Here is a 56,137-nt window from a genome sequence, read left to right as displayed (position 1 = left end):
GGTCGGCGCCACGAAAGCACCTTTGGCGAATGCGCCGTCGGTCAAACGTTCGCCGCCGCACAGCAGGCGAGCGCCTTCTTCCTTACCTTTGGCGATGTAGCCCAGCACGCTTTCCATGTGGGCGAAGCTGACCAGCGGGCCGAAGTTGGTGTTTTCGTCTTCCGGGTTGCCAACGCGAATGCGCGCGACGCGTTCGACGATCTTGGCTTCGAAAGCGGCTTTCAGGTGGCTCGGTACGAAGACGCGGGTACCGTTGGTGCAGACCTGACCGGAGCTGTAGAAGTTGGCCATCATCGCGGTGTCGGCGGCGCGATCCAGGTCGGCGTCGTCGAAGATGATCAGTGGCGACTTGCCGCCCAGTTCCATGGTCACGTCTTTCAGCGAGGAGCTGGAAGCGCTGGCCATGACCTTCTTGCCGGTATCGGTGCCGCCGGTGAAGGAGACTTTCTCGATGCGCGGGTGTTCGGTCAGCCAGGTGCCGACTTCACGGCCGCTACCGGTCAGGACGTTGAACACGCCAGCCGGAACGCCGGCTTCGGTGTAGATCTCGGCCAGTTTCAGGGTGGTCAGCGAGGTGACTTCGCTTGGCTTGAAGATCATCGCGTTACCGGCCGCCAGGGCTGGTGCGGATTTCCACAGGGCGATCTGGATCGGGTAGTTCCACGCGCCGATACCGGCCACGACGCCCAGCGGCTCGCGACGGGTGTAGACGAACGAAGTGGTGCGCAGCGGGATCTGCTCGCCTTCGATGGCCGGTACCAGGCCTGCGTAGTATTCCAGCACGTCGGCGCCGGTGACGATGTCGACATACTTGGTTTCGGAGTAGGCCTTGCCGGTGTCCAGGGTTTCCAGGGCAGCCAGTTCGTCGTTGCGCTCGCGCAGGATGTCCACGGCGCGACGCAGGATGCGCGAACGCTCCATGGCGGTCATGGCGGCCCAGATCTTCTGGCCTTTTTCGGCGCTGACGACAGCGCGCTCGACGTCTTCTTTAGTCGCACGTTGCACTTGAGCGAGGACTTCACCGTTGGCCGGGTTGATGGCGTCGAAGGTGGCGTCGCTGCCGGCGTCGGTGTAGCCGCCGTCAATGTAGAGTTTTTGCAGTTCGTAACGGGCCATGATAGTCCTCGCAAGTGCATAAGTGGTTGGCGTTCACCACTGGGCGCGCCATGTAGCCTGGGCGCGCTGGTCAGTGGCAGTTCAGGGGGCCGAGCGTCTTGTAATGTGCTCTAGCGCTCCTGCTTAGCCAGTTGGAAATCCATGTATTCGTAAGCGATCCGGTGCGCCTGCTCGGTGTCGAAAGCATCTCCCGACAGCGCGCCGCGCAACCACAAACCGTCGATCAGGGCTGCCAGGCCTCGCGCTGCGCTGCGTGCATCATCCAGCGGCAGGACGCGGCGGAACTGGCAGCACAGGTTGGAATACAGGCGGTGATCGTTGATCCGCTGCAACCTGTGCAAAGACGGGTGGTGCATGCTGGTGGCCCAGAAGGCCAGCCAGGTTTTCATTGCCGGGCCATTGACCTGGCTGGCGTCGAAGTTGCCTTCGATGATCACCTGGAGGTGCGCCCGCGGGCTGCTGTCCTCCAGCGCCTGACGGCGCGCGGTGACGTTCTCGCTGAGGACACTCATCAGATACTGCGCCGTGGCGGCGATCAGGCCGTTCTTGTCCTGAAAGTAGTGACTGATGATGCCGTTCGAGACACCGGCCAAACGGGCGATCAGCGCAATGCTGGCGTCCCCCATCCCGACCTGATCGACCGCCAGCAACGTGGCTTCGATCAACTGCTGGCGGCGGATGGGTTGCATACCGACCTTGGGCATCTTGCACATCTCCTTAGGCCTGCTGGCAGTCGTGAAACGGCTACCGGCGTGAGGGCCAGTCTATTTTGTTTTGATTGAACGTTCAATCAACAAAGAATAAGATCTGCGACAAATCGTCGCTGCCTCCAGGTCCTTCCTGCGTGTAGATGGCGGAAAAGCGACCTCCGAAAAAGTCTGAAACCCAAGCAGGGCATAGCGTGAGCCAGCGAGGACGGATGTGTTGAATGGGCAAGACGCTTAAGGCCAGGTGACGAACTGCACGTTTGCACTCGGCCTTCGACGTTGGTTCTCAACGCAACCCCTGCGGGTTCGGGCTTTTTCGGGGTGTCTTTATATCACCCGTCGGTCGGCTGCCAACTAACCGATTGGTCGGGTGCCGTGTTGCCTTGTGTTCTTCTCTCGCACTGCCTGGAGCATCTGTGCCATGAGTTCTGCCTCTCTTATAAAGACCCCACCGGAAAAGGTGCGGGTCAACGGTTGGGTGTTCTACACCTCTACCGCGCTGATCCTGTTGCTGACCGCCATTCTGATCATCGCCCCGCAAGAGGCCGGCAGATTGCTCGGCATTGCCCAGGCCTGGTTGTCCCGCAGCTTCGGCTGGTACTACATGGTGGTGATCGCCGCCTACCTGGTATTCGTCGTCGGCCTGGCGTTTTCCTCCTACGGCAAGCTCAAGCTGGGGACCAAGCAAGACACCCCGGATTTCAGCTACGGCGCCTGGGCCGGCATGCTGTTCTCGTCCGGTATCGGTATCTCGCTGCTGTACTTCGGCGCTTCCGAACCGCTGGACCACTACTTCAACCCGCCTGAAGGCGTGCCGGGCAGCAACCTGGCCGCGCGCCAGGCGCTGCAGCTGACGTTCCTGCACTGGGGCCTGCACGGCTGGGCGATCTACGCCCTGGTCGGCCTGGCCGTGGCCTACTTTGCCTATCGTCATAACCAGCCGCTGGCGCTGCGTTCGGCGTTGTACCCGCTGGTGGGCGAGCGCTGGGTCAAGGGGGCGGCCGGCCACGCGGTGGATGGTTTCGGCATGTTCGTGACCCTGCTGGGCCTGGTGACCAACCTGGGCATCGGCTCGATGCAGGTGTCTTCCGGCCTGGAAAACCTGTTCGGCATGGAACACAGCAATACCAACCTGCTGATCGTGATCATCGTCATGAGCACCGTGGCCACCATCGCCGCGGTATCGGGTGTGGAAAACGGCATTCGCCGCCTGTCCAACCTGAACATCGTGCTGTTCAGCGGCCTGCTGATCTTCGTGCTGCTGTTTGGTCCGACCCTGCACCTGCTCAACGGTTTCGTGCAAAACGTCGGCGATTACCTCAACGGTGTGGTGCTCAAGACCTTCGACCTCTATGTATACGAAGGCGACAACGCCAAGTCCGACCGCTGGCTGGGCCTGTGGACCCTGTTCTACTGGGCCTGGTGGATTTCCTGGGCGCCATTCGTCGGCATGTTCATCGCGCGTATTTCCCGTGGCCGTACCGTGCGCGAGCTGGTGGCGGGCGTGCTGCTGATCCCGCTGGGCTTCACCCTGGCCTGGCTGTCGGTGTTCGGTAACTCGGCCCTGGACCTGGTGATGAACCATGGTGCGGTGGAGCTGGGCAAGACGGCGCTGGAACAGCCGTCCATGGCGATCTACCAGCTGCTGGATCATTACCCGGCGTCGAAGATTGTCATCGGTGTGTCGATTTTCGTCGGTTTCGTGCTGTTCCTGACCCCGGCCGACTCCGGCGCGGTGATGATGGCCAACCTGTCCTGCAAGGGCGGCAACGTCGACGAAGACGCCCCGCACTGGCTGCGGATCTTCTGGTCGGTGGTGATCACCCTGGTGACCGTCGGCCTGCTGTTCGCCGGTAACTTCGAAGCCATGCAGACCATGGTGGTGCTGGCCGGCCTGCCGTTCTCGGTGGTGCTGGTGTGCTTCATGTTCGGCCTGCACAAGGCCATGCGCCAGGACACGCAGATCGAACAGGAGCAGGCGGAACTGGCGGCCCGTGGTCGTCGTGGTTTCAGCGAGCGCCTGACCCAGCTGGACCTGCAGCCGACCCAGGCGGTGGTTCAGCGTTTCATGGACAAGCACGTGACACCGGCACTGGAAGAAGCCGCTACCCAGCTGCGCAACCAGGGCCTGGATGTGCAAACCCTGCTGGGCAAGTCCAAGCGTTGCATGGGCGTGCGGATCGAGATGGAAGAGGGCAACCCTTTTGTCTATGAAGTGAGCCTGGACGGCTATCTGGCGGCGCCGAGCGAATCGGCCGATGTGTCCGAGGAGCGTGCGCGCTACTACCGCGCCGAGGTCTACCTGCACAACGGCAGTCAGGAATACGACTTGATGGGCTTCACTCAGGAGCAGATCACCCGTGATGTGCTCGATCAGTTCGAAAGCCATCGGCAGCTCCTTGGCCGGGTTTACAGCTAAGTCCTGAAGAAGACGCGGGCCTGGGTTCACTGGGTGCCGCGTCGCATTCATTGCGGGCAAGTCGGATCGCCGCCCGCTCGCTCCTACGGACAATGCCATCTGTAGGAGCGAGGCTTGCCCGCGAAACGTTCTATCTGGATCACCGCAACATCCGCAACATCCGCTCCCGCAACAGAGAGCAATCCGCACCATCTATATCCCGATAAAACAAAAACGCCGCGATCGATGTCGCGGCGTTTTTGTTTGCGTGTCGCTGTTACCCCAGGTTCTTGCCGAGCAGCGCGTGGTAGAGCTCGCTGTCGCCAAGGATCCCCACCACCTTGTTGTTGTCATGCAGCACCAGCTTGTTGCCGGTCTGGTAGCGGATTTGCAGCGCGTCGCGCATGCCGATGCTGGAGTCCACCAGGGTCGGCTTGCGGCCCAGGCCTTCCACCGCCTGGCCCGGGATCCAGTTCTGCAGGTCGAGGCTGGCGCCGTTCTGGCGTGCGCCCTTGATGGTGTTGCCCTCGGCCAGGTCGAGCCAGGAGTCGCCGCCCGGGTCCAGGCACACGGAGCCGTTGATGCGCTTGCAGTTGTCCAGGGTGCGCATCAGGCTGCGACCGCAGAGCACATTGAGCGGGTTGGTATGGGCGACGAAGGTGCGCACATAGTCGTCCGCCGGGTTCAGCACGATCTCTTCCGGCTTGCTGTACTGGATGATCCGGCCGTCTTTCATGATGGCGATGCGGCTGCCCAGTTTCAGGGCTTCGTCCAGGTCATGGCTGACGAACACGATGGTCTTGCTCAGCTTGCGTTGCAGTTCCAGCAGTTCGTCCTGCAGGCCCTGGCGGATCAGCGGGTCGAGGGCGGAGAAGGGTTCGTCCATCAGCAGGATGTCGGCGTCCATCGCCAGGGCGCGGGCCAGGCCGACACGTTGCTGCATGCCGCCAGACAGTTCGTCGGGCTTCTTGTTGCGCCACTGGGTCAGGCCCACCAACTCGAGTTTCTCGTCCACCAGCTTGCGCCGTTCCTTTTCCGGCCGGCCCTGCATCTCCAGGCCGAAGCTGATGTTCTCGCGAACGGTCAGCCAGGGCATCAGGGCGAACTTCTGGAACACCATGGCGATGCGCTTGGTGCGCATCATTTTCAGTTCCGCCGGGGTGCAGGAGGCGATGTCGATCTGCCGGCCTTCATGCTCGACGAACAACTTGCCGCGGCTGACGGTGTTGAGGCCGTTGATGCAGCGCAGCAGGCTGGACTTGCCGGAGCCGGAGAGGCCCATCAGCACGCAGATTTCGCCTTTCTCGATGTCCAGGCTGGCCTTTTCCACACCGACGATCTGGCCGGTCTTTTTCAGGATCTCGTTGCGGCTCATGCCCTGATCCAGCAGCTTGAGCGCCTCGCGTGGATCCTTGGAGAAGATAACGTCGACGTTATCGAAGCGGATTATGCTCATGCGTCACCCCCTACTTTGGCTTCGGGTTGTTTGCAGATACGGTCGAGCATGATCGCCAGCAGTACGATTGCCAGGCCTGCTTCGAAGCCCAGGGCGATATCGGCGGTGTTCAGTGCGTTGACCACGGGTTTGCCCAGGCCATCGGCGCCCACCAGGGCCGCGATCACCACCATCGACAACGACAGCATGATGCACTGGGTGATGCCGGCCGCGATGCTCGGCATGGCGTGGGGCAGCTCGATACGCGACAACAGTTGACGGCGGGAGCAGCCAAAGGCCTTGCCGGCGTCCATCAACTCTTGTGGTACATCGCGGATGCCCAGGTAGGTCAGGCGGATCGGCGCGGCAATGGCGAACACCACCGTGGAGATCAGGCCTGGCACCACACCCAGACCGAACAGGGTCAGGGTAGGAATGAGGTAAACGAAGGTCGGTACGGTCTGCATCAGATCGAGCACCGGACGCATCATGGTGTAGAACATCGGCTTGTGCGCGGCGACGATGCCCAACGGCACGCCAATCAGCACGCAGACCAGGGTGGCGAACAGCACCTGGGCCAGGGTTTCCATGGTTTCCTGCCAGTAACCCAGGTTGAGAATCAGCAGAAAGGACGCCACGACGAAGGCGGTCAGGCCCCATTTGCGTTGAATCACGTGCGCCAGCAAGGCAATCAGGCCGATCAAGGCCAGCGGGTTGAACCAGGTCAGCGCAAACGTCACGCCGTGGATCATCGTTTCCAGGGTCGATGCGATCGCATCAAATGTGCTGGCGCCGTGTTGCGTCAACCATTCAACGAAGGCAGCGATGTACTGGCCTAAAGGGATTTTCTGATCAATGAGCATGGTATTGAACGTCCGCATGCAAGGAATAAACAGCCCGGGCGGGCGAACCCGCCCGGCATAAGCGACTTACTGCGCAAGCTTGGCTTTCACGGCCTCCAGGCCTGGTTTTCCGTCAATGGTGGTCACGCCAGCGAGCCAGGTATCGAGTACCTCGGGGTTTTTCTTCAGCCAGGCCTTGGCGGCCGCGTCGGGCTTCATCTTGTCGTCCAGGACGTTACCCATCAGGGTGCTTTCCATATTCAGGGTGAACGACAGATTCTTCAGCAACTGACCGACGTTGCTGCATTCCTCGGCGTAGCCCTTGCGGGTGTTGGTGTAGATGGTCGCCTGGCCGTAGTTGGGGCCGAAGAACTCGTCGCCGCCGGTCAGGTACTTCATTTTGAAGCGGGTGTTCATCGGGTGCGGCTCCCAGCCCAGGAACACCACCGCGGTGCTGCGCCGTTGCGCGCGCTCGACCTGGGACAGCATGCCCGCCTCGCTGGACTCGACCACCTTGAAGCCGGCGTCCTTGAGGCCGAAGGCGTTCTTGTCGATCATGCTCTGGATCATGCGGTTGCCGTCGTTACCCGGCTCGATGCCGTAGATCTTGCCGTCCAGTTCTTTCTTGAACTTGGCGATGTCGGCGAAATCCTTCAGGCCCTTGTTGTACAGCTCTTCCGGGACCGCCAGGGTGTACTTGGCGTTCTCCAGGTTGGCGCGGATGGTTTCCACGGTGCCGGCATCGCGGTAGGGCTTGATGTCGTTTTCCATAGTCGGCATCCAGTTGCCGAGGAACACGTCCATGTTCTTGCCGTCGGCCAGGGACTTGTAAGTCACCGGCACGGAAATCATCGTGGTCTTGGTCTTGTAGCCAAGTGCATCGAGAACGACGCTGGTGGTCGCGGTGGTGACGGTGATGTCGGTCCAGCCGACATCGGAGAAGTTTACGGTGCTGCATTGCGCCGGTTCTGCGGCGTGCGCCACAAGCGGCAGACTCAGCATGGCGGCCAACAACAACGACGGGGAACCTTTCATGGGGTGGACTCCTGGGTGTTTTCTGGCGGTGTCTGACCGCACTTATAAGTGTTGCGGTTGGGGCGAGTGGGACAGCTCTACCACAGTGCCTTGCAATCGAGTCGAGACTGATCATGTACCAGTGAAAATCTGACGCCTACAGGGTGCGTCGTATCCAGTACAGGGAGGGTCGCATCCAGTGTCGGTGAGGTCGCTTACAGCTTTTTTCAGCACTTTTTGCCCATCTGAACCGCAAAAAAACGGCCGAAACCGGAGGTCGGCGGGCCACGGCGTTGGTGGGCATGAGTGAGTCGGTGTGAGACGTCGAACGACACTGCAAAAGCCTGATGATGCGCGTATCTCGGCGGATTACTGCTTGAGCGTAGCAGCTTCGCCACCGGGCGTTTGGGCGCCCGGCGTGTGCTCATCGAGGAGTTTCGCAGTAATGGCTATCAGTGTTTTCGACCTGTTCAAAATCGGCATCGGCCCCTCCAGTTCCCACACCGTCGGGCCCATGCGCGCCGCGGCGCTGTTCGTCCAGGCGCTGCGGGAAAAAGACCTGCTGGAGCAGGCGCGCCGCATCGAGGTCAGGCTCTACGGTTCGCTGTCGGCCACCGGCATCGGGCACGGCAGCGACAACGCGGTGATCATGGGGCTGATGGGCGAATGGCCGGATGCGATCGATCCGTCGCAGATCGGCTGTCGCATCGAGACCTTGTGCGAAACCAATACCCTGCTGCTCGACAACCGCCTGCCGATTCCCTTCGTCTGGGCGCGCGACATGCTGCTGATTGACGAGAACCTACCGTTCCACCCCAACGCCATGACCCTGGTGGCCGAAGGCGAGTCCGGGGAACTGCACCGCGATACCTATTATTCCGTGGGCGGCGGTTTTGTCGTCGACGAGGCCCAGGCCAGCAGCGGCGTGGTGGACCAGGATCGCACCGAATTGCCTTATGACTTCTCCAGCGCCGTGGAGCTGCTGAGCTTGTGCCAGAAGCACAACCTGCGGGTGGCCGAGCTGATGATGGCCAACGAGAAGGTCTGGCGTTCGGAGGAGGAGATCCGCGCGGGCCTGATGAAGCTCTGGCAGGCCATGCAGGATTGCGTCGAGCAGGGCCTGAAGCACGAAGGCATCCTGCCCGGCGGGCTCAATGTGCGGCGCCGCGCGGCCAAGCTGCACCGCAGCCTGCAGGAATTGAACAAACCCAATGTGATCGGCTCGACCCTGAGCGCCATGGAGTGGGTCAACCTGTTCGCCCTGGCGGTCAACGAAGAGAACGCCGCCGGCGGGCGCATGGTGACGGCGCCGACCAACGGCGCGGCAGGGATCATCCCGGCGGTGCTGCATTACTTCATGCGCTTCAGCGAGGATGTCACCGACGCCAATGTGGTGGACTTTTTCCTCGGCGCGGCGGCGGTGGGCATCCTCTGCAAGAAGAACGCCTCGATCTCCGGGGCCGAGGTCGGCTGCCAGGGCGAGGTGGGTTCCGCCTGCGCGATGGCGGCTGCCGGCCTGGCGGAGATTCTCGGGGCGTCGCCGGAGCAGCTGTGCAACGCCGCGGAGATCGGCCTGGAGCATAACCTCGGCCTGACCTGCGACCCGGTCGGCGGTCTGGTGCAGGTGCCGTGCATCGAGCGCAACGCGATTGCCGCGGTGAAGGCCATCAACGCCGCGCAAATGGCCCTGCGCGGCGACGGCCAGCACTTCATTTCCCTGGACCGGGTGATCCGCACCATGCGCGATACCGGCGCCGATATGCATGACAAATATAAGGAGACATCGCGCGGCGGTTTGGCGGTCAGCGCCGTGGAATGCTGAGGTCTTAAACACGGGACCGCTACGCAGTCCATCGCGGGCAAGCCTCGCTCCTACAGACGCATGCATGCTTCTTCTGTAGGAGCGAGGCTTGCCCGCGATAGCGCCAGATGGTTCACCATCCATTTCCAATCCACTGCGCATAAATTGAACACCCAGCGTCGCCCCCGCCACCTTTTGGAGCGTCGCAAACAGGTAAGTCCAAGGGCTCATCGGTCAGGTTTTGCATTTACCTCGGCTGAGCGCCCACCTGTGCTTGCGGTGACACTCTTTTCCCGGGACGTTTCTCGCCGTTCCCACAAGTGCTACCGATTTGCTCACAGCCACCGGGCCAGGGCTCCCCACGACCGATTCGGCACTTATAACCCGCACATTGCGCGCGGCTTATATAGACGCATCGCGACGTCGTTTTCAGGAGTTATTGAATGGCCATTCAACTTTAGGCATGGCAATTGCTCTGTCATTACAAAGCCCGTCTCCCGCGTGAGAATGATGGCAATAACAAGAGCCTCCGCCTGAGGCCATCACCTGCTTTGTGTGAGGAGATACCGCGATGACGTCGTTCAACTCCGGGGCTCAACCCCAGAACCGTGCGCCTCAATCCATCGGCTTTTTGCTGCTGGACAATTTCACGCTGATTTCCCTGGCTTCCGCGGTCGAACCACTGCGCATGGCCAACCAGTTGTCCGGTCGCGAGCTGTATCGCTGGACCACCCTCAGCGTCGACGGCGGCCAGGTCTGGGCCAGTGATGGCCTGCAGATCACCCCCGACGCCTCCATGCACAAAGCACCCGCTCTGGACACCGTGATCGTCTGCGGCGGTATCGGCATCCAGCGCACCGTGACCCGCGAACATGTGTCCTGGCTGCAAAGCCAGGCACGCCAGTCCCGTCGTCTCGGCGCGGTCTGCACCGGCAGCTGGGCCCTGGCCTGCGCCGGTCTGCTCGACGGCTTCGATTGCAGCGTGCACTGGGAATGCCTGGCCTCGATGCAGGAAGCCTTCCCGCGGGTGGCCATGAGCACCCGCTTGTTCACCCTCGACCGCAACCGGTTCACCAGCTCCGGCGGCACCGCGCCGCTGGACATGATGCTGCACCTGATCAGCCGCGATCACGGCCGCGAGCTGTCGGCGGCGATCTCGGAAATGTTCGTCTACGAACGTATCCGCAACGAGCAGGATCACCAGCGGGTGCCGCTCAAGCACATGCTCGGCACCAACCAGCCGAAGCTGCAGGAAATCGTCGCGCTGATGGAAGCCAACCTGGAAGAGCCGATCGACCTCGACGAACTGGCGGTCTACGTCTCGGTGTCGCGGCGCCAGCTGGAGCGGCTGTTCCAGAAATACCTGCACTGCTCGCCATCGCGCTACTACCTGAAGCTGCGGCTGATCCGCGCCCGCCAACTGCTCAAGCAGACGCCGATGTCGATCATCGAAGTGGCCTCGGTCTGTGGTTTCGTCTCTACGCCGCACTTCTCCAAGTGCTACCGCGAGTACTTCGGCATTCCACCGCGTGACGAGCGCGTGGGTTCCAACACCGCCCAACAGGTGGCGATGATGCCGATTCCGCAGGCGCTGGTGCTGGCCGGGCCAATGTCCTCGCTGAGCCAGGCGCGCAACGAATCGACCTTCGCCAGCGTCAGGCTGTAATCACAGGCTTTTCCTGAAGTACACGACGCGCTCGGTTTCCTCGAAACCGAGCGCCTTGTGCACGGTCTGGCTCAATAGGTTTTCCAGGCCGGTATCCGAAGCCATTTCCACACAACCCTGATCCCGTCCCCATTGGGCGACGGCGTCTATCAGTTGTTCGGCAATGCCCTGGCGCCGCTGTTCGGCGCTGACGTACAACCCCTCCAGAAACACTACTGGCGAATGCTCGGTGCCGTTCACGTAGTCGCGGCGCAACGAGGCTTCGGCCAACCCTACTGGCTGGCCGTCGGCGGTATAAGCGAGCAGGTTGATATAACGCTGCGGCTCGTCCAGCAAGCTGGCGATTTCGTCCAGGTGTTCCTCGGCCGGGCAGTCGGGCCATAGCGCCTGGCGCAATGACAGCCAGCCCGCTTGATGGGCTGACCGGCAGGGTTCGATTCGAATCATGGGGCGGTTCCTTGGCTTGCAAGCACCGCACTCTACTCCGGGATCCGCTCCCGGCGAAGGCTCAGGCGCGGCTGTTCTGGAACTGGGCCAGGGCCGGCAGCAGCTGTTTGTCGATGGCCTGGCGCACGGCCGGCAGGATGGTCGCATTGCCGGTGAGCATCTGCTCGACCATGCCCTTGAGGGCCTTGGCCCGGGCATCGCTCAAGCCGCGCACCGCACACTCGCAGGCCTGGTCGGCGGTGGCGCCGGCCGGCATTTCAAAACCCAGGGCCCTCAGTTGGCCGAGCAGGTCGTCCTGGTCAATCAGATCCGCGTGCATCATGACTCTTATCCTTGTTCAGGGAGCGTGGTCGTGAGTCGATTCTGGTAGCCGCCCGGACAGTCGGCAAGGGTGAATTGTCGCAATGGCCGGGATGCCTATGAACAGGTCGTTTTCGGCTAACTTGGCTTGAGGGCGACTGGGCACACTGGATTCCAGCTCGGTCATCGAAGGTTTGGTCACCCTCGTGTCGGCTCCTCAGAAAACCTCCTCTGCCCCGATCTTGTCACGGCTTGATCGGGGTCTTTTTTTGTCTGGGAAAAATGCGCTGTTTGGGAGATTTTTTCGCGGGCAAGCCTCGCTCCTACAGGAAACTGCGCGTATCTGTAGGAGCGAGGCTTGCCCGCGATTGAGGGCGGCGCGGTCTAGCGTTGCAATACCAGGATCCGCGACAGCAGCTCGTCACGATCGATGTAGCACCCCTGGAAATGCCGCGCGCCGCTGGCGGGGTCGAAGGCGTTGCGCGCATGCAGGGTGCGGCGGTTGTCGAAGCACCACAGTTCGCCGGGGTTGAGGCGCCGGGTCAGGCGAAAGCGCAGCTCGCGGGTCATGGCGATAAAGCGTCGATAGGCGCGGTACAGCCGTGGCATGTCGTCCATCGAGGCCTCGAACGGCCCGCGCAGGAAGTTGGCCACGCGGATCTCCGCGACCTCGCCCAGCGCATTCAGGGCGATCACCGGCGCCAGGCAGCGGTAGTCGCTGTGGCGGTCCTTGTTGCGGAACTCCACGGGGATCTCGCACAGCGCGCGAAACGCCTCGGGGTCTTCGCGGCGTAAGGCGTCGGCGATGGCAAAGCCGTCGACAAAAATGCTCTCGCCGCCTTCGGCGTCGTTCACCAGGCAATGCAGGAACTGCAGACCCGGTTGCAACTCACGGGTCGGCAGGTCGGTGTGCAGCGGCAGGTTGAAGGCGGTGTAGGCGTTGCTGTCGGCGTCGGCCTTGGATTGCACGTTGAACAGCACGCCGAAATTGCTCTCGCGGATAAAGGAAATGCGCTTGGCGACCTGGGCCAGCGACCCCGGTTCGGTGGGCACGCCGCGGACCTGCGTCAGGCCGATATCGCGCACCGCCAGCAGCCATTGCAACAGCGCCTGCGGGTCCTCCATCAGCGCCTGGTACTCGAACACCGGCAGTTGCAGCCGGCTGTCCCACAGCTGGCTTTGTGGTCGACGGGCGCGGCGCTCGGCGCGGCTTTCATCGTCGTAGGCGTGGGCCCGCAGCCAGCCCGGATCGAAGCGGCTGAGGTGGCCGTCCTGCCAATCGATGCTCAGGCAGCCCTGGGCGTCGATCCGGCTGGACGCCGGGGCCAGGTCTTCGGCGACGTCGACTATCTCCAGCACCTGCTCGCGGGTCACGCTGTAGACGCAGTGCGGGCAGGGGCAGTTGTCGCGCAGCCACTGATGATGAAAGGGGCTCGAGCGACCGTCGGCCCACTGCACCTGAACACGGTCCGCCAGGGCTTGTACGGCGGTCAACGCGCTGATCAACGGGTAACTGCGGAAGTCGGCAAAAGCGGTGGCGGTATTCACGGTGCAGTCCTTTTTTATGAGGTGGTTATTTTTCCGGCGGCAAGGCAATCACCCGGCCGATCCAGGCGGGGGCGGGGAGGTCGGCCTGCTCGGCGGCTATGGCTCGCAGCCTGTTCAGCACCGGTTCGCTGAACGGCGCCGAACGCGGGCCGGCGAGGTCGACGTGGAGCAGCATCTGCTCGTTGCCGGCCAGTTCCAGGCCGTCACCGACCTTGTGCAGGCTGTGGTACAGGTGCAGGCGCTTGCGGTCGTGGCCGATGATCCGGGTGCGCACTTCGACCTCGGTCTCGAGCTTCACTTCATGCAGGTAATTGAGGTGCAGCTCCAGGGTGAACAGCGAGTTGCCGCTGGCTTCGCGGTGGTTGCTGTCCATGCCCAGCTGGTCCATCAGGGCGTCGGTGGCGTAGCTGAAAATCAGCAGGTAGAAGGCGTCCCGCAGGTGGCCGTTGTAATCGACCCAGTCGGGGATGATGCGGGTGGTGTAGGTGGTGAGTGCGGGCATGTCATGGGCTCACGAAAATGGCGGGCTGAACCTGTAGCCGCTGCCGAAGGCTGCGATCGGCTCCGAAGGAGACGCGCTCTTGCGGCCCTCGAAGGCTCTTCGAGCCTTATCGCAGCCTGCGGCAGCGGCTACAGGGGTGGGCATCAGGGAGTTACTCGCTGAAGCTCATGCCGTGCTTGGCCTTGGTGGTTTTCACCGCTTCGAGCACGGCAAGCAGGCAGTCATCACGATAGCGCTCCAGCGCCGAAATGCTGTGTGTGCCGAGCTGCTCGGCGGTGCCCTCGACCACGTCGTCGATCAGCTTGTCGGTCAGTTCCGGGGCCGGCAGGTAGGTCCATGGCAGCTGCAGGGCCGGGCCGAACTGGGCCATGAAGTGACGCATGCCGGCATCGCCACCGGCCAGGGTGTAGGTCAGGAAGGTGCCCATGAACGACCAGCGCAGGCCGGCGCCGAAGCGGATCGCGTCGTCGATTTCGCCGGTGGTGGCCACGCCATCGTTGACCAGGTGCAGGGCCTCGCGCCATAGGGCTTCCAGCAGGCGGTCGGCGATAAAGCCCGGGACTTCCTTGCGCACATGCAGCGGGCGCATGCCGAGGGATTCATAGACCTTGATCGCGGCCTGCACGGCTTCTGGCGCGGTGTTCTTGCCGCCAACCACTTCCACCAGCGGCAGCAGGTACACCGGGTTGAACGGGTGGCCGACCACGCAGCGTTCCGGGTGGGTGGAACTCTCGTAGAACTCGCTCGGCAGCAGGCCAGAGGTGCTGGAGCCGATCAGCGCATTGGGCTTGGCCGCGGCGCTGATCTTGGCGTGCAGCTCGAGCTTCAGTTCCAGGCGTTCCGGGGCGCTTTCCTGGATGAAGTCGGCGTCTTTCACGCACTCCTCGATGGTCGCGACAAAGCGCAGGCGATCCTGGGAAGCGCCCGGTGCCAGGCCCTGTTTCTCCAGGGCGCCCCAGGCATTGGCCACACGCTTGCACAGGGCCGCCTCGGCGCCGGGCGCCGGGTCCCAGGCCACCACGTCCAGGCCGTGGGCGAGGGCGCGCGCTACCCAGCCGCTGCCGATGACACCGCTGCCCAGGGCAGCGAAGGTTTTGATCTCGGTGATAAAGCTCATGACAGGTTTCCTGAAAGTCAAAAGTGAACATATCTGTAGCCGCTGCCGAGCAACGCGAGGCTGCGTGCGGCTGCGCAGCAGTCGTAAGGCCGGTCGGCGCGGTGGATCAGGTAACTCGTGGTCGCCCTTGTGGCGGCTGCGTTGCAGCCGTACGCAGCCTCGCGGGCTCGGCAGCGGCTACAGGCAATCGCCTTAGGGGTCAGCCGCGCTTGCTCAGGCCCATCTTGGCCCGGCCCTCGGCCGGGGTCAGGACGCGGGCGCCGAGGCGGCTGAGGATCTCGCTGGCGCGTTCCACCAGTTGGCCGTTGGTCGCCAGCACGCCCTTGTCCAGCCACAGGTTGTCCTCCAGGCCGACTCGCACGTTGCCGCCCAGCAGCACCGCCTGCGCAGCCATCGGCATCTGCATGCGGCCGATACCGAAGCCGGCCCAGACCGCGCCCGCCGGCAGGTTGTCGACCATGGCCTTCATGGTGGTGGTGTCGGCCGGCGCACCCCAGGGAATGCCCAGGCACAGCTGGAACAGCGGGTCGTCCAGCAGGCCTTCCTTGATCATCTGCTTGGCGAACCACAGGTGGCCGGTGTCGAAGATTTCCAGCTCGGCCTTCACCCCCAGTTCCTGGATGCGCTTGGCGCCGGCGCGCAGTTGCGCCGGGGTGGACACGTAAATAGTGTCGCCGTCGCCGAAGTTCAGGGTGCCGCAGTCCAGGGTGCAGATTTCCGGCAGCAGTTCCTCGACATGGGCCAGGCGGGTCAGCGGACCGACCAGGTCGGTATTGGGGCCGAACTCCATCGGGTTTTCGCCGGCGCCGATCTCCAGGTCGCCGCCCATGCCGGCGGTGAGGTTGACGATGATGTCGACGTCCGCCTCGCGGATACGCTCCATCACTTCCCGGTACAGCGCGACATCGCGGCTGAACTTGCCGGTTTGCGGGTTGCGCACGTGGCAGTGGACCACGGTGGCGCCGGCCTTGGCCGCTTCCACCGCGGCGGCGGCAATCTGTTTCGGGGTGACCGGCACGTGGGGGCTCTTGGCGGTCGTGTCGCCAGCACCGGTGAGTGCGCAGGTGATGATGACGTCGTGGTTCATGGTGCGGTTCCTTACAGGCGTGGTGAGTCACTGCGCAGCCGTTTGGCGCTGCGCAGGGGGAGTTCGGGGTGGTTATTTGCTAGTCAGTTTCAGGTTGTCGGCGGCCGGCTTGCCGTCGAAGGTGGTGACCCCTTCGAGCCAGCGCTGCTTGTCCTGAGGATGGTCGGCCAGCCATTGCTTGGCCGACTCCAGGGCGTCCTTGTGGTCGAGCAGCGGCTGCATCATGCGGCTCTCGTCCTCGGCGCTGAAGGTCAGGTTGCTCAGCAGCCGGCTGACGTTCGGGCACTGTTCGGCATAGGTCGGCGCGGTAACGGTCCACACCGTGGCCATGCCTTCGTTCGGGCCCAGGGCGTCGTCGCTGCCGGTGAGGTAGGTCATCTGCACGTTGACGTTCATCGGGTGCGGCGCCCAGCCGAAGAACACCACGGCTTCCTTGCGTCGTACCGCGCGATCCACCGCCGCGAGCATGCCGGCCTCGCTGGATTCGACCAGCTGGAACTTGCCCAGGCCGAACTGGTTCTTGGTGATCATCGCCTTGATCTGGGTATTGGCGCCCGAGCCGGGCTCGATGCCGTAGATCTTGCCGCCCAGTTCCTTCTCGAACTTGGCGATGTCGGCGAAGGTCTTCAGGCCCTTGTCCGCCAGGTAGGTGGGCACGGCGAGGGTGGCGCGGGCGTCCTTGAGGCTGGGCTCGGCCAGCACCTTGACCTGCTTGGCGTCGACGAAGGGGGTGATGGTCTGGGTCATCAGCGGGTTCCAGTAGCCGAGGAACAGGTCCAGGCGCTGGTCGCGGATGCCGGCGAAGATGATCTGCTGCGAGGCGCTGGTCTGTTTGGTCTTGTAGCCGAGGCCGTCGAGCAGCACCTGGGCCATGGCGCTGGTGGCGATCACGTCGGTCCAGTTGACCACGCCGAGGCGCACGTTCTGGCAGCTGGCGGCGTCGGCGGCCATGGCGCCGGAGCTGAGAAAGACGGTACCGCTGAGTGCAAGGACGCAGCTGCTGATCAGTCGTTTCATTAAGGTTTCCTCGGCAGGTCGTTATTGTCGGTTCCGGCGTCTATGTGCGCCGGTGATGCCACGTTACGCAGCCGGCGAGCGCTGAAAACGCACAGCGGCGACCGGCTCTTGCACTGCAGCGACCTTCGTCTTGAACCTGGCGTGGAAACGGCGTATCACAGTGGCCACGCTGCCCGTCATCCGAGTGCGTTCCATGTCCCAGGATTTCTATTTCTTGCTGATGCCGGGCTTCTCGGCCATCGGGTTCATCTCGGCCATCGAGCCGCTGCGTGTGGCCAATCGCTTTCGCGGCGAGCTGTATCGCTGGCATGTGCTGAGCGCCGATGGCGGCGCGGTATTGGCGAGCAACGGCATGTCGGTCAACGCCGATGCGGCGCTGGAGCCGTTGAAGAAAGGCGCGACCCTGCTGGTGGTGGCCGGCTTCGAGCCGCTGAAGTTCCTCACCCCGGCGTTGGTGCACTGGTTGCGCCGCCTGGATGTGGAGGGCGTGACCCTGGGCGGCATCGACACCGGCAGCGTGGTCCTGGCCGAAGCCGGGCTGCTCGAAGGCCACCGCGTGACCCTGCACTGGGAAGCGATCGAGGCGTTCAAGGAATCCTATCCCCAGCTCAGCGTGACCCAGGAGCTGTTCGAGATCGACCGGCGGCGCATCACCTCGGCCGGCGGCACCGCGTCCATCGACATGATGCTCGACCTGATCGGCCAGGCCCACGGCCCGGAGCTGGCGATCCAGGTCAGCGAACAGTTCGTGCTGGGGCGCATCCGTCCGCGCAAGGACCACCAGCGCATGGAGGTCGCCACTCGCTACGGCATCCGCAACAAGAAGCTGGTGCAGGTGATCGGCGAGATGGAGCAGCACAGCGAGCCGCCCCTGAGTACCCTGCAACTGGCCGAATCGATCAAGGTCACCCGGCGCCAGCTTGAGCGCCTGTTTCGCCTGCACCTGAACGACACCCCGAGCAACTTCTACCTGGGGCTGCGCCTGGAAAAGGCCCGGCAACTGCTGCGCCAGACCGACATGAGCGTGCTGGAAGTCAGCATCGCCTGCGGCTTCGAATCACCTTCGTATTTCACCCGCAGCTATCGCGCGCGTTTTGCCCAGTGCCCGCGGGAAGACCGGCGCCAAAGCCTGAAGGCCTGAGCCGCCTGATCCTGTAGGAGCGAGGCTTGCCCGCGATGGCGGTCTGTCTGACACAGCGCGTTGCCTGTATCGCGAGCAAGTTTCGCTCCTACAAGAAGCCGGGTTATTTTTTCAGCAGCGCCGCACAGGCGGTCTTGTACGCCTCATGCTGATACTTGTTCAGCGTCGCCGGCAGGTCGAAGTTGTGCTTTTTGTTCTGCGCGTTGATGGTCTGCGGCGACAGCAGGGTCACCTCGCAGTTGTCCAGCAGCTGGAACACGCCTTCGATCTTGAAGGTGGTCGGGCCGCCGGCGAATTCGCCTTTTTTGCTGCGTTTCTTGATGGCGATGCGGCTGATGCCGTTGTCGCGGACAAAGGCTGCGACCTGGGTGGCGAAGGCTTTGACGTTGGCGGCTTCGTCATCGTCGTCCAGGGCGATTTTCTTGCAGGCGTTGGCCAGGTGTTGCGCCGTGCCGTCTTGCAGGGTGGCCATGGCGAAGATGGCTTCGCTGCCTTTGATTTCGATGCCGCAGATGCTCATGGAAAGACCTTTTTCTCGGTGAATGGCGTGCAGCTTACAGTTCCAGCTGGTCGGCGCGAATGCCGAAGGCCGCGGCGATCTTCTCGCGGGTGGCGCGACGGGGCTTGGCGACGCTTTCCTGCTGGGCGAAGGCCGGCTGGGAAATGCCCAGGCGCCTGGCGACTTCGTCCTGGGTCAGGTGCAGGTGTTCGCGCCAGGCGCGGATTGGCGTGGCGCCGTCGACCATGCGGCTGACCACATCATGGGGGATCAGGTCCGGCTCCTGCTGTTGCGCCACATAGTGCGCATAAGGGATCACCACGAACGCCGGCTTGCCGTCCGTGCCATTGATGATCTGGATGTCAGTAGGTGCGTTCGTCACGTTTCTTGACCTCTTGGATACTGACCACTCTGATAGCGCCATCCCAGTCGAACAGGATTCGATAGTTACCCACTCGCAGGCGATAGGCATAGGTATGGCCGCTGAGCGCCTTGACGTTGCCGGTATCGGGCATGTCGCCGAGCAAGGTCACCGCATCGCGGATCTGTACCTGGTGGGCGCTGTGCAATCGCAGCAGTTGTTTGACGGCCTTACGGGTCCACAGGATGCTGTTCATGAACGAATATAAGCCTTTTATAAGATTAATCAATCTTTGCTTATGTTCGCCCGCGGGCCAAGGCAGGAACCTTGTCCAGGTATTGCTCATGGCTTGTTACAGCGGGGGGAGGGGCAGGTTTTTCGCGAGCAACCAATTGTCGACCGACCGCTCCTGCAGGTTTTGCATCTGTAGGAGCGAGGCTTGCCCGCGATAGCGGTATTCCTGTCATCGGAAATCTTGCGACCGGTCCGTTATTCCTGCCCGATCGACTCAAGAAACTCCGACCGTTCATCGCTCATGCGCGCCAGGCAATCGGCCTGGGCAATGGCATAGGCCTTGCTGCCGGGTTTGGCGGGGAAAGTGTCGATGGCGCAGTCGGCGTCGCGCTGTTTCTGCCACAGCTGCTGGGCGTTCTTGACCTTGGCGGTGATGTCGGCCAGCTGCGCCTTGTCGCTGCCATATTGCGTCCCCAGGCGTTCGAGCAGGCCCTGCAGGTTGTCGCTCAGCAGTTGCTCGGCGGTGGTTTTGTTGAAGGTGGCGCATTCCAGAGTCTGTTGGTCCTGTTCGACGCTGTCGCACGGAGAGTTGTCGGCCTCTTCAGCCGCCTGTGCGCCAGTCGCCAGCAGTGCCAAAGCCAGGAAGATCGATTTCATTGCGTCGCAGCCCCCTCTAATCCAGTGATGCGGCGGATTCTGGCCCATGCGCATGACAAAGAACAGATGGGGCAAGGGACGCCCGGCAGACCCTTTGTCGCGGATTGACGCTTTCGGCAATTCCCCTGTCGTTTTTGCACCCGGCTGCCCGGGCACCGAGGCATATGCTGACCCCAAAGCGCCGGCAGACGATTCGGCGCATGAATTGCCAATAAGGGGACTGCCTGATGAGCCCAGCCGAATTGCACGCCGACAGCATCGTTATCGACGGGCTGATCATTGCCAAGTGGAACCGTGAGCTGTTCGAAGACATGCGTAAAGGCGGCCTGACCGCGGCCAACTGCACCGTGTCGGTGTGGGAGGGCTTCCAGGCCACGGTCAACAACATCGCCTCCAGCCAGAAGCTGATCCGCGAGAACAGCGACCTGGTGATGCCGGTGCGTACTACCGCCGACATCCGCAAGGCCAAGGAACTGGGCAAGACCGGCATCCTTTTCGGCTTCCAGAATGCCCACGCCTACGAGGACCAGATCGGCTACGTCGAGGTGTTCAAGCAGCTGGGCGTGGGTATCGTGCAGATGTGCTACAACACCCAGAACCTGGTGGGTACCGGCTGCTACGAGCGCGACGGCGGCCTGTCGGGCTTCGGTCGCGAGATCGTCGCCGAGATGAACCGCGTCGGCGTCATGTGCGACCTGTCCCACGTCGGCTCCAAGACCTCCGAGGAAGTCATCCTCGAATCGAAGAAACCGGTCTGCTACTCCCACTGCCTGCCGTCGGGCCTCAAAGAGCACCCGCGCAACAAGTCCGATGAAGAACTGAAGTTCATCGCCGACCACGGCGGTTTCGTCGGCGTGACCATGTTCGCGCCGTTCCTGGCCAAGGGCATCGATTCGACCATCGACGACTACGCCGAAGCCATCGAATACACCATGAACATCGTCGGCGAAGACGCCATCGGTATCGGTACCGACTTCACCCAGGGCCATGGCCAGGACTTCTTCGAATACCTGACCCACGACAAGGGCTACGCCCGTCGCCTGACCAACTTCGGCAAGATCATCAACCCGCTGGGCATCCGCACCGTGGGCGAGTTCCCCAACCTCACCGAGACCCTGCTCAAGCGCGGTCACTCCGAGCGTGTGGTGCGCAAGATCATGGGCGAGAACTGGGTCAACGTCCTGAAGGACGTCTGGGGCGAATAAGCCGCAACCTCTGAATCCTTTCCCCCGGCCGTCCGCGCCGGGGGCAACACAACGAATTTTCTGGAGTTAAGTTTCCATGGCCAAGATCGCCCCGCAACTGCCCATCGAAGTCGACAGCGAAACCGGTGTCTGGACCTCCGACGCCCTGCCGATGCTGTACGTACCGCGTCACTTCTTCGTCAACAACCACATGGGTATCGAGGAAGTGCTGGGCGCCGAAGCCTATGCCGAGATCCTCTACAAGGCCGGCTACAAATCCGCCTGGCACTGGTGCGAAAAAGAAGCCGAATGCCACGGCCTGGAAGGCGTCGCGGTGTTCGAACACTACATGAAGCGCCTGTCTCAGCGTGGCTGGGGCCTGTTCAAGATCCAGGACATCGACCTCGACAAGGGCACCGCCAGCGTCAAGCTCGAACACTCGGCCTTTGTCTATGTGTACGGCAAGGTCGGGCGCAAGGTCGACTACATGTTCACCGGCTGGTTCGCCGGCGCCATGGACCAGATTCTGGCCGCCCGCGGTAGCAAGATCCGCACCGTCGCCGAACAGGTCTACGGCGGTTCCGAAGAAGGCCACGACGATGGCCTGTTCACCGTCAAGCCGTTGTAAGCGGAGTTAAGAAAAATGGCTTTCGAAGCGATGTTCCAGCCGATCCAGATCGGCAAACTGACCATCCGCAACCGGGTGCTCAGCACCGCGCACGCCGAGGTCTACGCCACCGACGGCGGCATGACCACCGACCGCTACGTGAAGTATTACGAAGAGAAAGCCAAGGGCGGTATCGGCCTGGCGATCTGTGGCGGTTCGTCCGTGGTGGCCATCGACAGCCCGCAGGAATGGTGGAGCTCGGTGAACCTGTCCACCGACCGCATCATTCCGCACTTCCAGAACCTGGCCGACGCCATGCACAAGCATGGCGCCAAGATCATGATCCAGATTACCCACATGGGCCGCCGCTCGCGTTGGGACGGTTTCAACTGGCCGACCCTGATGTCGCCGTCGGGCATCCGTGAACCGGTGCACCGCGCCACCTGCAAGACCATCGAGCCGGAAGAGATCTGGCGGGTGATCGGCAACTACGCCCAGGCTGCGCGCCGGGCCAAGGCCGGTGGCCTGGACGGCGTCGAGCTGTCCGCCGTGCACCAGCACATGATCGACCAGTTCTGGAGCCCGCGGGTCAACAAGCGGACCGACGAATGGGGCGGCACTTTCGAAGGCCGGATGAAGTTCGGCCTGGAAGTGCTCAAGGCAGTGCGCGCCGAAGTCGGCGACGATTTCTGCGTGGGCATGCGTATCTGCGGTGACGAATTCCACCCGGACGGCCTGTCCCATGAGGACATGAAGCAGATTGCCAAGTATTACGACGACACTGGCATGCTCGATTTCATCGGCGTCGTGGGCTCGGGTTGCGACACCCACAACACCCTGGCCAACGTGATTCCGAACATGAGTTATCCACCGGAGCCGTTCCTGCACCTGGCTGCCGGCATCAAGGAAGTGGTCAAGGTTCCGGTACTGCACGCGCAGAACATCAAGGACCCGAACCAGGCTACCCGCATCCTGGAAGGCGGTTACGTCGACATGGTCGGCATGACCCGCGCGCACATTGCCGACCCGCACCTGATCGCCAAGATCAAGATGGGCCAGATCGATCAGATCAAGCAGTGCGTGGGCGCCAACTACTGCATCGACCGCCAGTACCAGGGCCTGGACGTGCTGTGCATCCAGAACGCCGCGACCTCCCGTGAATACCTGGGCGTGCCGCACATCATCGAGAAATCCACCGGGCCGAAACGCAAGGTGGTGGTGGTTGGCGCCGGCCCCGCCGGCATGGAGTCGGCGCGGGTGGCAGCCGAACGGGGCCACGACGTGACCCTGTTCGAGAAGAAAGAGGCCATCGGCGGGCAGATCACCACCGCCGCGAAAGCGCCGCAGCGCGACCAGATCGCCGGCATCACCCGCTGGTACCAGCTGGGGCTGGCGCGGCTGAAGGTCGACCTGCGCCTGGGGACCGCGGCCGATGCCGCGACCATCCTCGACCTGCGTCCGGACATCGTGGTGCTGGCCGTCGGCGGGCATCCGTTCCTCGAGCAGAACGAGCACTGGGGCGCCGCCGAAGGGCTGGTGGTCAGCAGTTGGGACGTGCTCGACGGCAAGGTCGCGCCGGGCAAGAACGTGCTGGTCTACGACACCATCTGCGAGTTCACCGGCATGTCGGTGGCCGACTTCCTCGCCGACAAGGGCAGCCAGGTCGAGATCGTCACCGACGACATCAAGCCGGGCGTGGCCATCGGCGGTACGTCGTTCCCGACCTACTACCGCAGCATGTACCCCAAAGAAGTGATCATGACCGGCGACATGATGCTGGAAAAGGTCTACCGCGAAGGCGACAAGCTGGTGGCGGTGCTGGAGAACGAATACACCGGCGCCAAAGAGGAGCGGGTGGTCGACCAGGTGGTGGTGGAGAACGGCGTGCGGCCTGACGAAGCGATCTACTACGCGCTCAAGGAAGGTTCGCGCAACAAGGGCCAGGTCGACGTCGAAGCGCTGTTCGCGATCAAGCCGCAGCCTTCGTTGAGCCAGGCGGGCGACGGTTATCTGCTGTTCCGCATCGGTGACTGCGTGGCGCAGCGCAACACCCACGCGGCCATCTATGACGCCCTGCGGATCTGCAAGGATTTCTAAGCGCTTGTGGATAACCCTGTAGGAGCGAGGCTTGCCCGCGAAGACGTACTGACATTCGCCATGGATGTCGGCAGATCCATTGCTTTCGCGGGCAAGCCTCGCTCCTACAGAGGACGAGCAAGTCATCCAGGTAGTTAAGCCCGAGGTCTTTGGGAGCTCCTCTATGTTGAACACCCTTCTTCCCATCCTGCTGTTCGCAGCCATCGGCCTGGCTGTCCTGGGCGCGTTGCGGCGGGTGGCCATGTGGCGCCGGGGCCGTGCGTCCAAGGTCGACCTGATCGGCGGCCTGCTGGCCATGCCCAAGCGCTACATGGTCGACCTGCACCATGTGGTAGCGCGGGACAAATACATCGCCAACACCCACGTGGCCACGGCCGGTGGCGCGGTGGCGTCCATCGTGCTGGCGATTCTGGTGCACGGTTTCGGCCTGCATAATCGCATCCTCGGCTACGCCTTGCTGCTGATGTCGGCGGTGATGTTCGTCGGCGCGATCTTCGTCTACCTGCGCCGCCGCAACCCGCCGGCGCGCCTGTCGAAAGGCCCGTGGATGCGCCTGCCGAAAAGCCTGCTGGCGTTCTCGGCGTCGTTTTTCCTGGTGACCCTGCCGGTGGCCGGGATCCTCCCGGAAAACTTCGGTGGCTGGGTATTGGCAGTAATCCTCGGCATCGGCGTACTGTGGGGCGTGTCCGAGCTGTTCTTCGGCATGACCTGGGGCGGCCCGATGAAGCACGCCTTCGCCGGTGCCCTGCACCTGGCCTGGCACCGCCGCGCCGAGCGCTTCGGCGGCGGCCGTTCCACCGGCCTCAAGCCGCTGGACCTGGAAGACCCGAACGCGCCGCTGGGGGTGGAAAAACCCAAGGATTTCACCTGGAACCAACTGCTGGGCTTCGACGCCTGCGTGCAGTGCGGTAAATGCGAAGCCGCGTGCCCGGCCTTTGCCGCCGGCCAGCCGCTGAACCCGAAAAAACTGATCCAGGACATGGTGGTTGGCCTGGCTGGCGGTACCGACGCCAAGTTCGCTGGCAGCCCGTATCCGGGTAAACCGATTGGCGAACACAGCGGCAACCCGCACCAGCCGATCGTCAACGGCCTGGTGGACGCCGAGACCCTGTGGTCCTGCACCACTTGCCGCGCCTGCGTCGAGGAATGCCCGATGATGATCGAGCACGTCGATGCCATCGTCGACATGCGCCGTCACCTGACCCTGGAAAAGGGCGCCACCCCGAACAAGGGCGCCGAAGTCCTGGAAAACCTGATCGCCACCGACAACCCGGGCGGTTTTGCCCCGGGCGGGCGGATGAACTGGGCGGCGGACCTCAACCTGGCGCTGCTGGGCGAGAAGAAAACCACCGACGTGCTGTTCTGGGTTGGCGACGGCGCGTTCGACATGCGCAACCAGCGCACCCTGCGCGCCTTCGTCAAAGTGCTGAAAGCGGCCAAGGTCGACTTCGCGGTACTGGGCCTGGAAGAACGCGACAGCGGTGACGTGGCCCGGCGCCTGGGCGACGAGGCGACCTTCCAGCTGCTGGCCAAGCGCAATATCCAGACCCTGGCCAAGTACAGCTTCAAACGCATCGTCACCTGCGACCCCCACAGCTTCCATGTGCTGAAAAACGAATACGGCGCCCTGGGTGGCGAGTACGTGGTGCAGCACCACAGCACCTACATGGCCGAGCTGATCGCCGGCGGCGCCCTGAATCTGGGTCAGCACAAAGGCAACAGTGTGACCTATCACGACCCGTGCTACCTGGGCCGCTACAACGGCGAGTACGAAGCGCCGCGTGAAGTGCTGCGGGCGCTGGGGATCGAGGTCAAGGAAATGCAACGCTCCGGTTTCCGCTCGCGCTGCTGCGGCGGTGGCGGCGGCGCGCCGATCACCGACATCCCGGGCAAGCAGCGGATCCCCGACATGCGTATGGACGACATCCGCGAAACCGGCGCCGAGCTGGTGGCCGTGGGTTGTCCACAATGCACCGCGATGCTTGAAGGCGTGGTCGAACCACGACCGCTGATCAAGGACATCGCCGAACTGGTGGCCGACGCCTTGCTGGAGGACGCCGCGCCCGGCAAGCCGGCGACCCCGGCCAAACGTGAACCTGCGGAGGCCCACTGATGAGCGACATTATCCGCCGCGACCCACGGGCCGAATGGATCGCCCGTAACCGCCTGCACCCGCTGCACGCGGCCATGCAACCGGCGCAGCACAGCTGGATGGGGCCCAACGGCATCATCCGCAAGAACCCCCACGGGGTCGGTTTTATCGGCCCCAACGGCATCAAGCGCATCGACCGCAGCGGCGCCCAGCAGGGCGGGGCGGTCAAGCGCAGCGCTACGGTCGAAGTCCAGCTGCCGCTGCATCAGGTGGCGCAGCCGGCGTTCTACATCAGCGTGGTGCCGGACATGGTTGGCGGCCGCCTGAGCAGCCACGACCGCGACCTGCTGGGCCTGGCCCATCAACTGGCCGGCAAGGACGGCGCAGTGCTGGCGGTGGTGTTCGGCGAGCACAAGGAAAACGCCTTCGCCACGGCCGGCATCGACCGCCTGCTGGTGCTGGAAGGCAACGAATTCAGCGGTTATGCACCGGAGCAACGGGTCCAGGGCCTGCGGGCTGTGGATAACCAGTTCAGCCCGCGTCACTGGTTGCTGCCCGACAGCCGTACCGGTGGCGGCGAACTGGGCCGACGCTTTGCCGCGGCCCTGGGCGAACGCCCGGCCACGCGGGTCTGGCAGGTCAAGGACGAGCAGTGCATCGGCCGCGCCGGTGCCGGCTTGCAGGACCTGGCCCGACCGCTGGCACGCCTGATCCTGGCCGCCGCCGAATGCGCCGAGCCGGTCAGCGAAACCCGCCACGAAGCCCTGCCGGTGGAGTTATCCACAACGGTGGCGCGCAGCCTGGCGCGGATCGAGGACCTGGGCGCGGTGGCGGTGGACCCGGCGGCGATTCCCATGGCCGAGGCCGAATTCATTTTCTCCGGCGGCAACGGGGTCAAGGACTGGGAACTTTTCCACCGGACCGCCGCGGCCCTGGGCGCCACCGAAGGCGCGTCGCGGGTGGCGGTGGACGACGGCTTCATGGCCCGCGACCGTCAGGTTGGCGCCTCGGGTACCTGGGTTACCGCCCGGGTGTACGTGGCGGTGGGGATTTCCGGGGCGATCCAGCACCTGCAGGGCATCGGTGCCTGCGACAAGGTGGTGGCGATCAACCTCGATCCGGGCTGCGACATGATCAAACGCGCCGACCTGTCGGTGATTGGCGAAAGCGCCGAGCTTCTTCAAGCCTTGATCGCGGCGGTAGAGGCCTACCGCAACGGCGCCAAGCGCGATGCGGCTTAAGGGAAGGATAGGGTTATGAGTACTAATGTGATCAGCCTGGTGTCCATCGGCGCCCACCCGACTTCCGGCCGGCCACGGCGTGCCGAGCAGGATGCGCGGGCAGTCGAGCTGGGGCTGCAACTGGCCGGGGACAGGCTGCAGGTGCTGCACGCCGGCGATATCGCCGAGCCGGCCCTGCGCGCGTACCTGGGCATGGGCCTGGAACAGATGCACGTGCTGGAGCAGTCGGCCGGTGCCGATGCGCTGCCGGCGCTGACCGATTATCTGCGCGATGCCGGAGCGCAAGTGGTGCTTACCGGCAGCCAGGCGGAAACCGGCGAAGGTTCGGGCATGCTGCCGTTCCTGCTGGCGGAAAACCTCGGCTGGCCGCTGGTGGTGGGCCTGGCCCAGGTGGAGTCCATCGACGCTGGCGTGGCCTTGGTGCTGCAAGCCCTGCCGCGCGGCCAGCGCCGCCGGCTGAAGGTGCGCCTGCCGTTCCTCGCCACTGTGGATAACGCCGCGCCCAAGCCACGGCAGAGCGCCTACGGCCCGGCCCGACGCGGGGTGCTACAGGCGCGGAATGTGGAAGTGCTCGACGATGAGCTGTTCACCAGCGCCACCCTGCAACCGGCCAAACCCCGGCCCAAGCGCCTGAAAGTGATCAAGGCCAAGAGCGGCGCCGACCGCATGAAAGCCGCGACCGCCAAGGCCAGCGGCGGTGGCGGCCAGGTGCTCAAGGGCGTCAGCGCCGAAGCTGGGGCCGAGGCGATCCTCAAGCTGCTGATCGAAGAAGGCGTGGTCCGTTAGGGCCGGGCCTGTCGCACTATCGTTATCGCGAGCAAGCTTCGCTCCTACAGGGGCGTGGCTTGCTTGTGACTGATTCCCCTCCTGTATCCACGGTTACCCACAATCCCTGTGTGCGCCTCTGTGGATAAGATGTTCGTCCCTCTCTGCACGCCGCGCCAATCAAGTGCTGCGGCGCTCTGTACGAAAAACGATCAAGCTAAGTCGAGGTTTTTACGAAGGTTTTTCTGTGGATAAGGAATTCCCTCGCTCCTCTGCTGCTGCCGACTTGCCCCCAAAGTCTGTTGGCCTCTTTGTGGATAAGATGTTCGCTGTCCGCTGAGAGCCATATAAACAGCGGTCTGCGAGGGTGTGGTCGAAAAATAGGCAAATCCGGGGTTTTGCCTTGTCGGCGGTACTGAAGCCTCGATATTTCGCGCTATTCGGCGGTTTTCCACAGCTCGCCGCCCTTTGCCGTGAAGTTGCCCCCAAAGTCTGTTGGCGCTTCTGTGGATAAGGTGTTCGCCTTCGCCTGTGGGCCTTTAAATACGTGGCCTGCAGAGTCTTGTTCAAAAAATGATCAAAGCCTGATGGAAAAGGCCTTTCTGGATAAGTCACGGATTTTCTTCAGGTTCTGCCAATGAATCCGTTGGCTGAAAGCCGAGTTGCCCACATTTGCTGTGGGTGGAGATGTGGATAACTTGTTCGCGGAAGGCTGGGGGCCTTGTCGGCCATGGCCGGGAGGGAGTCAGATCAAATTTTGTACAGCAACATCAGCATTGGTTTCTGTAGGAGCAGGGGGACGCCTAGTCCTTGCTCGCGATGAACGATAACCCGGTGTGTCAGATGCACCGTGTCGCGTTCATCGCGGGCAAGCCTCGCTCCTACAGGTCTTGGATCAGCCGTGAACCGGCACGCCCTTGAGGTACGGAGCCGGTTCGGCGCCGAGGTTGCTCAGTATGCGCTCGCTGTACCAGTCCACGAAGTTGACCACGCCGAACTCATAGGTCTTGGAGTACGGGCCTGGCTGGTAGGCGGTGGAGTTGATGCCGCGCTGGTTCTCTTCGGCCAGGCGACGGTCCTGGTCGTTGGTGGCATCCCACACCTGGCGCATGCGCTCGACGTCGTAGTCCACGCCTTCGACCGCGTCCTTGTGCACCAGCCACTTGGTGGTGACCATGGTTTCCTGGGCGCTGATCGGCCACACGGTGAACACGATGATGTGGTCGCCCATGCAGTGGTTCCACGAGTGTGGCAGGTGCAGGATGCGCATCGAGCCCAGGTCCGGGTTCTTGATCCGGCCCATCAGCTTGGCGCAGCCCTGCTTGCCGTCCATGGTCATGGACACGGTGCCCTTGAGCAGCGGCATGCGCACGATGCGGTTACGCAGGCCGAAGCTGGCGTGGGCGTAAGGGATCTTCTCGGCTTCCCAGGCGGCGGCGGAGGCGGCCACGTGGTCCTTGAACCCCTGGTCGGCGCGCGGGTCGGTGACGTCGTCCCACTCCAGCAGGGTTTTCAGCAGCTCCGGGTGCGAACCGCCGCAGTGGTAGCACTCGCGGTTGTTTTCCAGCACCAGCTTCCAGTTGGCTTTTTCCATCAAGGTGGTCTGCACCGCCACCTTGGTGTTCTCCATGTCGTAGGGTTCCATGTAGTGCGTCAGGGTTGCCAGGAAGTCATCGATGGCCGGCGGGTTTTCCGCGAGGCTGATGAAGATGTAGCCACCGGCGGTCTTCACGTTCACCGGCTTGAGGCCGTACTGCTTCATGTCGAAGTCGGCGCCCATCTCGGTGCCGGCGAACAGCAGGCGACCGTCCAGCTCGTAGGTCCACTGGTGGTAGTGGCAGACCAGCTTGGCGACCTTGCCCTTGTCGCTGGTGCACAGGCGCGAACCGCGGTGGCGGCAGACGTTGTGGAAGGCATGGACCACGCCGTCGGCGCCACGGATCACGATGATCGGGTTCTTGCCGATCTGCAGGGTGATGTAGTTGCCCTTGGTCGGGATCTCGCAAGTCATGCCGGCGATCAGCCATTCCTTCTGGAAGATCTCCTGCATGTCGATATCGAACAGGCGCTCGTCGCAGTAGAACGGCTGCGGCAGGGAGAAGGTCCGCTCGCGTTCTTGGAGCATTTGTGCGGTGGCCTTGCGTGCGGGTTCCAGCGGATCGCCCAGGCTCAGGGTTGCGGTGACGTCCATCGTTTTAGTCCTCATGGCCATCTGTGTGGCCGGCGAAAGTGGCTGTGTGGCCGGTGTAACGGGTTTGTACGGGCAATCCCTGCGCCTGAAGTCCTGATTCTGCGTTGCCGCTCCTCGCCATAGCGGGCTATGACTCGTCGCGGCGCCTTGACTCAGAACTTCATGCTGTGGGCTTGCTCCGTACAAACCCGTCACACCGGCCACTGTTACGACGCAAGGCTGAAAAATCAGCGGTTATCAGTTGAGGCGAGTGTGGGGCCGGCGCGGCCCAGAACCTTATCCATGGGCGACATGGCCCAATCTGTTCCCGACGCGCAAGCCCCGGTGGTTGGGGGCTGGTCGCGATAAGCATGTGAATGTCGCAGATAGGTAAATGGGCGTTTATGGGCCTGCGCACAATCGTCACCATAAAGGCCGACAGTCGGCCGTGGAGATCAGCATGTCCAACAACTTCCTGAACCCGGTAACCACCCAGACCTGGGCCAATGGCCGACACATCGTCCGTTGCGTCAAAGTCATCCAGGAAACCTGGGACGTGCGCACCTTCTGCTTCATGGCCGACCAGCCGATCATGTTCTTCTTCAAGCCGGGGCAGTTCGTCACCCTGGAGCTGGAGATCGAAGGCCAGCCGATCATGCGTTCCTACACCATTTCCAGCTCGCCCTCGGTGCCCTACAGCTTCTCGGTGACCATCAAGCGCGTCCCTGGCGGCAAGGTGTCCAACTGGCTGCACGACACCCTGCACGAAGGCCAGGAGCTGGCGGTGCACGGGCCGGTGGGGCTGTTCAACGCCATCGACTTCCCCAGCCCGAAGATCCTCTACCTCAGTGGCGGCGTCGGTATCACCCCGGTGATGTCCATGGCGCGCTGGTTCTACGACACCAACGGCAATGTCGACATGGTGTTTATCCACAGCGCGCGCTCGCCGAAAGACATCATTTATCACCGCGAGCTGGAGCACATGGCGTCGCGGATCGACAACTTCAGCCTGCACCTGATCTGCGAGAAACACGGCCTGGGCGAGCCCTGGGCCGGTTATCGCGGCTACCTGAACCACAAGATGCTGGAGCTGATGGCGCCGGACTTCCTCGAGCGCGAGGTGTTCTGCTGCGGCCCGACCCCATACATGAACGCGGTCAAGCGCCTGCTCGAGGCCGCCGGCTTCGACATGTCGCGTTACCACGAGGAATCCTTCGGCGCGACGCCGGCGGAAGCCCGTGCCGACGCGGTGGAACAGGCCGAACAGGCCGCCGAGGCGCCCGAAGTCGACGCCGCCGACCTGCACCAGGTGGAGTTCACCGCGTCCGGCAAGAGCATCCGCGTGGCGCCGGGCGAGACCGTCCACGCCGCCGCGGCCAAGCTTGGCCTGATGATCCCCAAGGCCTGTGGCATGGGCATCTGCGGGACCTGCAAGGTGCTCAAGCTGGGCGGTGAAGTGGAGATGGACCACAACGGCGGCATCACCGAGGAAGACGAAGCCGAAGGCTACATCCTGTCCTGCTGCAGCGTGCCGAAGGGGGATGTGCGGGTCGAGTATTGAGTCCGGTTCGGGACCGGTTCATCGTTCATCGCGAGCAAGCTCGCTCCTGCAGGTCGGGTGAAAACCCTGCAGGAGCGAGCTTGTTTGCGTTGGGGGCGCTGCGTTTTTTCAATCGATAAACAGATCCGTCATCAGCGTTTCTCTGCTGTCGGGATCGAAGCGGTAATGAGCGAAGTCGCTCACTCCCTGTTCACGCAATATTTCCTCGTCGATCAGCAAGCGCCCGGTGATGCGGCGCTGGCTGCTGGAGAGGATCGCGTGGGCCGCGTCGGCCATGATCGCAGGCGTGCGCGCATGCTTGAACGACTCGCGCGAACCCAGCTGGAACTCGATGGCGGCGGTGGCGATCATGGTCTGCGGCCACAGCGAGTTGACGCTGATGCCGTAGTTCTTGAATTCCTCGCTCATGCCCAGGGTCAGCATGCTCATGCCGTATTTGGTCACGGTGTAGGGGCTGTACTGGGCGAACCATTTGTTCGCCAGGTTCAGTGGCGGCGACAGGTTGAGGATGTGGCCGCCGCTGCTTTTCAGGTAGGGCAGGGCCGCCTGGCTGCACAGCAGCACGGCGCGGGTGTTGATCTGGTGCATCAGGTCGAAGCGCTTGAGCTCGATGTGCTGCACCCCGGTCAGCTTGATCGCCCCCGCATTGTTGACCAGCGCATCGATGCCGCCGAACTGCTCGGCGGCCTTGGCCAGGGCCTGGCGCACCGCCTCTTCGTCACGCACATCCACCTGCAGGGCCAGGGCTTTGCCGCCAATCGCCTCGACCTCGCGGGCCACGCTGAAGATGGTGCCGGGCAGCTTGGGATGGGGCTCGGCGCTTTTCGCCGCGATCACGATATTGGCCCCGTCCCGCGCCGCCCGCAGGGCGATTTCACGGCCGATGCCACGACTGGCGCCGGTGATGAACAGGGTCTTGCCTTGTAAGGACATGGATGCGCTCCTGATTATTGTCGTTATCCGAGCGGGTACAGCGGCTCGCCAGACAATCTAGTTCATGTCTGGCGGCACGTGCGGATCAGGGGCGAAAAGCGGGTTGCGGTGGGAATGGCCCCGGTCGGTTGACCGGGGCGCAGGGCGGGGTGGCGCCGGCGGGGGCGTTTCAGCCGGCCATGACCTGGCGAATGTCCGCGGCCAGTTCGCGGACCCGCGCTTCTTCGGTATCCCACGAGCACATGAAACGCGCGCCGCCTTTACCGATGAAGGTGTAGAAGCGCCAGCCCCTGGCGGTCAGCGCGGCGATGGCCGGTTCCGAGAGTTGCAGGAACACACCGTTGGCCTGCACCGGGAACATCAGTTCCACCCCTGGGATGTCCGCCACCAGCTCGGCCAGCAGCTGCGCGCAATGGTTGGCGTGGCGGGCGTATTTGAGCCAGGCGTCGTTTTCCAGCAGGCCGACCCAGGGCGCGGACAAAAAACGCATCTTCGAGGCCAGTTGGCCGGCCTGCTTGCAGCGGTAGTCGAAGTCTTCGGCCAGCTTGTGGTTGAAGAACAGGATCGCCTCGCCCACCGCCATGCCGTTTTTCGTGCCGCCGAAGCACAGCACGTCGACCCCGGCTTTCCAGGTCAGGTCGGCGGGCGAGCAGCCGAGGAAGGCGCAGGCGTTGGAGAAGCGCGCGCCGTCCATGTGCAGGTTCAGCCCCAGCTCCTTGCAGGTGGCGCTGATGGCGCGGATTTCTTCCGGGGTGTAGACGCTGCCGACTTCGGTGGCCTGGGTCAGGGTCACCACCCGAGGCTTGGGATAGTGGATGTCCTGGCGCTTGAGTGCGATGTCGCGGATCGAGTCCGGGGTCAGCTTGCCGTTCTCGGTGCCGGCGATCAGCAGCTTGGAGCCGTTGGAGAAGAATTCCGGCGCGCCGCATTCGTCGGTTTCGACGTGGGCGGTTTCCGAGCAGATGACGCTGTGGTAACTCTGGCACAGCGACGACAGGGCCAGGGAGTTGGCGGCGGTGCCGTTGAAGGCGAAGAACACCTCGCAGTCGGTCTCGAACAGTTTGCGGAAATAATCGGCGGCGCGTGCGGTCCACTGGTCGTCGCCGTAGGCGCGTTCGTGGCCGCGATTGGCCTGTTCCATGGCCGCCCAGGCCTCGGGGCAAATGCCGGAATAGTTGTCGCTGGCGAATTGTTGGCTCTTGTCGGTCATGGCCGTCTTCCGTGCTAAGGGTCCGAGAGGGGAGTCCTTCGATAAAGGGCTCCGGATAAGGTGCTCCTGGGTAAGGAGCCCTTGGGTCAAGCGTCCGCAACGAGGTCTGGGCCAGCAGGACAGCGCAGGCCCCGCAGAGATCGGTGGAGCGCCACTTTACCCAAGATTGACGGGGGAGCACACGCTCTGTTTATGGATGAAAAATGCACAGGCCATGAGGATATATGCCAGACCCGATGCTGACCCCGCTTGCCGCCCGGCGCGATGGAGCCCTGGACCTGCTCAAGTGGCTGGCGCTGCTCGGCATGGTGCTCGATCACCTGCGTTACGTCGGCTGGAGCCTTGATCTGCTGTATGTGCCCGGGCGCCTGGCGTTTCCCTGGTTCTGCCTGGCGCTGGCGGCCAATGTGGCGCGGGCTGGCGCGGTGGAGCGCGAGGGCGCGGGGCAATGGCGTTACCTGGGCTGGCTGCTGCTGTTCAGCCTGCTCGGCGAAGTGCCGTACCGGCTATACATTCCCGACCCCGATACCCTGAATGTGCTGCCGACCCTGGCCCTGGGCCTGCTGGTGGCCCGTGCCTGGCAGCGACGCGGCGGCCTGGCGTTGTGGCTGGGGATTGTCGCGGCCTTGCTGGGCGGGCTGTTCGACCGGTACCTGATGTTCGGCCTGTTCGGCGTATTGCTGCCGCTGGCGTTGTTGCTGGTGCTGCAGCGCCGTTGGTACTGGGCGCTGCTGCCGGGGCTGTTGTGCCTGGCGGCCAATCAGTGGGAAAGCCTGCTGCCGGCGGTGCGCCAGGGCAGTCAGGTGGCGGCCTGGGCCCTGGTCGCCTGCGTGCTGGCGCCGTGGCTGGGGCTGGCGATCCTGCGGCGGTTGCGCGGTGTTTCGCCGCCACCGATGCGGCGTTGGGCCTATCTCCTGTACCCCGGGCATTTCCTCCTGCTGCTGATGCTGCGCAATCTCCTGGCCTGATGGCCCCCGTAGGAGCGAGGCTTGCCCGCGATCGGTCGCGCAGCGGCCGCCAGACCAGCCATCGCAATACTCCAGGCCAACGGCCTTTGGCGTATTTGCGACAGTCGTGCTGTCAATCGCCGGTCGCGCCACTGGTCGGCGGCAGGCCCCCACAGTCGCGGGCAAGCCTCGGATATAGAGCCTTCGGTGCATGGCGCGCGGCGGTCTGGGGCTCTCTGCGCCAAGCCATGTCGTAAACGCACCTTTGCGTGGCGTCCATAGGCATTTGACCGGTCAGCGCCGGCCATACCATCGCATCCAAAGGGCACTACCGCAGGGTACGTGCCTCACCGAGACGAAAGGCGCACCGCCGCCGCTGGGAGAGACGCGATGTTCAGCAAGCAAGACCAAATCCAGGGTTATGACGATGCACTGCTGGCGGCCATGAATGCCGAGGAGCAACGTCAGGAAGATCACATCGAGCTGATCGCGTCGGAGAACTACACCAGCAAGCGCGTGATGCAAGCGCAAGGCAGCGGCCTGACCAACAAGTACGCCGAAGGTTATCCGGGCAAGCGCTACTACGGTGGCTGCGAGCACGTGGACAAGGTCGAGGCCCTGGCCATCGAGCGCGCCAAGCAACTGTTCGGCGCCGACTACGCCAACGTCCAGCCGCACTCCGGTTCCTCGGCCAACAGCGCCGTGTACCTGGCCCTGCTGCAAGCCGGCGACACCATCCTGGGCATGAGCCTGGCCCATGGCGGCCACCTGACCCACGGCGCCAAGGTGTCGTCCTCGGGCAAGCTGTACAACGCCGTGCAGTACGGCATCGACACCAACACCGGGCTGATCGACTACGACGAAGTCGAGCGCCTGGCCGTCGAGCACAAGCCGAAGATGATCGTTGCCGGTTTCTCGGCCTACTCCAAGACCCTCGACTTCCCACGCTTCCGCCAGATCGCGGATAAAGTCGGCGCGCTGCTGTTCGTCGACATGGCCCACGTCGCTGGCCTGGTGGCTGCCGGCCTGTACCCGAACCCGCTGCCTTACGCCGACGTGGTCACCACCACCACCCACAAGACCCTGCGCGGTCCGCGTGGCGGCCTGATCCTGGCCAAGGCCAACGAAGAAATCGAGAAGAAGCTCAACGCCGCGGTATTCCCTGGCGCCCAGGGCGGCCCGCTGATGCACGTGATCGCCGGCAAGGCAGTGTGCTTCAAGGAAGCGCTGGAGCCTGGCTTCAAGGCCTACCAGCAGCAAGTGATCGAGAACGCCCAGGCCATGGCCGGCGTATTTATCAAACGCGGCTACGATGTAGTGTCCGGCGGCACCGACAACCACCTGTTCCTGGTCAGCCTGATCCGTCAGGGCCTCACCGGCAAGGATGCGGACGCCGCCCTGGGGCGCGCCCACATCACCGTGAACAAGAACGCTGTCCCGAACGATCCACAGTCGCCGTTCGTGACCTCCGGCCTGCGTATCGGCACCCCGGCGGTGACCACCCGCGGCTTCAAGGTTACCCAGTGCGTGGAGCTGGCCGGCTGGATCTGCGACATCCTCGACCACCTCGGCGATGCCGATGTCGAGGCCAATGTCGCTCGTCAGGTATCGGCCCTGTGCGCGGACTTCCCGGTTTATCGCTGAGTGCGGTTTTGGAGTAAATGACTATGCAACGCTACTCGGGCTTCGGCCTCTTCAAGCACTCCCTCAGCCACCATGAAAACTGGCAGCGCATGTGGCGCACGCCGACCCCGAAAAAGGTCTACGACGTGGTCATCGTCGGCGGTGGTGGGCATGGCCTGGCGACTGCCTACTACCTGGCCAAGGAGCACGGCATCACCAACGTCGCCGTGGTCGAGAAAGGCTGGCTGGGCGGCGGTAACACCGCGCGCAACACCACCATCGTGCGTTCCAACTACCTGTGGGACGAGTCGGCGCACCTGTACGAACACGCGATGAAACTCTGGGAAGGCCTGTCCCAGGACCTCAACTACAACGTGATGTTCTCCCAGCGCGGCGTCTACAACCTGTGCCACACCCTGCAGGACATCCGCGATTCCGAGCGTCGGGTCAGCGCCAACCGCCTCAACGGCGTGGACGGCGAGCTGCTCAACGCCAAGCAGGTAGCGGACGAGATTCCCTACCTGGACTGCTCCAAGAACACCCGCTACCCGGTGATGGGTGCCACCGTCCAGCGCCGTGGCGGCGTGGCCCGTCACGACGCCGTGGCCTGGGGCTTCGCCCGTGCCGCCGACGCCCTGGGCGTGGACCTGATCCAGCAGACCGAAGTGATCGGCTTCCGCAAGGAAAACGGTGTGTGCATCGGCGTGGAAACCAACAAGGGCTTCATCGGCGCCAAGCGCGTCGGCGTGGTCACCGCCGGTAACTCCGGGCACATGGCCAAGCTCGCCGGCTTTCGCCTGCCGATCGAATCGCACCCGCTGCAAGCGCTGGTGTCCGAGCCGATCAAGCCGATCATCGACAGCGTGATCATGTCCAACGCGGTGCACGGTTACATCAGCCAGTCCGACAAGGGCGACCTGGTGATCGGCGCCGGTATCGACGGCTGGGTCGGCTACGGCCAGCGCGGTTCGTACCCGGTGATCGAGCACACCATCCAGGCCATCGTCGAGATGTTCCCGATCCTTTCGCGGGTGCGCATGAACCGCCAGTGGGGCGGCATCGTCGACACCACCCCGGACGCCTGCCCGATCATCTCCAAGACTCCGGTGCCGAACATGTTCTTCAACTGCGGCTGGGGTACCGGCGGCTTCAAGGCCACCCCGGGTTCGGGCAACGTATTCGCCGCGAGCCTGGCCAAGGGTGAAATGCACCCGCTGGCCGCACCTTTCTCCATCGACCGTTTCCACAACGGTGCGCTGATCGACGAACACGGCGCTGCAGCTGTCGCCCACTAACAAAGGCCTCATGAAAACTACTGCGCTTGGCAATACGGCGTTAAAAACAGGCTCGAAATGCTCACTTAGTAAACTAAGCTCCGCTTTCTCCCCTGTTTTTGCCTTGTCTTGCCTTCGCTCGCTACGTTTTCAAGAGGCTTGATAGGAGAAATCCCTATGTTGCACATCTTCTGTCCTCACTGCGGCGAACTGCGCTCCGAAGAGGAATTCCATTCGTCCGGCCAGGCGCATATCCCGCGTCCGCTGGATCCGAACAACTGCACCGACGAGGAGTGGGGCAACTACATGTTCTTCCGCGACAACCCTCGCGGTCTGCACCACGAGCTGTGGATCCACGCCGCCGGTTGCCGTCAGTACTTCAACGCCACCCGCGACACCCTGACCTACGAGATTCTCGAAACCTACAAGATCGGTACCAAGCCGCAATTCACCGACAAGACCGATAGCCCGAAAGCGGCCACGCAGGCTCTGGGAGAGAAGGTATGAGCCAGTCCAATCGCCTGTCCAACGGCGGACGCATCGACCGCAACAAAGTCCTCAGCTTCACCTTCAACGGCCAGACCTACAAAGGCTTCGAAGGCGACACCCTGGCCGCCGCCCTGCTGGCCAACGGCGTGGACATCATTGGTCGCAGCTTCAAGTATTCCCGGCCGCGCGGCATCTTCGCCGCTGGTGCCGAAGAGCCGAACGCGGTGCTGCAGATCGGCGCCACCGAAGCCACCCAGATCCCTAACGTGCGCGCCACCCAACAGGCGCTGTACCAGGGCCTGGTCGCCACCAGCACCAACGGCTGGCCGAGCGTCAACAATGACATGATGGGGATCCTCGGCAAGGTCGGCGGCAAGCTGATGCCGCCGGGCTTCTACTACAAAACCTTCATGTATCCGCAATCGTTCTGGATGACCTACGAGAAGTACATCCGCAAGGCCGCGGGCCTGGGTCGCTCGCCGACCGAGAACGATCCGGACACCTACGACTACATGAACCAGCACTGCGACGTGCTGATCGTCGGCGCCGGCCCTGCCGGCCTGGCCGCGGCCCTGGCTGCCGCGCGCAGCGGTGCGCGGGTGATCCTCGCCGACGAGCAGGAAGAATTCGGCGGCAGCCTGCTGGACAGCCGCGAAAGCCTGGACGGCAAGCCGGTGGCCGAGTGGGTCGCCACCGTGGTCGCCGAGCTGAAGTCGCTGCCGGACGTGACCCTGCTGCCACGGGCCACCGTGAACGGCTACCACGACCATAACTTCCTGACCATTCACGAGCGCCTGACCGACCACCTCGGCGATCGCGCGCCGATCGGCCAGGTGCGCCAGCGCATCCACCGGGTGCGGGCCAAGCGCGTGGTGCTGGCCACCGGCGCCTGCGAGCGTCCGCTGGTCTACGGCAACAACGACGTGCCGGGCAACATGCTGGCCGGCGCGGTCTCGGTCTACGTGCGCCGCTACGGCGTGGCACCGGGCAAGAAGCTGGTGCTGAGCACCAACAACGACCATGCCTACCGTGTGGCCCTGGACTGGCTCGACGCCAGCCTGCAAGTGGTGGCCATCGCCGATGCCCGTCACAACCCACGCGGCGCGCTGGTGGAAGAAGCCCGCGCCAAGGGCATTCGCATCCTCACTTCCAGTGCGGTGATCGAAGCCCGTGGCAGCAAACATGTGACCGGCGCCCGCGTCGCGGCGATCGACGTCAAGGCGCATAAAGTCACCAGCCCAGGCGAGTGGCTGGACTGCGACCTGATTGCCAGCTCCGGCGGCTACAGCCCGGTGGTGCACCTGGCTTCGCACCTGGGCGGCAAGCCGATCTGGCGTGAAGACATCCTCGGTTTCGTACCGGGCGAAGCACCGCAGAAACGTGTGTGCGTCGGCGGCATCAATGGGGTCTACAGCCTCGGCGATTCCCTGGCCGACGGTTTCGAAGGTGGCGTGCGGGCTGCCAGCGAAGCGGGTTTCAAGGCCGTGGAAGCGGTACTGCCCAAGGCCCTCAGCCGTCTGGAAGAGTCGACCCTGGCGCTGTTCCAGGTGCCCCATGAGAAAGGCACCGCGCGGGCACCCAAGCAATTCGTCGACCTGCAGAACGACGTCACCGCCGCCGCCATCGAACTGGCGACCCGCGAGGGCTTCGAGTCGGTCGAGCACGTCAAGCGCTATACCGCGCTGGGCTTCGGTACCGATCAGGGCAAGCTCGGCAACGTCAACGGCCTGGCCATCGCGGCCCGTTCGCTGAACGTGAGCATCCCGCAGATGGGCACCACCATGTTCCGTCCGAACTACACGCCGGTGACTTTCGGCGCGGTGGCCGGTCGTCACTGCGGGCACATCTTCGAGCCTGTGCGCTTCACCGCGCTGCATTCGTGGCACGTGAAGAACGGCGCCGAGTTCGAGGACGTCGGCCAGTGGAAGCGCCCTTGGTACTTCCCGAAGAACGGCGAAGACCTGCACGCCGCGGTCAAACGCGAGTGCAAGGCGGTGCGCGACAGCGTCGGCCTGCTCGACGCCTCGACCCTGGGCAAGATCGATATCCAGGGCCCGGACGCCCGTGAGTTCCTCAACCGCATCTACACCAACGCCTGGACCAAGCTCGACGTGGGCAAGGCGCGCTACGGCCTGATGTGCAAGGAAGACGGCATGGTCTTCGACGACGGCGTAACCGCCTGCGTCGGCGAAAACCACTTCATCATGACCACCACCACCGGTGGCGCCGCGCGCGTCCTGCAATGGCTGGAGATCTATCAGCAGACCGAATGGCCGGACCTCAAGGTGTACTTCACCTCGGTCACCGACCACTGGGCGACCATGACCCTGTCCGGACCGAACAGCCGCAAGCTGCTCAGCGAAGTCACCGACATCGACCTGGACAAGGACGGCTTCCCGTTCATGACCTGGAAAGAAGGCCTGGTGGGCGGCGTGCCGGCGCGGGTGTTCCGCATCTCCTTCACCGGCGAGCTGTCGTACGAAGTCAACGTCCAGGCCGACTACGCCATGGGCGTGCTGGAGCAGATCGTCGAGGCTGGCAAGAAGTACAACCTGACCCCGTACGGCACCGAAACCATGCACGTGCTGCGGGCCGAGAAGGGCTTCATCATCGTCGGCCAGGACACTGACGGCTCGATGACCCCGGACGACCTGAACATGGGCTGGTGCGTCGGTCGCACCAAACCCTTCTCGTGGATCGGCTGGCGTGGCATGAACCGCGAAGACTGTGTGCGCGACCAGCGCAAGCAGCTGGTGGGCCTGAAGCCGATCGACCCGAACCAGTGGCTGCCGGAAGGCGCGCAACTGGTGTTCAACACCAAGCAGGCGATCCCGATGAGCATGGCCGGTCACGTGACCTCCAGCTATGCCCACAACTCCCTGGGTTATTCGTTTGCCATGGGGGTGGTCAAGGGCGGCCTGAAGCGGATGGGCGAGCGGGTATTCGCGCCATTGGCCGACGGCACGGTGATCGAGGCGGAAATCGTTTCTTCGGTGTTCTTCGATCCGAAAGGCGATCGCCAGAACGTTTAACCCTACAACCTTGTAGGAGCGAGGCTCGCCCGCGATAGGCATCACGCGGTGCCTCAGACAGACCGCGACGTACTCATCGCGGGCAAGCTCCGCTCCTACGGGTGTGATGCAAGAATTTGAAGACAGGTGCTCTATGACCGCAGTCAACGTTTACCAACAGCGCCCGACCACTGGCGCCAAAGCCGAGTCGTCGCTGCACCATGCCGACCTCGCCAGCCTGGTGGGCAAGGGCCGCAAGAACGCAGGCGTGACCCTGTGCGAGAAGAAACTCCTCGGCCACCTGACCATCCGCGGCGATGGCCATGACCCGGCCTTCGCTTCCGGCGTGCACAAGGCCCTGGGCCTGGAGCTGCCGGTGGCCCTGACCGTGGTCGCCAAGGGCGAAACCAGCCTGCAATGGCTGGGCCCGGACGAATGGCTGCTGGTGGTGCCGAGCGGTGAAGAGTTTGCCGCCGAGAAAAAACTGCGCGAAGCGCTGGGCGGCCTGCACATCCAGATCGTCAACGTCAGTGGCGGCCAGCAGATCCTCGAGCTGTCCGGCCCGAACGTGCGCCAAGTGCTGATGAAGTCCACCAGCTACGACGTGCACCCCAACAACTTCCCGGTGGGCAAGGCCATCGGCACCGTGTTCGCCAAGTCGCAACTGGTGATCCGCCGCATGGGCGAAGACACCTGGGAACTGGTGATCCGCCGCAGCTTCTCCGATTACTGGTGGTTGTGGCTGCAGGATGCCGCCGCCGAATACGGCCTCAGCGTTCAGGCCTGAGACCTTCGCGGGCCAGCCCGCTCCTGACGGAGATCCACCGCAGGAGCGAGGCTGGTTCGCGATCAACCGCACAACGGTTGCCCATTACGAACAGGAGTCACCCCGCATGAGCCGCGCACCCGATACCTGGATTCTGACTGCCGACTGCCCCAGCGTGCTCGGCACGGTGGACGCGGTGACCCGCTTTCTGTTCGAGCAGGGCTGCTACGTCACTGAGCACCACTCCTTCGATGACCGGCTTTCGGCGCGTTTTTTCATTCGTGTGGAATTCCGCCAGCCCGAGGATTTCAACGAGCAGGGCCTGCGCGACGGCCTGGCCGAACGCGCCCGGGCTTTCGACATGAACGTCGAACTGACCCCGCCGCAGCATCGGCCGAAAGTGGTGATCATGGTCTCCAAGGCCGATCACTGCCTCAACGACCTGCTCTACCGCCAGCGCATCGGCCAGCTGGCGATGGACGTGGTGGCGGTGGTGTCCAACCACCCGGACCTCAAGCCCCTGGCCGACTGGCACCAGATCCCGTACTACCACTTCCCCCTGGATCCCAACGACAAGCCGTCCCAGGAGCGTCAGGTGTGGCAGGTGATCGAGGAGTCCGGCGCCGAACTGGTGATCCTTGCGCGCTACATGCAAGTGCTGTCGCCGGAGTTGTGCCGCAAGCTCGATGGCAAGGCGATCAACATCCACCACTCCCTGCTGCCCGGTTTCAAGGGCGCCAAGCCTTATCACCAGGCCTACAACAAGGGCGTGAAACTGGTGGGCGCCACCGCGCACTACATCAACAACGACCTGGACGAAGGCCCGATCATCGCCCAGGGCGTGGAAGTGGTGGACCACAGTCACTACCCCGAGGACCTGATTGCCAAGGGCCGCGATATCGAGGGCCTGACCCTGGCGCGGGCGGTGGGTTATCACATCGAACGGCGGGTGTTCTTGAACGCCAACAGGACGGTGGTGCTTTAACACAGGCCGCTTTGCGGCCATCGCGGGCAAGCCTCGCTCCTACAGACGCACGCATTCCTCTGTAGGAGCGAGGCTTGCCCGCGATAGCAATTTTGAAGACGAAACAGCATCTGTACCCGAGCACTCTACGCGCTGCCTTTTTCCGGCAACGCGGTTTCATAAAAACAACAGCGAGGTGAAAGCATGTCTGGTAATCGTGGTGTCGTGTATCTCGGCAATGGCAAGGTCGAAGTACAGAAAATCGACTATCCAAAAATGCAGGACCCGCGCGGCAGGAAGATTGAGCACGGCGTCATCCTGCGCGTGGTATCCACCAATATCTGCGGTTCGGACCAGCACATGGTGCGCGGCCGTACCACTGCCCAGGTCGGCCTGGTCCTGGGTCACGAAATCACTGGCGAGGTGGTGGAGAAGGGCAGCGACGTCGAGAACCTGAAGCTCGGCGACCTGGTCTCGGTACCGTTCAACGTGGCTTGCGGGCGCTGCCGTTCCTGCAAGGAGCAACACACCGGGGTCTGCCTGACCGTCAACCCGGCTCGCGCCGGCGGTGCCTACGGCTACGTCGACATGGGCGACTGGACCGGCGGCCAGGCCGAATACGTGCTGGTGCCGTACGCCGACTTCAACCTGCTGAAGCTGCCGGACCGCGACAAGGCCATGGAGAAGATCCGCGACCTGACCTGCCTGTCCGACATCCTGCCGACCGGCTATCACGGCGCGGTAACGGCCGGCGTCGGCCCGGGCAGTACCGTCTACATCGCCGGTGCCGGTCCGGTAGGCCTGGCCGCCGCAGCCTCGGCACGCCTGCTGGGCGCGGCGGTGGTGATCGTTGGCGACGTCAACCCGGTGCGCCTGGCCCACGCCAAGGCGGTGGGTTTCGAGATCGCCGACCTGTCCAAGGACACCCCGCTGCACGAGCAGATCGCCGCACTGCTGGGCGAGCCGGAAGTGGATTGCGCGGTCGACGCGGTGGGCTTTGAGGCCCGTGGCCATGGCCATTCCGGCGCCCAGCACGAAGCGCCGGCCACGGTGCTCAACTCGTTGATGGGTGTGGTGCGGGTTGCCGGCAAGATCGGTATTCCCGGCCTCTACGTCACCGAAGACCCGGGCGCGGTGGATGCAGCGGCCAAGATCGGCAGCCTGAGCATCCGCTTCGGCCTCGGCTGGGCCAAGTCCCACAGCTTCCACACCGGCCAGACCCCGGTGATGAAGTACAACCGCCAACTGATGCAAGCCATCATGTGGGACCGCATCAACATCGCCGAAGTGGTCGGCGTGCAGGTCATCAGCCTGGACGACGCCCCGCGTGGCTACGGCGAATTCGACGCCGGCGTGCCGAAGAAATTCGTCATCGATCCGCACAAGCTGTTCAGCGCGGCGTAAGCCTGCAAAGCAGTAAAAAGGGCGACCCTCGGGTCGCCCTTTTTTATGGCTGACTCGAGCAAAGCCCGACTATGCATCCTGTAGCCGCTGCCGCAGGCTGCGATAAGGTCGGCAGGCCTTTCTGCCAAACCCCCAGCACCCTTCAGATCGCTACGACCGTTCCGGTCGATCGCAGCCTGCGGCAGCGGCTACAGATATTGGCGCTGGAATAACGGTTGTCCGTCCGCGAGGTTCCGGGTATATCCGGGTCGGTTAAATATGGATGCGCCGGTGCGGAACATTGATCCGGTTGTTCCGGTCAAATCCGCAGTTTCCCCGCCGTTGTCACGATGTATTTCTGGTTCAAGAGGTTGTCTCGATGAAAATTTCCCGCAGTGTTGCACTGGCCACGTTGCTGACCCTGGGTGCCAGCCCGGTTTTTGCCGCAGGCTTCAGCCTGAGCGATGCCGCCAATGCGGTGTCCAGCATGCAGGGTGGCGACAAGGCTACCGCTGCCGCTCCAACCTCGCAGACCGCCAATCTGCTCAGTGCCCTTTCGCAACTGGATGTCACGCCGGAGCAGGCGATCGGCGGTACCGGCGCGATGCTGGGCCTGGCGAAGAACCAGCTGAGCAGCACCGACTACTCGCAGCTGAGCAAAAGCGTTCCGGGGCTGGACAAGCTCTCGGGCGGCAACGCGCTGGGCAGCCTGGGCGCCTTGAGTGGCCTGCTCGGGCAGAGCGGTGGCAGCAAGACCGCTGGTCTGGAGAGTGCGCTGGGTAACGTGCAGAACACCAATGACCTGAACAGCGCGTTCAGCGCCCTGGGCATGGACAGCGGCATGATCGGCCAGTTCGCCCCGGTGCTCCTGCAATTCCTGGGTCAGCAGGGCGTGGGCGGTTCGCTGCTCAACAGCCTGGGCGGGATCTGGGGCGTCGGCAGCGGCAGCTGATCAACGGCGCTCGGCGCGCAAGGCGTCGATGCGCTGGTCTTTCTCGGTCCAGAGCTGGTTGACCCAGTTCTGGACGGTCTGGCGAAACGCCGGATCGTTTTCGTAATCCCCCTGCCACAACGCCGGATCCAGTTCACGGGTCTGGATATCGACGATCACCCGCGGCACGTTGCCGCTGATCAGGTCCCAGAAACCGGGAATCTTCTGCTGCGGATAGACCACCGTCACATCGAGGATGGCGTCGAGCTGTTCGCCCATGGCCGCCAGCACGAACGCCACGCCGCCGGCTTTCGGCTTGAGCAGCTGCTTGAAGGGGGATTGCTGCTGCTCGCGCTTGGCCGGTGTGAAGCGGGTGCCTTCCAGGTAGTTGACCACGGTGACCGGCTGGCGCTTGAACAGCTCGCAGGCGGCCTTGGTGATTTCCAGGTCCTTGCCTTGCAGCTCCGGGTTCTTGGCCAGGAAGGCCTTGCTGTAGCGCTTCATGAAGGGGTAATCCAGGGCCCACCAGGCGAGGCCGAGGAAGGGCACCCAGATCAGCTCTTTCTTCAGGAAGAACTTGAAGAAGGGGGTACGGCGGTTGAGGGTCTGGATCAGTGCCGGGATGTCGACCCAGGATTGGTGGTTGCTGATCACCAGATACGAGGTGTCGACCCGCAACTCGTCACCGCCGCGGATGTCCCACTGGGTGGGAATGCACAGGGCGAAGATCAGCTTGTCGATTTCGGCCCAGGTTTCGGCAATCCACATCACCGCCTTCGACGCGCGGTCGCACAGGCGCCCTGGCAGGACCAGCTTGAACAGGGCGAACACCACCAGCGGCCCGAACAGGACCAGGGTGTTGAGCAACAGCAGCAGGGTGACGAAACAGCCGGTGAGCAGGCGGCGCATAAGGAACTCTTGAAAGCCTTTGGGCGCGCCATGATAAGCACCTTCGCCGGGCAGGCCAAATGCTGATGTGCTGACGAATGTTTCACTTCTATGGAGGTATGGTGCACTCAACCGAACAGACCGCAGCTGCGCATTATCCCGTAGGGTAGGAGCGAGGCTTGCCCGCGATGCAGACGCCGCGTGCTGTCTGAGCGGACGCCATCGCGGGCAAGTCGGATCGCCGCCCGCTCGCTCCTACAGATGCATGACCAACAAACGATAGCGAACCAATTGCCCGGCCAGGGTCTAAAATCCTGCCGCCCACTTTCTAAGGAACCTGCTCACGTGAAATCCGTCCTTGCACTCCTGTCCCTGCTGGCGCTGCCGGTCATGGCCGCCGAGCCGACCCTCTACGGGCGCTACGAATACATTCAACTGCCGGAAATCGGCGAAACCCTCAAGGCCAAGATGGACACTGGTGCCCTGACCGCCTCGCTGTCGGCCAAGGACATCCAGACCTTCACCCGCGATGGCGAGGAGTGGGTGCGCTTCCGCCTGGCGACCAAGGACGCCGACGGCAAGGTCTACGAACACAAGGTGGCGCGGATCAGCAAGATCAAGAACCGCGCCGATGAAGACGAAGACAAGGAAGAGGCCCAGGTGGCCAAGCGTCCGGTGGTCGACCTGGAAATGTGCCTGGGCAACGTCAAGCGCACCGTCGAGGTCAACCTGACCGACCGCAGCAGCTTCAACTACCCGCTGCTGATCGGCGCCAAGGCCCTGCGCGAGTTCGGCGCCGCGGTGAACCCGGCTCGGCGTTACACCGCCGATAAACCCGACTGCTGATCAGACCTGATTGACGGCGCATGAGGCATCCGGCACCGTTCTGGCACTTACTTCCCGTGCTTGGATGCCATGCCTCATATCCTGATTGTCGAAGACGAAGCGGCGATTGCCGATACGCTGATTTTTGCCCTGCAGGGTGAAGGTTTCAGCACCACCTGGCTGAATCTCGGGCAGGCGGCGCTGGACTATCAGCGCAGCACGCCGGCGGATCTGCTGATTCTCGACATCGGCCTGCCGGACATCAGCGGCTTCGAAACCTGCAAGCAGTTGCGGCGCTTCAGCGAGGTGCCGGTGATGTTCCTCAGTGCCCGGGACGGTGAAATCGACCGGGTGGTGGGCCTGGAAATCGGCGCCGACGATTATGTGGTCAAGCCCTTCAGCCCGCGCGAGGTCGCCGCAAGGGTCAAGGCCATCCTCAAGCGCATGGCGCCGCGGGCGTCGGTCGAGGCGCCGACTTCGCCGTTCCAGGTCGATACCGACAAGTTCCAGATCAGCTACCGCGGCCAGCCCCTAAGCCTGACCCGCCATGAATTCCGCCTGCTGCATTGCCTGCTGGAACAACCCGAGCGGGTGTTCAGCCGCGAGCAGTTGCTCGATGCCCTGGGGGTGGCGGCGGATGCCGGCTACGAGCGCAGCATCGACAGCCATATCAAGAGCCTGCGGGCCAAGCTGCGGCTGGTGGCGGCCGACGCCGAGCCGATCCAGACCCATCGCGGCCTGGGTTACAGCTACAGCCCGGGGCACAGCTGATGCCGTTGGGAATCCGGATTTTCCTGGTCTACGTCCTGTTCGTCGGCCTGACCGGCTATTTCGTGCTCAGTACGGTGATGGAGGAAATCCGCCCGGGCGTGCGCCAGTCCACCGAAGAAACCCTGGTGGACACCGCTAACCTGCTGGCGGAAATCCTCCGTGACGACTTCAAGGCCGGCACCCTCAGCGAGAACCGCTGGCCGGAACTGCTCAAGGCCTATGGCGAGCGGCAGCCGGCGGCGACCATCTGGGGTCTGCCGAAGAACCAGGTCAATCACCGCATCTACGTCACCGATGCCCAGGGCAAGGTGGTGCTGGACTCCAGCGGCCTGGCGGTCGGCCAGGATTATTCGCGCTGGAACGACGTGTACCTGACCCTGCGCGGCCAATACGGCGCGCGCTCCTCGCGCAGCGTGGCCGATGACCCGAACTCCTCGGTGATGCATGTCGGCGCGCCGATTCGCGACAACGGCCGGATCATCGGCGTGGTCACCGTGGCCAAGCCCAACAGTTCCCTGCAACCCTACGTCGACCGCACCGAGCGCCGCCTGCTGTGGTACGGCGCCGGCCTGATCGGCCTCGGCCTGCTGTTCGGCGCCTTGCTGTCCTGGTGGCTGAGCGCTGCCCTGCGCCGCCTGACCGGTTATGCCCAGGCGGTCAGCGAAGGTCGCCGCGCCGAGCTGCCGCACTACCGTGGCGGCGAGCTGGAGCAGCTGGCCACGGCGGTGGAGCACATGCGCACCCAGCTGGAGGGCAAGGCTTATGTCGAGCGTTACGTGCACACCCTGACCCACGAACTGAAAAGCCCGCTGGCGGCGATTCGCGGGGCGGCGGAGTTGTTGCAGAGCGATATGCCCGGTGAGCAGCGCGCACGTTTCGTCAGCAACATCGACAGCGAAAGCGCGCGCATGCAGCACTTGATCGAGCGCTTGCTGAACCTGGCGCAGGTCGAGCAGCGCCATGGCCTGGAAGAGCGGGTAGCGGTGCCGCTGGCGGAGCTGGCGAACCAGGTGCTGGACAGCCAGAAGGCGCGGATCGAGGGCAAGGGCTTGCAGGTCGAACAGCGTATCGAGCCGGGGCTGAAGCTGTCGGGCGAAGCGTTCCTGCTGCGTCAGGCCCTGGGCAACCTGCTGGAAAACGCCCTGGATTTCACCCCCGCCGGTGGCGTGTTGCGCTTGAGCGCCAGCAGAGCGGGCGACCAGTTGCGGTTCAGCCTGTTCAACCAGGCCGAGCCCATCCCGGACTACGCCCTGGCGCGCCTGACCGAACGTTTCTACTCCCTGCCACGGCCCGACAGCGGGCGCAAAAGCACCGGCCTGGGGCTGAACTTCGTCGAAGAGGTGGTGCAGCTGCATGGCGGCCAGATGCAGATCGGCAACGTGGAAGGCGGCGTTGAAGTGACGTTGCAGTTTCCAGTCTGATTCCCTGCGTATACCGTTTTGCGGCTGCTTCGCAGACCGATCGCAGCCTTCGGCAGCGGCTACAAAGTTGGAGTTGTACCCGAGCCCTGTAGCCGCTGGCGCAGCCTGCGTTCGGGCGCGAAGCGGCCGCCAGATCTGTCAGTCACCACATCTTTATGGGGGCCGCCGATAGACGCTCCTGAAAAGGGCGAGTGGCAATCTCCACACACTCTCCACACTGCCCCCATAAAACCCCCATATGGGCCTCCCAGACTCTCCCTCATTCGAACAGGGAGAGAACCCCATGAACCGCAATCTGACCATGAAGCTCGGGGCGATAGCCCTTTTGATCCTGTTGCTGCTGATCCCGCTGTTGATGATCGACGGGCTGATCCAGGAGCGCCAGGAGCTGCGCGACGGTGTGCTGACCGATATCGCCCGCAGCTCCAGCTACAGCCAGCAACTGAGCGGCCCGCTGCTGGTGGTGCCCTATCGCAAGGTGGTGCGCACCTGGAAAACCAACGAGAAGACCAACAAGCGTTACCAGGAGCAGGGTGAGGAGCGCGGGCAGCTGTATTTCCTACCGGAGCTTTTCGAGCTCGATGGCCAGGTGAAGACCGAATTGCGCGCCCGGGGGATCTACCAGGCCCGGCTGTTCCATGCCAACAACCGCATCAGTGGGCAGTTTGTGCTGCCCGAGCAATTGGGGATCAAGGAAGATTTCGTCGACTACAAGTTCGAGCAGCCGTTTCTCGCCGTGGGCATCAGCGACATTCGCGGCATCGAACAGGCGCTGGCCCTCGATCTGAACGGGCAGAACCTGCCTTTCGCGCCCGGCACCCGGATTGACTGGCTGGGGGAGGGGGTGCACGTCAACCTGCCGCTGCTGGACGGCCAGCGCAGCACCGACCTGGACTTCGCCTTCGACCTGCAACTGCAAGGCACCGGCCAGTTGCAGGTGCTGCCGGTGGGCAAGACCAGCAAGGTGCGCCTGCGCGCCGACTGGCCCCATCCGAGCTTTATCGGCAACTACCTGCCGGCCCAGCGTGAGATTTCCGACCTGGGTTTCGCCGCCAACTGGCAGACCTCGTTCTTCTCCACCAACCTGGAAAGCGCCTTGATCAATTGCCTGGCCAGCGGGCAGTGCGACGAGTTCAAGAACCGCTCCTTCGGCGTGAGTTTCATCGACCCGGTGGACCAGTACCTCAAGAGCGACCGGGCGATCAAATACGCGCTGCTGTTCATCGCCCTGACCTTTGCCGGCTTCTTCCTCTTCGAGGTGCTCAAGAGCCTGGCGGTGCACCCGGTGCAGTACGCCCTGGTGGGCGTGGCCCTGGCGTTCTTCTATCTGTTGCTGCTGTCGCTCTCGGAACACATCGGCTTCGCCCTGGCCTACTTGCTGTCGGCCGGTGCCTGCGTGACGCTGATCGGTTTCTACGTTTGCCATGTATTGCGCAGCCTGGGTCACGGCCTGAGTTTCGCCGTCGGCCTGGCCGCCCTGTATGGCCTATTGTACGGCTTGCTCAGCGCCGAGGATTACGCGCTGCTGATGGGCTCGCTGCTGCTGTTCGGCCTGCTGGGAGTGTTCATGGTGCTGACCCGCAAGCTCGACTGGTACGGCGTAGGCCAGGTCAAACCGGCCCAGCCGCTGACGTTCGAGGCGGAGGTGGCCCATGAGTAGGTCGTTGGGTTTGCGTGAGGACCAGCAGGCGGCGGAAGCCTTGCTGGCGTGGATAGTCGGGTTGTTGCCTGAAGCACCAAGGGGTGGCCATCGCCAGCCGGCTCGCGATAAGCACGGCACGACCGGCACCCTGCTTCAGGTGATGGTCGCGCCCGGAGGCTTCAAGCCGGCGGCTGGGTCGCCAGCATCGAAGGGCGTTGACTGACCTCGGCGTACCAGGCCGCCAGCCGGGGCTGGGCATCGCGCCACTGCAGGTCGGGGTGGCGGAAGTCGAGGTAACCCAGGGCGCAGGCGACGCTGATGGCGGCCACGTCGAAGTGGCTGGCCAGTGCGGCGATCGCATCGGCCTCGAGCACGGCCAGGGCGCGGCGGATCTTGTCGCGCTGGCCATCGAGCCACTGCTCCCAGTGTTTCTCGGGGGCGCGCAGGGCCAGTTCGTAACGGATCAGCACCGAGGCATCCAGGATCCCGTCGGCCAGGGCCGCCAGGGTCAGGCGCCGCCAGCGGGCCGAACCTTCGCGGGGGATCAGTGGGTTGCCGACGTGCTGCTGGTCGAGGTAATCGAGGATCACCCGGCTGTCGTACAGCACGTTGCCGTCGGCCAGGCGCAGGGCGGGAATCTTGCCCAGCGGGTTGTCCTGGTTGAGGGCGGCGTCCGGATTCACCGGAGTCAACTGGCTGGCTTGCAGGGCCACGCGGTCCAGTTGGCCGGTCTCGTGCAGCAGCACCATGACTTTGCGCACGTAAGGTGATGCCGGGTTGTGGAACAGCGTCATGCTGGGGGTGGACATGAATATTCCTCGCGGGTGGAAGTGGAGCGCAGGCTCGCAATCCCGGGGATCTTAACGCAGCCTCTGGCCCCGGCCACAGGGGCGGCATGCAGCACAGACAAGGAGTGATGAATGCGCAGGTCCTATCTTCGACACGGCTTGTACAGCCTGGCCCTGACCCTGTTGGGCGCGCTGGCGGTGTACCTGGCCTTGCAGTTCGAGTTTCGTCGCCACGGCGAGGGTGAGCCGGAGCTGATCATGGCGTTCGCCTACATGGCCTGGTACTGGGCGCTGCCGGCGCTGGCCCTGCCGGCACTGGGCTGCGTCCTGCTGAGCCTGCGGGGCCCTGAACCTGTGACCCGGCCCTGGCGCTGGAGCCTGGCGGCGAGCTATGTACCGCTGCTGGGGCTGGCGCTGTTTTGCGTGCTGGTCGCCGCCGAGGCGCAGCAGGAAAACCGCGTCTTCATTCCGGTACTGCTGGTCGGCCTGGGGCTGTCGCTGTACCTGTGGCGCGGCTTCCCCGCCGCCGGGGTCAGGCCGGAGGCGGGCGGTTGAACAAACCCCGCAGGGCGATCAGCGCTGGAGCGCCCAGGCCGAGCCAGCTCAGGGCGTCCCAGATGCCGTCGCCGAGCAGCGCGGAGAACAGCCCCGCGGCACAGAGCACGGCGATGAACAGCGGCGCGCCGAAGACCTTCCAGAAGTTCGATTGCCGCGGCCTCATGGCGCCACCGCGGCGGGCTCGCCCAAGGCCGGCCTGGCCGCGCGGCGCCGGACTGTCCACAGGTACAGGCCGCTGCCCAGGACGATGATGGTCAGCACATCCAGGGTCGCCCAGAGGATCTTCATCGGCATGCCGCCGTAGTCGCCGAAGTGCAGCGGTTGCGACATGCCCATGGCGTCCATGTACCAGGGGCGTTCGGCCACCGCCGTGACCTCCAGGGTGCTGGCGTCGATCAGCACCGGGGTCAGCAGGTGCGAGGTCAGGTGGGTGCTGCCCTTCATGAACACCGCATAGTGATGCTCACTGGAAAAGCGCGTGCCGGGGAAGGCGATGAAGTCCGGCTGCATGCCCGGCGCCACCTCCTTGGCGATCTCCAGCAGGCGGCTGGCCGGGGCCAGCTGGGTCAGTGGCGGCGCCTCGCGGTACGGCTCGATCATGGCGCTGAGGCTGTCGTTGCGCCAGGCGGCGATCAACAGGTCGGCGCAGGCGCTGATCACCCCGGTGACACCGACCACCAGGACCCAGGTCAGGGTCACCACGCCGATCAGGTTATGCAGGTCCAGCCAGCGCAGGCGGGTGGATTTGTCCTGGCGCACCGTGGCGAATTCCAGCCGGCGCATGAACGGCAGGTACAGCACCACGCCGGAGACGATCGCCAGCACGAACAGCAGCCCCATGAACGCCAGCAGCAGCTTGCCCGGCAGCCCGGCGAACAGGTCCACGTGCAGGCGCAGGATGAACATCATCAGCCCGCCGTTGGCCGAGGGCGTTTCCACCGCTTCGCCGGTGCGGGCGTCGAGCATGAAGGTGTGGGACGAATTGGGCTCGGTGCCGGCGGTCCTGGCCATGATGGTGAGCACGCCGTTGGGGTCTTCCTCGTCCCAGCCGAAATACTGCATGACCTCGCCCGGGCGATGGGCCTCGGCGGCGCGTACCAGCTGCTGCAGGTCCAGCTGCGGGGTGCCGGCGGGCATTTCCCGCAGTTGCGGCGCGTCGCCCAGCAGGTGATCGATCTCGTGGTGAAAGATCAGCGGCAGGCCGGTCAGCGCCAGCATCAGCAGGAACACCGTGCAGATCAGGCTGGTCCAGGTGTGGATAAAGGACCAGCGGCGGATGGTTTTGCTTTTCATTTCTTAGCCTTCAGACACGGCAAAGCCGTCCTTGCTGGACGGCCCGGTGGTTAACTCAGCCGATTACCACTGGTAGGTGGCACTGGCGACCACGCTGCGTTGATCGCCGAAATAGCAGTAGGAACCATCGCAGGTGGACAGGTAGTCCTTGTCGAACAGGTTGGTGGCGTTGAGTTTCAGCGACGCGCCTTTGAGGCTGCTGTCCAGGCGGCCCAAGTCGTAATGCACGGCGGCATCGAACACCGTGTAGGCATTGGCCTTGCCCAGCCAGGTATTGGCCTGGTCGCCATAGGTGTTGCCGGTGTAGCGGGCACCGGCGCCAATGCCGAAACCGTCGAGCACGCCGCTGTGCCAGGTGTAGTCGGTCCACAGCGAGGCTTGCTGGTTTGGCATCAGTTGCAGGCGGTTGCCTTTATAGATGCCTTTTTGCACCTCGGACTTGGCCAGGGTGTAGGCGGCGATGACCTTGAGGTTGTCGGTCACGTCGGACACCGCTTCCAGCTCCAGGCCTTTGACCTTCACTTCGCCGGTCTGGTTGGTCACCGACTCGCCACCGGCACCGATGCTGGTCACCAGCACGTTTTTCTGGGTCAAGTCGTAGACCGCTGCGCTCAGCAGGGTGTTCGAGCCAGGCGGCTGATACTTGATGCCCAGCTCCCATTGCTTGCCCTCGGTGGGTTTATACGACTCGGTGGGGGAGACGCTGGCATTGCTGGCTGGCTGGAAGGATTCGGCGTAGGAGAGGTACGGCACCAGGCCCGAGTCGAACACATAGCTCAGCGCCGCGTTGCCACTGAAGTTCTTGCTGCGATCGGTGTTGGTCACGTCGTTCTTGTTGAAGTAAGTGGTGCCCTGGTGCACCCAGTCTTCACGACCGCCCAGGGTCAGGCGCCATTGGTCCAGGGCCATCTGGTCTTGCGCATAGAGGCCGGTCTGCACGGTTTTCTGGTTGTAGTCGTAGTAAGCGCTGGAGCGCGCCGGCCGTACGATCGGCTTGCCATAGACCGGGTTGAAAATGTTGGTGGTCCCGCCGTCACCGTAAATCGACAGATAGGAAGTGTCGGTGCGTTGGTGATCCAGGCCCAGCAGCAGGGTGTGGGTGATGTCGCCGGTGGCGAAGTCGGCCTGGAAGTTGTTGTCGACCGCGAACTGGCTGATGTCCTCGTCCACGTTGGTCGAGGTACGGCTGATATTGCCTGCCGCATCGGCCGGGGAGTAGGCGTAGGAACCCACGGTCAGTTGCTGGAAGGACAGCTCCGATTTGGTGTAGCGCAGGTTCTGGCGGAACTGCCAGACATCGTTGAAGCGGTGCTCGAAGGCGTAGCCCAGGGCGTAGTAGGTGCGGTCGTAGAACTCGTAGTCCGGGTCGCCGAGGTTCTTGTGATGGGAGACGTCGCCCAGCGGCGATTTGATCTTGGTGCCCTGGATCGGCATGAACTGGCTGGTCGCGCCGGTGTCGTCACGGGTGAACTGCGAGAGCAGGGTCAGCCTGGTATCGGTGTCGATGTTCCAGGTCAGGCTGGGGGCGATGTTGTAGCGCTTGTTGTCGATGTGGTCGACCTGCGTGCCGGCATCCCGCACGACGCCGCTGAGGCCGTAGAGGAACTGGCCTTCATCGTCGATCTTGCCGGTGCTGGCGAAGTTGATCTGGCGGTAGTTGTCACTGCCGTACTGCAGCTGAATGGCATTGCTCGATTCAGCGCTGGGGCGCCTGCTGACCATGTCCAGCAGGCCGCCCGGCGGGGTCTGGCCGTAGACCGACGAGGCCGGGCCGCGCAGCAGGGCAAGGCGGTCGAGGTTCCAGGTTTCGGCTTTTGGGTTGGCATACACGCCGCGGGGCAGTGGCAGGCCGTCGAGGAATTGAGTGGGCTCGAAGCCGCGCACGCGCATCCAGTCATAGCGGGTGTCGCTGCCGTAGCTGGCGGACACAATACCGGGCATGTAACGCACGGCATCATCGAGATTCTGCACGTTGCGGTCTTCCATCTGCTGGCGGGTGGCGACGGAAATCGAACGCGGCGCTTCAACCAGCGAGGTGTCGGTCTTGGTGCCGGCGGCGGTGCGCGTGGCGAGGTAACCGTCCACCGGCCCCCAGGCACTCTCATAAGCCTGCTGGCCAGTAATGCTGGTTTCCGGCAAGGCCACCACACCGTCGGGAATCGCCACCAGGCTGTAGGTGCCGGCGCTGCTTTGTTCCAGTTGCAGGCCGGTGCCGCGCAGGGCTTCGCGCAGGGCGTCGGTGGCATCGAACTGGCCCTTGACCGGGGCCGAGGTCTTGCCGGCGGCCAGGCTCGGGTTGAGGCTCAGGGCCAGGCCGGCCTGGCTGGCGATCTGGTTCAGGGTGCTGGCCAGGGGCGCGGCCGGCAGGTTGTAGGCGCGCACGCCGGACGCCTGTTCGGCGGCGATCAGCGGGGTGCTGGCCAGCGGGGCGCAGAGGGCAATGGCCACGGCCAACAGGCTGGGGCGCAACAGGGTGTCTAGCGAGCGGGACATACGGCGGCTCCTGGATGGAAACATTTCTCAATTGCCTATGTGCCGGACGAGATTCAAAAAGTGATAGGGCGGATTGAAAATAATTTCGATTCACGAAAAAGAGGGCGGTGTTTCGGGTCGGGACAGGCGGTGTCGGGGAGCGTTTTTGCGAGCAGTCGAGGGGGCGCTTGCCGTGAGAAAGATCGTTCCGACGCAGCGTTCTAAGGTTTGGTCTTGCTCTCGGCCCGCGCCACCAGGGTGACCCACCAGGGTGTGTGCCGCTCGATGGCCACGGGCAGGGTGGGCAGCAGCGCGCTCAGGGCCAGGTCGGTGTCGTGCAGC

At 63.6% G+C, this 56,137-nt stretch carries 50 protein-coding genes (2 of these 50 cut by a window edge); 25 read left to right on the top strand and 25 right to left on the bottom strand.

Annotated elements, in window-relative coordinates; genetic code table 11:
- Together betB and betI are read right to left on the bottom strand one after the other, a co-directional pair.
- A protein-coding gene (betB, locus tag C4K38_RS29650; RefSeq protein ID WP_025807259.1) for a betaine-aldehyde dehydrogenase crosses the window boundary here: on the bottom strand, nucleotides 1–1,116 show its 5' portion. The gene continues 357 nt to the left of window position 1, outside the view; only the first 1,116 of its 1,473 coding nucleotides appear in the window; the start codon lies at nucleotides 1,114–1,116; the stop codon falls past the left edge of the window.
- Between the two features lie 110 nt (nucleotides 1,117–1,226).
- Nucleotides 1,227–1,820, bottom strand: a complete 594-nt coding sequence (gene betI, locus C4K38_RS29645) for a transcriptional regulator BetI (RefSeq protein ID WP_007925978.1) — start codon at nucleotides 1,818–1,820, stop codon at nucleotides 1,227–1,229.
- 481 nt (nucleotides 1,821–2,301) lie between these two features.
- On the opposite strand from betI, the gene C4K38_RS29640 reads away from it, so the two are divergent.
- Nucleotides 2,302–4,242, top strand: a complete 1,941-nt coding sequence (locus tag C4K38_RS29640; protein ID WP_231998606.1) for a BCCT family transporter — start codon at nucleotides 2,302–2,304, stop codon at nucleotides 4,240–4,242.
- A gap of 256 nt (nucleotides 4,243–4,498) precedes the next feature.
- Here the strand turns inward: C4K38_RS29640 and choV are convergent, their stop codons facing one another.
- The 3 genes from choV to C4K38_RS29625 form a co-directional block, all read right to left on the bottom strand.
- On the bottom strand, nucleotides 4,499–5,677 hold the full coding sequence (gene choV / locus C4K38_RS29635) for a choline ABC transporter ATP-binding protein (RefSeq protein WP_016704219.1): 1,179 nt from the start codon (nucleotides 5,675–5,677) through the stop codon (nucleotides 4,499–4,501).
- On the bottom strand, nucleotides 5,674–6,519 hold the full coding sequence (gene choW / locus C4K38_RS29630) for a choline ABC transporter permease subunit (protein WP_053281218.1): 846 nt from the start codon (nucleotides 6,517–6,519) through the stop codon (nucleotides 5,674–5,676). Before choW ends, choV begins: the two co-directional genes overlap by 4 nt.
- A 66-nt stretch (nucleotides 6,520–6,585) precedes the next feature.
- On the bottom strand, nucleotides 6,586–7,533 hold the full coding sequence (locus C4K38_RS29625; protein WP_053281217.1) for a choline ABC transporter substrate-binding protein: 948 nt from the start codon (nucleotides 7,531–7,533) through the stop codon (nucleotides 6,586–6,588).
- A 424-nt stretch (nucleotides 7,534–7,957) separates the two neighbouring features.
- Between C4K38_RS29625 and C4K38_RS29620 the strand changes: the two genes are divergently transcribed.
- Both C4K38_RS29620 and gbdR read left to right on the top strand, forming a co-directional pair.
- On the top strand, nucleotides 7,958–9,334 hold the full coding sequence (locus C4K38_RS29620) for an L-serine ammonia-lyase (RefSeq protein ID WP_053281216.1): 1,377 nt from the start codon (nucleotides 7,958–7,960) through the stop codon (nucleotides 9,332–9,334).
- 550 nt (nucleotides 9,335–9,884) lie between these two features.
- A complete protein-coding gene (gene gbdR, locus C4K38_RS29615) occupies nucleotides 9,885–10,979 on the top strand; it encodes a choline metabolism transcriptional regulator GbdR (protein WP_007925992.1) in 1,095 nt (364 codons plus the stop codon).
- Here gbdR and aac(6') read toward each other — a convergent pair whose 3' ends face one another.
- From aac(6') to choX, 7 genes are all read right to left on the bottom strand, one after another.
- Nucleotides 10,980–11,426, bottom strand: coding sequence for an aminoglycoside 6'-N-acetyltransferase (aac(6'), locus tag C4K38_RS29610; RefSeq protein ID WP_053281215.1), 447 nt, complete (start codon nucleotides 11,424–11,426; stop codon nucleotides 10,980–10,982). It lies immediately after the preceding gene.
- Nucleotides 11,427–11,487: 61 nt separating this feature from the next.
- Nucleotides 11,488–11,748 carry a hypothetical protein gene (locus tag C4K38_RS29605; RefSeq protein ID WP_007925996.1) on the bottom strand — a complete coding sequence of 87 codons (261 nt, stop codon included), beginning with the start codon at nucleotides 11,746–11,748 and terminating at the stop codon, nucleotides 11,488–11,490.
- A 362-nt stretch (nucleotides 11,749–12,110) separates the two neighbouring features.
- Nucleotides 12,111–13,274, bottom strand: a complete 1,164-nt coding sequence (locus tag C4K38_RS29600) for a gamma-butyrobetaine dioxygenase (RefSeq protein ID WP_053281214.1) — start codon at nucleotides 13,272–13,274, stop codon at nucleotides 12,111–12,113.
- 25 nt (nucleotides 13,275–13,299) lie between these two features.
- Nucleotides 13,300–13,776: a thioesterase family protein gene (locus C4K38_RS29595; protein ID WP_053281213.1), complete on the bottom strand. Its 477-nt coding sequence runs from the start codon at nucleotides 13,774–13,776 to the stop codon at nucleotides 13,300–13,302.
- Nucleotides 13,777–13,927: 151 nt separating this feature from the next.
- A complete protein-coding gene (locus C4K38_RS29590; protein ID WP_053281212.1) occupies nucleotides 13,928–14,893 on the bottom strand; it encodes an L-carnitine dehydrogenase in 966 nt (321 codons plus the stop codon).
- Nucleotides 14,894–15,092: 199 nt separating this feature from the next.
- Nucleotides 15,093–15,980 (bottom strand): 3-dehydrocarnitine:acetyl-CoA trimethylamine transferase CdhC, encoded by an 888-nt coding sequence (gene cdhC, locus C4K38_RS29585; protein WP_009051243.1) that lies wholly within the window; start codon nucleotides 15,978–15,980, stop codon nucleotides 15,093–15,095.
- 72 nt (nucleotides 15,981–16,052) lie between these two features.
- Nucleotides 16,053–16,997: a choline ABC transporter substrate-binding protein gene (gene choX / locus C4K38_RS29580; protein WP_025807269.1), complete on the bottom strand. Its 945-nt coding sequence runs from the start codon at nucleotides 16,995–16,997 to the stop codon at nucleotides 16,053–16,055.
- Between the two features lie 193 nt (nucleotides 16,998–17,190).
- Here choX and C4K38_RS29575 point away from each other — a divergent pair, with 193 nt between their 5' ends.
- A complete protein-coding gene (locus C4K38_RS29575; protein WP_053281211.1) occupies nucleotides 17,191–18,138 on the top strand; it encodes a GlxA family transcriptional regulator in 948 nt (315 codons plus the stop codon).
- Nucleotides 18,139–18,241: 103 nt separating this feature from the next.
- Here C4K38_RS29575 and C4K38_RS29570 read toward each other — a convergent pair whose 3' ends face one another.
- The 4 genes from C4K38_RS29570 to C4K38_RS29555 all read right to left on the bottom strand — a co-directional run bounded on the left by C4K38_RS29570 (nucleotide 18,242) and on the right by C4K38_RS29555 (nucleotide 19,889).
- The gene (locus tag C4K38_RS29570) at nucleotides 18,242–18,658 is read right to left on the bottom strand and encodes a DUF3010 family protein (RefSeq protein ID WP_025807273.1); all 417 of its coding nucleotides are present in this window, start codon (nucleotides 18,656–18,658) and stop codon (nucleotides 18,242–18,244) included.
- A gap of 34 nt (nucleotides 18,659–18,692) precedes the next feature.
- Entirely contained in the window at nucleotides 18,693–19,061 is a 369-nt protein-coding gene (locus C4K38_RS29565) for a helix-turn-helix domain-containing protein (protein ID WP_053281210.1), read from the bottom strand.
- Nucleotides 19,000–19,254: a type II toxin-antitoxin system RelE family toxin gene (locus C4K38_RS29560; RefSeq protein WP_009051238.1), complete on the bottom strand. Its 255-nt coding sequence runs from the start codon at nucleotides 19,252–19,254 to the stop codon at nucleotides 19,000–19,002. Before C4K38_RS29560 ends, C4K38_RS29565 begins: the two co-directional genes overlap by 62 nt.
- Nucleotides 19,255–19,487: 233 nt before the next feature.
- On the bottom strand, nucleotides 19,488–19,889 hold the full coding sequence (locus C4K38_RS29555; protein ID WP_053281209.1) for a lysozyme inhibitor LprI family protein: 402 nt from the start codon (nucleotides 19,887–19,889) through the stop codon (nucleotides 19,488–19,490).
- Between the two features lie 227 nt (nucleotides 19,890–20,116).
- On the opposite strand from C4K38_RS29555, the gene C4K38_RS29545 reads away from it, so the two are divergent.
- The 6 genes from C4K38_RS29545 (at nucleotide 20,117) to etfB (ending at nucleotide 27,896) form a co-directional block, all read left to right on the top strand.
- The gene (locus C4K38_RS29545; protein WP_007926352.1) at nucleotides 20,117–21,094 is read left to right on the top strand and encodes a dipeptidase; all 978 of its coding nucleotides are present in this window, start codon (nucleotides 20,117–20,119) and stop codon (nucleotides 21,092–21,094) included.
- Nucleotides 21,095–21,170: 76 nt separating this feature from the next.
- Entirely contained in the window at nucleotides 21,171–21,701 is a 531-nt protein-coding gene (locus C4K38_RS29540) for a DUF5943 domain-containing protein (protein ID WP_003228980.1), read from the top strand.
- A gap of 15 nt (nucleotides 21,702–21,716) precedes the next feature.
- Complete coding sequence (dgcA, locus tag C4K38_RS29535; RefSeq protein WP_053281208.1) at nucleotides 21,717–23,777, top strand: dimethylglycine demethylation protein DgcA; 2,061 nt, start codon at nucleotides 21,717–21,719, stop codon at nucleotides 23,775–23,777.
- A 163-nt stretch (nucleotides 23,778–23,940) separates the two neighbouring features.
- Nucleotides 23,941–25,890: a dimethylglycine demethylation protein DgcB gene (gene dgcB, locus C4K38_RS29530; protein ID WP_053281207.1), complete on the top strand. Its 1,950-nt coding sequence runs from the start codon at nucleotides 23,941–23,943 to the stop codon at nucleotides 25,888–25,890.
- Entirely contained in the window at nucleotides 25,890–27,110 is a 1,221-nt protein-coding gene (etfA, locus tag C4K38_RS29525; RefSeq protein ID WP_053281206.1) for an electron transfer flavoprotein subunit alpha, read from the top strand. Before dgcB ends, etfA begins: the two co-directional genes overlap by 1 nt.
- A 15-nt stretch (nucleotides 27,111–27,125) precedes the next feature.
- The gene (gene etfB / locus C4K38_RS29520) at nucleotides 27,126–27,896 is read left to right on the top strand and encodes an electron transfer flavoprotein subunit beta (protein ID WP_053281205.1); all 771 of its coding nucleotides are present in this window, start codon (nucleotides 27,126–27,128) and stop codon (nucleotides 27,894–27,896) included.
- Between the two features lie 874 nt (nucleotides 27,897–28,770).
- Here etfB and gbcA read toward each other — a convergent pair.
- Complete coding sequence (gene gbcA, locus C4K38_RS29515; RefSeq protein ID WP_053281204.1) at nucleotides 28,771–30,066, bottom strand: glycine betaine monooxygenase oxygenase subunit; 1,296 nt, start codon at nucleotides 30,064–30,066, stop codon at nucleotides 28,771–28,773.
- Between the two features lie 439 nt (nucleotides 30,067–30,505).
- Between gbcA and gbcB the strand changes: the two genes are divergently transcribed.
- Nucleotides 30,506–31,606 (top strand): glycine betaine monooxygenase reductase subunit, encoded by a 1,101-nt coding sequence (gene gbcB, locus C4K38_RS29505; protein ID WP_025807284.1) that lies wholly within the window; start codon nucleotides 30,506–30,508, stop codon nucleotides 31,604–31,606.
- 108 nt (nucleotides 31,607–31,714) lie between these two features.
- Here gbcB and C4K38_RS29500 read toward each other — a convergent pair whose 3' ends face one another.
- Nucleotides 31,715–32,539, bottom strand: a complete 825-nt coding sequence (locus C4K38_RS29500) for an SDR family oxidoreductase (protein ID WP_053281203.1) — start codon at nucleotides 32,537–32,539, stop codon at nucleotides 31,715–31,717.
- Between the two features lie 169 nt (nucleotides 32,540–32,708).
- Nucleotides 32,709–33,749, bottom strand: a complete 1,041-nt coding sequence (locus C4K38_RS29495) for a threonine aldolase family protein (protein ID WP_009051226.1) — start codon at nucleotides 33,747–33,749, stop codon at nucleotides 32,709–32,711.
- A gap of 224 nt (nucleotides 33,750–33,973) precedes the next feature.
- On the opposite strand from C4K38_RS29495, the gene C4K38_RS29490 reads away from it, so the two are divergent.
- From C4K38_RS29490 to C4K38_RS29450, 9 genes are all read left to right on the top strand, one after another.
- Complete coding sequence (locus C4K38_RS29490) at nucleotides 33,974–34,717, top strand: TraX family protein (protein ID WP_053281202.1); 744 nt, start codon at nucleotides 33,974–33,976, stop codon at nucleotides 34,715–34,717.
- 369 nt (nucleotides 34,718–35,086) lie between these two features.
- On the top strand, nucleotides 35,087–36,340 hold the full coding sequence (glyA, locus tag C4K38_RS29485) for a serine hydroxymethyltransferase (protein WP_009051224.1): 1,254 nt from the start codon (nucleotides 35,087–35,089) through the stop codon (nucleotides 36,338–36,340).
- A 23-nt stretch (nucleotides 36,341–36,363) separates the two neighbouring features.
- Nucleotides 36,364–37,614: a sarcosine oxidase subunit beta family protein gene (locus C4K38_RS29480; RefSeq protein WP_009051223.1), complete on the top strand. Its 1,251-nt coding sequence runs from the start codon at nucleotides 36,364–36,366 to the stop codon at nucleotides 37,612–37,614.
- 156 nt (nucleotides 37,615–37,770) lie between these two features.
- A complete protein-coding gene (locus C4K38_RS29475) occupies nucleotides 37,771–38,100 on the top strand; it encodes a sarcosine oxidase subunit delta (protein WP_053281201.1) in 330 nt (109 codons plus the stop codon).
- Complete coding sequence (locus C4K38_RS29470) at nucleotides 38,097–41,114, top strand: sarcosine oxidase subunit alpha (RefSeq protein ID WP_053281200.1); 3,018 nt, start codon at nucleotides 38,097–38,099, stop codon at nucleotides 41,112–41,114. Before C4K38_RS29475 ends, C4K38_RS29470 begins: the two co-directional genes overlap by 4 nt.
- Nucleotides 41,115–41,247: 133 nt before the next feature.
- Nucleotides 41,248–41,880: a sarcosine oxidase subunit gamma gene (locus C4K38_RS29465; protein WP_053281199.1), complete on the top strand. Its 633-nt coding sequence runs from the start codon at nucleotides 41,248–41,250 to the stop codon at nucleotides 41,878–41,880.
- 106 nt (nucleotides 41,881–41,986) lie between these two features.
- Nucleotides 41,987–42,844: a formyltetrahydrofolate deformylase gene (purU, locus tag C4K38_RS29460; protein ID WP_009051219.1), complete on the top strand. Its 858-nt coding sequence runs from the start codon at nucleotides 41,987–41,989 to the stop codon at nucleotides 42,842–42,844.
- A 183-nt stretch (nucleotides 42,845–43,027) separates the two neighbouring features.
- Nucleotides 43,028–44,227, top strand: a complete 1,200-nt coding sequence (gene fdhA, locus C4K38_RS29455) for a formaldehyde dehydrogenase, glutathione-independent (RefSeq protein WP_053281198.1) — start codon at nucleotides 43,028–43,030, stop codon at nucleotides 44,225–44,227.
- A gap of 358 nt (nucleotides 44,228–44,585) precedes the next feature.
- Nucleotides 44,586–45,158, top strand: coding sequence for a DUF2780 domain-containing protein (locus C4K38_RS29450; protein ID WP_025807292.1), 573 nt, complete (start codon nucleotides 44,586–44,588; stop codon nucleotides 45,156–45,158).
- Here the strand turns inward: C4K38_RS29450 and C4K38_RS29445 are convergent, their stop codons facing one another.
- The gene (locus tag C4K38_RS29445) at nucleotides 45,159–46,046 is read right to left on the bottom strand and encodes a 1-acylglycerol-3-phosphate O-acyltransferase, YihG family (protein ID WP_053281197.1); all 888 of its coding nucleotides are present in this window, start codon (nucleotides 46,044–46,046) and stop codon (nucleotides 45,159–45,161) included.
- 324 nt (nucleotides 46,047–46,370) lie between these two features.
- Here C4K38_RS29445 and rloA2 point away from each other — a divergent pair, with 324 nt between their 5' ends.
- The 4 genes from rloA2 to creD all read left to right on the top strand — a co-directional run bounded on the left by rloA2 (nucleotide 46,371) and on the right by creD (nucleotide 50,702).
- Nucleotides 46,371–46,871 carry a retropepsin-like aspartic peptidase RloA2 gene (rloA2, locus tag C4K38_RS29440; protein ID WP_053281196.1) on the top strand — a complete coding sequence of 167 codons (501 nt, stop codon included), beginning with the start codon at nucleotides 46,371–46,373 and terminating at the stop codon, nucleotides 46,869–46,871.
- Nucleotides 46,872–46,940: 69 nt separating this feature from the next.
- Nucleotides 46,941–47,621, top strand: a complete 681-nt coding sequence (creB, locus tag C4K38_RS29435; RefSeq protein WP_053281195.1) for a two-component system response regulator CreB — start codon at nucleotides 46,941–46,943, stop codon at nucleotides 47,619–47,621.
- A complete protein-coding gene (gene creC / locus C4K38_RS29430) occupies nucleotides 47,621–49,042 on the top strand; it encodes a two-component system sensor histidine kinase CreC (RefSeq protein ID WP_053281194.1) in 1,422 nt (473 codons plus the stop codon). Before creB ends, creC begins: the two co-directional genes overlap by 1 nt.
- 283 nt (nucleotides 49,043–49,325) lie before the next feature.
- On the top strand, nucleotides 49,326–50,702 hold the full coding sequence (creD, locus tag C4K38_RS29425) for a cell envelope integrity protein CreD (protein WP_053281193.1): 1,377 nt from the start codon (nucleotides 49,326–49,328) through the stop codon (nucleotides 50,700–50,702).
- A 161-nt stretch (nucleotides 50,703–50,863) separates the two neighbouring features.
- On the opposite strand, the gene C4K38_RS29420 is transcribed toward creD, so the two are convergent.
- Entirely contained in the window at nucleotides 50,864–51,493 is a 630-nt protein-coding gene (locus tag C4K38_RS29420) for a glutathione S-transferase (RefSeq protein WP_053281192.1), read from the bottom strand.
- A gap of 111 nt (nucleotides 51,494–51,604) precedes the next feature.
- Here C4K38_RS29420 and C4K38_RS29415 point away from each other — a divergent pair, with 111 nt between their 5' ends.
- Nucleotides 51,605–52,027 carry a hypothetical protein gene (locus C4K38_RS29415; RefSeq protein WP_053281191.1) on the top strand — a complete coding sequence of 141 codons (423 nt, stop codon included), beginning with the start codon at nucleotides 51,605–51,607 and terminating at the stop codon, nucleotides 52,025–52,027.
- On the opposite strand, the gene C4K38_RS29410 is transcribed toward C4K38_RS29415, so the two are convergent.
- From C4K38_RS29410 to C4K38_RS29395, 4 genes are all read right to left on the bottom strand, one after another.
- Nucleotides 52,005–52,193, bottom strand: coding sequence for a hypothetical protein (locus C4K38_RS29410; RefSeq protein WP_009045929.1), 189 nt, complete (start codon nucleotides 52,191–52,193; stop codon nucleotides 52,005–52,007). The genes C4K38_RS29415 and C4K38_RS29410 overlap by 23 nt on opposite strands.
- Nucleotides 52,190–53,323 carry a PepSY-associated TM helix domain-containing protein gene (locus C4K38_RS29405; protein WP_053281190.1) on the bottom strand — a complete coding sequence of 378 codons (1,134 nt, stop codon included), beginning with the start codon at nucleotides 53,321–53,323 and terminating at the stop codon, nucleotides 52,190–52,192. Before C4K38_RS29405 ends, C4K38_RS29410 begins: the two co-directional genes overlap by 4 nt.
- A gap of 63 nt (nucleotides 53,324–53,386) precedes the next feature.
- Entirely contained in the window at nucleotides 53,387–55,816 is a 2,430-nt protein-coding gene (locus tag C4K38_RS29400) for a TonB-dependent siderophore receptor (protein WP_053281189.1), read from the bottom strand.
- Between the two features lie 200 nt (nucleotides 55,817–56,016).
- Nucleotides 56,017–56,137 carry the final stretch of a FecR domain-containing protein gene (locus C4K38_RS29395; RefSeq protein ID WP_053281188.1) on the bottom strand. It continues 866 nt past the right edge of the window, so only the last 121 of its 987 coding nucleotides appear in the window; the start codon falls outside the window, past its right edge; it ends in the stop codon at nucleotides 56,017–56,019.

The organism is Pseudomonas chlororaphis subsp. piscium (assembly GCF_003850345.1).
GTDB classification, from domain to species: domain Bacteria; phylum Pseudomonadota; class Gammaproteobacteria; order Pseudomonadales; family Pseudomonadaceae; genus Aquipseudomonas; species Aquipseudomonas piscium.
The sequence above is the reverse complement of the archived record's forward strand: the minus strand, read 5'-3'. Positions and strand labels throughout refer to the sequence as shown.

What these genes read in the sequence shown, in the direction of transcription:
- betI (WP_007925978.1), bottom strand. Translation starts at nt 1,820, where the DNA reads ATGCCCAAGGTCGGTATGCAACCCATCCGCCGCCAGCAGTTGATCGAA.
- choV (WP_016704219.1), bottom strand. Translation starts at nt 5,677, where the DNA reads ATGAGCATAATCCGCTTCGATAACGTCGACGTTATCTTCTCCAAGGAT.
- choW (WP_053281218.1), bottom strand. Translation starts at nt 6,519, where the DNA reads ATGCTCATTGATCAGAAAATCCCTTTAGGCCAGTACATCGCTGCCTTC.
- C4K38_RS29625 (WP_053281217.1), bottom strand. Translation starts at nt 7,533, where the DNA reads ATGAAAGGTTCCCCGTCGTTGTTGTTGGCCGCCATGCTGAGTCTGCCG.
- C4K38_RS29620 (WP_053281216.1), top strand. Translation starts at nt 7,958, where the DNA reads ATGGCTATCAGTGTTTTCGACCTGTTCAAAATCGGCATCGGCCCCTCC.
- gbdR (WP_007925992.1), top strand. Translation starts at nt 9,885, where the DNA reads ATGACGTCGTTCAACTCCGGGGCTCAACCCCAGAACCGTGCGCCTCAA.
- C4K38_RS29605 (WP_007925996.1), bottom strand. Translation starts at nt 11,748, where the DNA reads ATGATGCACGCGGATCTGATTGACCAGGACGACCTGCTCGGCCAACTG.
- C4K38_RS29595 (WP_053281213.1), bottom strand. Translation starts at nt 13,776, where the DNA reads ATGCCCGCACTCACCACCTACACCACCCGCATCATCCCCGACTGGGTC.
- C4K38_RS29590 (WP_053281212.1), bottom strand. Translation starts at nt 14,893, where the DNA reads ATGAGCTTTATCACCGAGATCAAAACCTTCGCTGCCCTGGGCAGCGGT.
- cdhC (WP_009051243.1), bottom strand. Translation starts at nt 15,980, where the DNA reads ATGAACCACGACGTCATCATCACCTGCGCACTCACCGGTGCTGGCGAC.
- choX (WP_025807269.1), bottom strand. Translation starts at nt 16,997, where the DNA reads ATGAAACGACTGATCAGCAGCTGCGTCCTTGCACTCAGCGGTACCGTC.
- C4K38_RS29575 (WP_053281211.1), top strand. Translation starts at nt 17,191, where the DNA reads ATGTCCCAGGATTTCTATTTCTTGCTGATGCCGGGCTTCTCGGCCATC.
- C4K38_RS29570 (WP_025807273.1), bottom strand. Translation starts at nt 18,658, where the DNA reads ATGAGCATCTGCGGCATCGAAATCAAAGGCAGCGAAGCCATCTTCGCC.
- C4K38_RS29565 (WP_053281210.1), bottom strand. Translation starts at nt 19,061, where the DNA reads ATGGCGCTATCAGAGTGGTCAGTATCCAAGAGGTCAAGAAACGTGACG.
- C4K38_RS29560 (WP_009051238.1), bottom strand. Translation starts at nt 19,254, where the DNA reads ATGAACAGCATCCTGTGGACCCGTAAGGCCGTCAAACAACTGCTGCGA.
- C4K38_RS29555 (WP_053281209.1), bottom strand. Translation starts at nt 19,889, where the DNA reads ATGAAATCGATCTTCCTGGCTTTGGCACTGCTGGCGACTGGCGCACAG.
- C4K38_RS29545 (WP_007926352.1), top strand. Translation starts at nt 20,117, where the DNA reads ATGAGCCCAGCCGAATTGCACGCCGACAGCATCGTTATCGACGGGCTG.
- C4K38_RS29540 (WP_003228980.1), top strand. Translation starts at nt 21,171, where the DNA reads ATGGCCAAGATCGCCCCGCAACTGCCCATCGAAGTCGACAGCGAAACC.
- dgcA (WP_053281208.1), top strand. Translation starts at nt 21,717, where the DNA reads ATGGCTTTCGAAGCGATGTTCCAGCCGATCCAGATCGGCAAACTGACC.
- dgcB (WP_053281207.1), top strand. Translation starts at nt 23,941, where the DNA reads ATGTTGAACACCCTTCTTCCCATCCTGCTGTTCGCAGCCATCGGCCTG.
- etfA (WP_053281206.1), top strand. Translation starts at nt 25,890, where the DNA reads ATGAGCGACATTATCCGCCGCGACCCACGGGCCGAATGGATCGCCCGT.
- etfB (WP_053281205.1), top strand. Translation starts at nt 27,126, where the DNA reads ATGAGTACTAATGTGATCAGCCTGGTGTCCATCGGCGCCCACCCGACT.
- gbcA (WP_053281204.1), bottom strand. Translation starts at nt 30,066, where the DNA reads ATGGACGTCACCGCAACCCTGAGCCTGGGCGATCCGCTGGAACCCGCA.
- gbcB (WP_025807284.1), top strand. Translation starts at nt 30,506, where the DNA reads ATGTCCAACAACTTCCTGAACCCGGTAACCACCCAGACCTGGGCCAAT.
- C4K38_RS29500 (WP_053281203.1), bottom strand. Translation starts at nt 32,539, where the DNA reads ATGTCCTTACAAGGCAAGACCCTGTTCATCACCGGCGCCAGTCGTGGC.
- C4K38_RS29495 (WP_009051226.1), bottom strand. Translation starts at nt 33,749, where the DNA reads ATGACCGACAAGAGCCAACAATTCGCCAGCGACAACTATTCCGGCATT.
- C4K38_RS29490 (WP_053281202.1), top strand. Translation starts at nt 33,974, where the DNA reads ATGCCAGACCCGATGCTGACCCCGCTTGCCGCCCGGCGCGATGGAGCC.
- glyA (WP_009051224.1), top strand. Translation starts at nt 35,087, where the DNA reads ATGTTCAGCAAGCAAGACCAAATCCAGGGTTATGACGATGCACTGCTG.
- C4K38_RS29480 (WP_009051223.1), top strand. Translation starts at nt 36,364, where the DNA reads ATGCAACGCTACTCGGGCTTCGGCCTCTTCAAGCACTCCCTCAGCCAC.
- C4K38_RS29475 (WP_053281201.1), top strand. Translation starts at nt 37,771, where the DNA reads ATGTTGCACATCTTCTGTCCTCACTGCGGCGAACTGCGCTCCGAAGAG.
- C4K38_RS29470 (WP_053281200.1), top strand. Translation starts at nt 38,097, where the DNA reads ATGAGCCAGTCCAATCGCCTGTCCAACGGCGGACGCATCGACCGCAAC.
- C4K38_RS29465 (WP_053281199.1), top strand. Translation starts at nt 41,248, where the DNA reads ATGACCGCAGTCAACGTTTACCAACAGCGCCCGACCACTGGCGCCAAA.
- purU (WP_009051219.1), top strand. Translation starts at nt 41,987, where the DNA reads ATGAGCCGCGCACCCGATACCTGGATTCTGACTGCCGACTGCCCCAGC.
- fdhA (WP_053281198.1), top strand. Translation starts at nt 43,028, where the DNA reads ATGTCTGGTAATCGTGGTGTCGTGTATCTCGGCAATGGCAAGGTCGAA.
- C4K38_RS29450 (WP_025807292.1), top strand. Translation starts at nt 44,586, where the DNA reads ATGAAAATTTCCCGCAGTGTTGCACTGGCCACGTTGCTGACCCTGGGT.
- C4K38_RS29445 (WP_053281197.1), bottom strand. Translation starts at nt 46,046, where the DNA reads ATGCGCCGCCTGCTCACCGGCTGTTTCGTCACCCTGCTGCTGTTGCTC.
- creB (WP_053281195.1), top strand. Translation starts at nt 46,941, where the DNA reads ATGCCTCATATCCTGATTGTCGAAGACGAAGCGGCGATTGCCGATACG.
- creC (WP_053281194.1), top strand. Translation starts at nt 47,621, where the DNA reads ATGCCGTTGGGAATCCGGATTTTCCTGGTCTACGTCCTGTTCGTCGGC.
- creD (WP_053281193.1), top strand. Translation starts at nt 49,326, where the DNA reads ATGAACCGCAATCTGACCATGAAGCTCGGGGCGATAGCCCTTTTGATC.
- C4K38_RS29420 (WP_053281192.1), bottom strand. Translation starts at nt 51,493, where the DNA reads ATGTCCACCCCCAGCATGACGCTGTTCCACAACCCGGCATCACCTTAC.
- C4K38_RS29415 (WP_053281191.1), top strand. Translation starts at nt 51,605, where the DNA reads ATGCGCAGGTCCTATCTTCGACACGGCTTGTACAGCCTGGCCCTGACC.
- C4K38_RS29410 (WP_009045929.1), bottom strand. Translation starts at nt 52,193, where the DNA reads ATGAGGCCGCGGCAATCGAACTTCTGGAAGGTCTTCGGCGCGCCGCTG.
- C4K38_RS29405 (WP_053281190.1), bottom strand. Translation starts at nt 53,323, where the DNA reads ATGAAAAGCAAAACCATCCGCCGCTGGTCCTTTATCCACACCTGGACC.
- C4K38_RS29400 (WP_053281189.1), bottom strand. Translation starts at nt 55,816, where the DNA reads ATGTCCCGCTCGCTAGACACCCTGTTGCGCCCCAGCCTGTTGGCCGTG.